Genomic DNA, 40,770 nt, shown 5'->3' on the forward strand with positions numbered 1-40,770 from the left:
TCGGGCCCGCGGGGGAGGGCGCTCCGCCCGTTTCGGGCGAGTCGCCCTGCCGGTGTGGAACGGCCGAAAGCGGCGAAGGTCACGAGACACGGCCGGTCCGCGCCCGCGGCCTCGTGCCACGATCGACATATCGTGCACTGATGGTCACCCCTTCGTACCGGATCGAGACCCTCACCGTCCGGGACCGACGCCAACTGCGCGACCTCGTCGAGCGAGGCTCCTCGACGGGGCAATGCCGCGAGCTCGCCGCTGCGGTGGGCGAGGCGCCCGACGCCGCCGTCGCCTGGCGGCAACGCACGGCCGACCTCTGTGGCGACGGGCGCTACGCCCTCCTCGCGCGCGACGCCGACGGCGTACCCGTCGCCTTCGTCGCGGCCTACGTCGACGGTGAGGGCGCCGACCGGTACGTCGTCGTCCGTCACGTCCTCGTGCTGCCCACCCCGGCGGAGGACACGGCGACGACCGACCGGCTTCTCGGCTGCGTCGAGGAATGGGCGGCCACCCAGTACGGCGCCGCGGTCCTCCTCGAGGTCGACGACCGGGCCGGACTCGAGGACGTCCTCCGCGCTCGCGGCTACGACCCCACCGGTGCGCGACGGTCCTCGTTCGAGAGCCTCGTCGACGACGCCCTCCCCACCTCGCAGGTGAGCGTGTGGCACCGCCTCCTCCGCAACCCCCACAGCCACACCGCGACCGCGATCTTCGCCGTCGCCTCCTGACGTCCACCTCCCACCCGGGGTCCCGTGGCGCCCGTGACGTGAACGCCGCGTCCACCCCGCCCCCTCACGGCGTGCCCGCGGTCGGCCGAGAGACGGCTGCTGCCGGCCGACACGTCGTGCCCCGGTGGGGGACTGGGCGCCGACCGGGACCGCGGGGACCAGTACCGTGGTGCGGGCACGCCTACCGGCGTGACCCCACCCCGCCCCGAGGAGCCGCTCTTCCATGAACGTCACCGGTACCTACCGCCTGCAGATGCATGAGGGCTTCGGGTTCGACGACGCGCGGCGGCAGCTGCCCTACCTCGCCTCCCTCGGGGTGTCCCACCTCTACCTGTCGCCGATCCTCCAGGCCGCGGCCGGCTCGATGCACGGCTACGACGTCGTCGACCACACCCGCATCTCCGACGAGCTCGGCGGCCGTGAGGGCTTCGAGGCGCTCGCCGAGGCGGCGCACGAGTTCGACATGGGGATCGTCGTCGACGTCGTCCCCAACCACATGGCGTTCGTCGCGCCCGAGTACGTCAACCGCCCTCTGTGGCAGGTGCTCACGGACGGCCGCGACGCCGAGACCGCCGAGTGGTTCGACATCGACTGGAAGGCCGGCGGCGGACGCCTCGGTCTGCCGATCCTCGGTGACGACCTCGACGCCGTCCTCGAGGCGGGCGAGATCACCCGCGACGAGATGGAGATCGAGGGGGTGCCGCAGCCCGTCCTCCGCTACTACGAGCACGTCCTTCCGATCGCGCTCGGCACCGAGGGAGACGAGGAGACGAGCGTCCGCGACGTCCTCGACCGGCAGCACTACCGACTCGCCTCGTGGCGCGACAAGGAGAACGCCCTCAACTACCGGCGGTTCTTCGAGGTCGACCAGCTCATCGCCGTCCGCGTCGAGATCCCCGAGGTGTTCGAGGCGACGCACGCGCTCCTCCTCGAGCTCAACCGGGCCGGTCTCGTGGACGGGTTCCGCATCGACCACCCGGACGGCCTGGCAGACCCGGCCGGATACCTCGACCAGCTCCACCGGGCCTCCCGCCGCGGCACCCCCGTCTGGGTCGAGAAGATCCTCGAGGGCACCGAGGAGCTGCCGACGACGTGGCGGTGCGCAGGCACGACCGGTTACGACGGCATGCGCGCGATCACCGCCGCACTCGTCGACACCGATCCGCAGGTCGCCGAGACGATCACCCGCTGCTGGGACGAGGCGGGCGGCGAGCACACCGTCGCCGAGGCCGTCGACGCCGCCAAGCGTCAGGTCGTCGCCCAGTCCCTGGGTCCGGAGGTCGAACGCCTCACCCGTCGCGCCCGCGAGGCCCTCCCCGAGGCCGACCCCGAGCGTCTGCGCCAGGCCGTCGTCGAACTGCTCGTCGCCGGCGAGGTGTACCGCGCCTACGTGCGCCCCGACCAGCGCCTCACGCCCGAGGCCCACGAGCGTCTCACCACCGCCTTCGCCGCCGCCCTCGAGGCGCGCCCCGACCTCGAGCCGGAACTGCGCGAGCTCGCCCCCCTCACCGTCGCCGAGGACGACGACGAGGCCGCCGCCGCGGACTTCGCCGTCCGCCTGCAGCAGACGTGGGGCCCCGTCATGGCCAAGGGCATCGAGGACACGACGTTCTACCGGTGGCACCGTCTCGTCGCCCTCAACGAGGTCGGCGGCGACCCCGAGCTCCTCGACCACGGCTCGCCCGAGGACCTCCACGCGTGGGCCCGCAACCAGGAGAAGAACTGGCCGCTCGGCATGGTCGCGCTCTCGACGCACGACACGAAGCGCAGCGAGGACGTGCGCGCCCGCATCCTCGCCGTCGCCGGTGACCCCGAGTCGTGGGCCGAGTGCTCCCGCGTCTGCCTCGAGCGTGCCGCCGAGGTCGACATCGACACCCCGACCGTCCACCTCATCTGGCAGACGATCCTCGGCGTCGGCCGCATCTCCCGCGAACGCATGGAGGAGTACCTCCTCAAGGCGCTGCGCGAGGCCAAGCAGCACACGGCCTGGGTCGACGGCGACCCCGACTACGAGCGCCGCGTCCTCGACTTCGCCGAGCGCGTCACCCACGAGGGACGTCTCCACGACGCGATCGACCGGGCTCTCGAGAAGAACGCCGAGGCCGTGCGCGCCATGGTCCTCGCGCAGAAGGTCCTCCAGCTCACCGTGCCGGGCGTGCCCGACACCTACCAGGGCTGCGAGGTGCTCGAACTCTCGCTCGTCGACCCGGACAACCGTCGCGCCGTCGCCTACCCCGACCGTGCGGAGCTCCTCCGGGCCGTCCTCGACGCCGGTGTCGAGGGCGAACTCCCCGTCGTCGAGGACCTGAGCGCCCTCGACGCCGAGAAGATGCTCGTCACGACGACGCTCCTCCGCCTCCGCCGCGAGTCGCCCGAGCTGTTCGAGAACGCCGGGTACGCCCCGCTCGAGGTCGACGCCCCGCTCCTGCGCGACCACCTCGTCGGGTTCACCCGCACCCGCAGCGGTGGGTTCCTCGCCGGCGCGCTCGGCCGCACCCGTGGTCGCGTCGTCGTGCTCGTCACCCGCGCCCCCGCCCGCCTCGCCGCCGCCGGCGGCTGGGGCGAGTCGGTCGTCACCCTCGAGGAGGGGGAGTGGACCGACGTCCTCACGGGTACCACCCACACCGGCGGTGACCGACGCGTCGCCGACGTCCTCGCGCGTCGCCCCGTCGCCGTGCTCGTCCAGCGCTGACCCCGGCGCACCCGCGTCGACACCCCACCGCACCCACCGAACACCGTCGTCCTGGCGCACCCGCCACCCCGCACCACCACGACCTGCAGGAAGAGTCATGAGCCAGAAGCCCTCCATCGCCTCCGCCGGCACCCGCACCGACGGGGCACGCGAGTTCACCGTCTGGGCGCCCGCGGCGACGACGTCCGTCGACCTCGACCTCGACGGCACCCGCCACCCCATGGAGCCCCTGACGGGAGGCTGGTGGACCCTGCGCGTTCCCGCCGAGGAGGGCGCCCGCTACGGGTACAGCCTCGACGGCGGCCCCGTCCTGCCCGACCCCGCCGCCCGACGCCTGCCCGACGGTCCCCACGGCCGCGCCCAGGTCGTCGACCTCGACACCTTCCCGTGGACCGACGCCGGCTGGACTGGCGTCGACCTCCAAGGGGCGACGATCTACGAGCTCCACATCGGCACGTTCACCGACGAGGGCACCCTCGACGCCGCCATCGGTCGCCTCGACCACCTCGTGGACCTCGGTGTCGACATCGTCGAACTCATGCCCGTCGCGTCCTTCCCCGGCGCCCACGGCTGGGGGTACGACGGCGTCGCGCCGTTCTCCGTCCACGAGCCGTACGGCGGCCCCACCGCACTCCAGCGGTTCGTCGACGCCGCTCACGGCCGAGGCCTCGCCGTCGCGCTCGACGTCGTCCACAATCACCTCGGCCCCGACGGCAACTACCTCCTCTCCTACGGCCCGTACTTCACCGACCGGCACCACACCCCCTGGGGTGCGGCCGTCAACCTCGACGGGCCCTCCAGCGACGAGGTCCGCGCCTACCTCGTCGAGAACGTCGTCTCGTGGCTGCGGGACTACCACCTCGACGCTCTCCGCCTCGACGCCGTCCACGAACTCCACGACGACAGCGCCGTCCACGTCCTCGAGTCGTTCTCCGTCGCGGTCGACGACCTCGCCGAGGAGATCGGACGCCGCATGTACCTCATCGCCGAGAGCGACCGGAACGACCCGCGCACCGTGACGAGCCGCGACCTCGGCGGGCTCGGCATCGACGCCCAGTGGGCCGACGACGTCCACCACGGACTCCATGTCGCCCTCACCGGCGAGTCCCAGGGGTACTACTCCGACTTCGCCGCTCCCCACGCCCTGGAGACCGTCCTCGCCTCGCCCTTCTTCCATGCCGGCACGTACTCGACGTTCCGCGGCCGCACCCACGGCCGCGCCGTCGACCCGACCCGCGTCGACGGATCGGCGTTCGTCGCCTCCCTCCAGACCCATGACCAGGTCGGCAACCGCCGCAGCGGAGACCGCCTCTCCGCCACGGTGCCGTTCCGCCGCCTCGCCGTGGGCGCCGCCCTGCTCCTCACGAGCCCCTATACCCCCATGCTCTTCATGGGTGAGGAATGGGCCGCCTCCACCCCGTGGCAGTACTTCACCGACCACACCGACGTCGACCTCGCCCAGGCCGTGCGCGACGGCCGACGCCGCGAGTTCGCCACCCACGGGTGGACGGAGGAGGACGTCCCCGACCCCCAGGACGCCGCCACCGTGCGCGTCTCCACCCTCCACTGGAGCGAGGTGGACGAGGGCGAGCACGAGCGGATGCTCGGCTGGTACCGCGCGCTCCTCGCCCTCCGCCGCTCCCGGCCGGACCTCGGCGCGGGCAACCTCGCCGACGTGCGCGTCGAGTCGAGCCCCGTGCCCGGTGCGTTCGTCGTCGCCCGCGGCGCCCACCGCGTCGCGGTCAACCTCTCCGATCAGGATGTCGACCTCGGCCTCGGTCTGCCCGACGGGGGCACGGGCTCCGTCGTGCTCCTCACCCTCGACGCGACCACCACCGTCGAGGAGGACACGCTCCACCTCACGCCCGACTCCGTCGTCGTCGTGGGACCGGCGTCCGAATGACCGCCCCACGGCCCCGCCGGCCGGTGATGCTCGACGCCCAGGCCCTCGACGCCTTCGCCCAGGAGCGACTCGATCCGGCGGTCATCAGCCAGATCGCCCACGAGAGCGCCGCGGTCGTCGTCCACACCGGCCGCGCACGCCGGGACCCCGACCTCACCCGACGCCTCGTCGCCCTCGTCGACGAGATCGGGCTCTCCACCGTCGCCGAGCTGTGGGCCGGACGACCGGCCCGCAGCCTGCCGGGCGCGCTCTGGCGTCTCTACGTCCTCCGCGAATGGGTGCGTCGCGACGGGCAGGGCGCGAGCCGCGACTACCGGGACGGACTCGCCTACGCGCAGGTCTCGGGGGCGATCGCGGGCGTCGCCACCCCTCCCGGCCCCGAGGAGATGCGTCGCCTCGCCGACGCCGTGCTCACCGGCGTGTTCGACGGCGATCTCGCCGGCGCACTCGATCGGGCGGCCGCGTTCTGTCGCGTCGCCTCCGCCGGGCGCGCCTCCCGGGACGACACCGGCCCCGTCCGCGCCCTCTCCGCGGGCGGTCTTGCGGGTGGGGCGGCCGGACTCGCCACGATGGCAGACGATCTCGCCGCGTGCGCCCGACTGTGGCGCGAGGAGTCGCTCGACTGAACGGACGCCGACAGGAACTCCGGCCCCCCGCCCTGTGTGATGCATCACGGGTCGGACGTCCGTCCTCCAGGCGGAGTTCACCTCGCGTTCATCGGTGACGTCCGAGGGTGTCACCGATCGCCCCTACCGTCGACAGCGGCGGCCCCCTAGGCCCGCCCTCTGACGTGCAGCGGAAGGTACATCCAACGTGAAGAACCAGCGCATGGCGGCCGTGTCAGGCCTCGCCCTCATCGGCACGCTCGCCCTCGCGGGCTGCGGCGCCCAGAAGCAGGACGGTGGGAACGGCGGCACGGGCGCCGAGTCGACCGCGAGCAGCTCCCAGGCCGGTGGCGACTGCCCCCAGGGTGCGAGCCTCAGCGCGCAGGGCTCCTCGGCCCAGAAGAACGCCATCGAAGAGGCCATCTCCTCCTACCAGGAGAAGTGCCAGGACGCGAAGATCGACTACAACCCCACCGGCTCCGGCGCGGGCATCAAGGCACTCATCGCCGGCCAGGCCGACTGGGCCGGCTCCGACTCCGCCCTCAAGACGGAGGAGAAGGAGGGCAAGATCGAGGCCGAGGAGGCCAAGAAGGCCTGCGGCTCCGATGCGTGGAACATCCCCATGGTCACCGGCCCCATCGCCATCGCCTACAACCTCGAGGGTGTCGACAAGCTCGTCCTCACGCCGAAGGTCGTCTCCGACATCTTCACCGGCAAGATCACCACGTGGAACGATCCGGCCATCGCCGCCGTCAACTCCGGCGTCACCCTGCCGGACACGGCCATCAAGCCGTTCTTCCGCTCCGACGAGTCGGGCACCACGGAGAACTTCACCAAGTACCTCAAGGCCGCCTCCGACGGGGCCTGGACCGCCGAGCCCGCCAAGCAGTGGACCGGCAAGGGCGAGGGCAAGACGAAGTCCGACGGTGTCGCACAGGCCGTCAAGGGCACCCCCGGCGGCATCACGTACGTCGAGTGGTCCTACGCCAAGGACAACGAGCTCGGCATGGCCCAGATGGACAACGGTGCCGGCCCCGTCGAGCTCACCGGAGAGAGCGTCGGCAAGGCCGTCGAGGCCGCCGAGCAGGACGGCGAGGGCAACGACCTCCGCCTCAAGCTCGACTACGCGACCAAGGAGGCCGGCGCCTACCCGATCCTCCTCGTCACGTACGAGGTCGTCTGCTCGAAGAACAAGGACGCAGCCAAGGGCGCCCAGATCAAGTCGTTCCTCGAGCACTTCGCGTCCACCGAGACGCAGCAGTCCCTCCAGGAGGTCGGCTACGCTCCGCTCCCGGAGTCGGTCCGCTCCAAGGTCGACACCGCCATCGACGCCCTGCAGTGACGCGCCCGACACCCGTGGCCCCGGCGCCCCCGGCGCCCCCGGGGTCACGGGTGTCCTGCGTCGGCATCGCCTACGCCCTACCGCTCCCTGGGATGAGAAAGCACCTTCGATGACCTCCATCACCGGCGTCACCGCCGACGACAGCCCCTCCCCGGACTCCCGCGTCGGAGCGGGCGGCCGCGCCTCCACCGGCCGCACCGGCGACCTCCTCTTCGGTGGTGCCGCCAAGGCCGCGGGCCTCATCGTCATCGCCCTCGTCGTCCTCGTCGGGGTCTTCCTCCTCAGCCAGGCCGTCCCCTCCCTCATGCGCAACGAGGCGAACTTCCTCACCTCCACCGAGTGGGAGACCTCGGGGGAGCACCCCCGGTTCGGCATCGCCCGACTCCTCTGGGTGACGGTCGCGTCGTCGATCATCGCGATGGCCGTCGCCGTCCCCATCGGGGTCGGCGTCGCCCTCTTCATCACGCAGTACAGCCCCGCCTGGCTCGCCCGCCCCGCGGCGCAGCTCGTCGACCTCCTCGCCGCGATCCCCTCGATCGTCTACGGCATCTGGGGTGCCTACGTCGCCGGGCCGTACTTCCTCCCCATCCAGACGTGGGTCGGTGACACCTTCGGGTGGATCCCGCTCTTCACCCCGACGAACATCAGCGGGTCGTCGACGATCCTCTTCGTCGGGTTCGTCCTCTCGATCATGGTGCTGCCGATCGTCACGGCACTCACCCGCGAGATCTTCGACCAGACGCCGAGCACCCACAAGGAGGGCGCGCTCGCCCTCGGAGCGACGCGCTGGGAGATGATCCGCACCGCCGTCCTGCCCTTCGGCAAGCCCGGCATCATCTCGGCGTCGATGCTCGGCCTCGGCCGCGCCCTCGGTGAGACCCTCGCCGTGATGATCATCGTGTCGTCCCTCAACGACTCCGCACCGTGGAGCTGGTCGCTCCTCAACGGTGGGGAGACGTTCGCCTCGAAGATCGCCAACAACGCCGGAGAGTTCGACACGCCGCAGAAGACGGGCGCCTACATCGCCGCGGGCCTCGTCCTCTTCCTCCTCACCTTTGTCGTCAACGCCATCGCCCGCATCGTCATCGAGCGTCGGAAGGCCTTCACCGAATGAGCACCGCAGCCCTCCCCGAGAGCTCCGACGGGATCGAGAACCCCGCCAGGTCCGGCACCGCCTCGACGCGTGACCGGGCGCCCCGCATGGGAGGCAACGACCGCAGCCGGGCCGTCGTCGACGTCGTTGCGCGTGTCGTCATGTACGCCGCGTTCGCCGTGGCGCTCGTGCCGCTCGTGTGGATCCTCGGCACCGTCCTCGTCCGCGGTGGCCACATGCTCCTCGACATCGACTGGTGGACGCAGTCCCAGCTCGGCGTCACCGCCCGCCGCGCCGGGGGCGGCGCGGCGCACGCACTGCTCGGCAGCATCCTCCAAGCGTTCCTCACGGCCCTCATCGCCGTGCCCATCGCCGTCTTCACGGCGATCTACCTCGTCGAGTACGGCCGCGGGAAGTTCGCCCGCGCGGTGAGCTTCATGGTCGACATCCTCACCGGCATTCCCTCGATCGTCGCCGCGCTCGTCGTCTACGCCGTGTGGGTGGGGGTCTTCGGGTACCGCACCGCCGGTTTCGCCGTGTGTCTCGCCCTCGTCATCCTCATGATCCCCACGGTCGTGCGCTCCACCGAGGAGATGCTCAAGCTCGTCCCCAACGAGCTCCGCGAGGCCTCTTACGCCCTCGGCGTGCCCAAGTGGAAGACGATCGTCAAGATCGTGCTCCCCACGGCGTTCGGCGGCATCGTCACCGGCGTGCTCCTCGGCCTCGCCCGCATCATGGGCGAGACGGCGCCGCTCATCATCCTCGGCCCGTACACCAAGGGGTTCCACACCAACCTCATGGCGGGCAACATGGCGACCCTGCCCACGATGATCAACCAGGACCGCGTCGAGGCCCTCCAGCCCGCCGTCGACCGGGTCTGGGGCGCCTCCCTCACCCTCATCCTCCTCATCCTCGTCCTCAACCTGCTCGGCCGGGTCGTCGCCCGGTACAGCAAGGTCCGCAACTGACCGCCCCAGAAAGCGACGTGTAACGAGACATGGCCAAGCGCATCGACGTCGAGGACCTCGACATCTTCTACGGCACCTTCAAGGCCGTCGAAGGTGTGTCCATGAACATCGAGCCCCGTTCCGTCACCGCCTTCATCGGGCCGTCGGGCTGCGGTAAGTCCACGGTGCTCCGCACCCTCAACCGCATGCACGAGGTGATCCCCGGTGCCCGCGTGGAGGGCAATGTCCTCCTCGACGGCGAGGACCTCTACGGCAAGAACATGGACCCGGTGGCCGTGCGCCGCAACGTCGGCATGGTCTTCCAGCGGCCCAACCCGTTCCCGACGATGTCGATCTTCGACAACGTCGCCGCCGGTCTGCGTCTCAACGGCGTGAAGAACCGCAAGGTCCTCGCCGAGACGGTCGAGAGGTCGCTCCGCGGCGCGAACCTGTGGAACGAGGTCAAGGACCGCCTCGACAAGCCCGGCGCCGGCCTCTCCGGTGGTCAGCAGCAGCGTCTCTGCATCGCCCGTGCGATCGCCGTGTCGCCCGAGGTGCTCCTCATGGACGAGCCGTGCTCGGCGCTCGACCCGATCTCCACGCTCGCCGTGGAGGACCTCATCAACGAGATCAAGGAGCGGTACACGATCGTCATCGTCACCCACAACATGCAGCAGGCGGCGCGCGTCTCCGACCGCACGGCGTTCTTCAACCTCGCCGCCACGGGCAAACCCGGCAAGCTCATCGAGATCGACGACACGCGCAAGATCTTCAACAACCCGTCGCAGAAGGCCACCGAGGACTACATCTCGGGCCGCTTCGGCTGAGCGATGCACGGGCACCCGCCCGGTACGCGAGGACCCGCCCACCCGATCCCGGGTGGGCGGGTCCTGCGTTCCCCGTACGGTGCGCGGCGCCGCCCCCACTCGGGGACGCGGAGGGGGCCTGCCGCGGCCACCCGATCGTCTCGGGCAGGTGAACAGTGGGTGACGGGCGACGACGCGGCTGTCGTCACGGCCGGGGCTGTGTCAGGCTGTGGTCGGCCGTCCTGGACGGCCGCTTCGATGTCGGTGGTCTGGAGAGGGTCGGTCGCGATGTTCGCGTTGTCCAAGCGTCGGAACCGTACGGCGGAGGTCGTCTCCGAGCCGGTCTCTCGCATCGTCGAGGTCGGGTCCTTCGCACACGGTCACTGCGGCGACTGCGACTGGCAGGGGCCGGGGCGCCGTGCCCGTTCCATGGCCGAGGCCGACGCCCGCTCCCACGCCGCGTACTGCGAGGCGACCCCGCACCGGCTGCCCGCCTGAGGTCTCTCCGCGTCGACGGTCCGGACCCACGCGCCGACCTCTCTCCGGGCCGTCCGCCCCTCTATCAGGCAGGACGCGTTCACCGCTCGATCGCCGCCACGTCGTCCTGCGACGGTGCCGCCGGGCCGGTGTCGGCAGGGCCCGATGAGCGGGCACTCCTCGCCGTGCGGAGACGGTGGCGATCGCCGCGGTGGGCATGCCGGCGAGCAGCGTCCGCCGGGCCTCGCGTCGGCTGTGGTGGCTCTCGAAGAGGCGTCCGCCGTGCGTGCCGGGGCCCGTGGGATCCCGTCGGCCGGGGGTGAGGGTGTGTGTGCCGGACCGGGAGCGCCTCTCGGCGCGGGGCCGCTCGAAGCGGCTTATGTTGGAGCCCGGGGCTGCCGCGGCCCGGCACACACGAGGTGACAACGTAGCAGAGGGGCGTTCTTGTTCCCACCCGGGCACGTCAGTGGCTGCGTGCGCCGCGTGGTGGTGTCAGGGACGGTGCCGTTCGACGGCGAGGACGGCGGGGCGGTGGCCGGTGCCGACGTGGAGGACGACGAGTTCGCCCTTGTCGAGGTTGTCGCGGTCGAGCGCCTCGAGCACGCGCTTGATCTCGCGACCGGGGGCCCGGTAGCGGCGGGTGATCTCGGCGAGCAGGGGGCGCAGCACGGGCCCGTGGCTGCCGAGGAGGACGGGGTCGTCCCCGTCGAGGGCGTCGGTGACGACGCCGGGCAGCGCGTCGGGGTCGGCCTCGAACCCCTCCTCGGAGAGCTCGGGGCGCCAGGACACCTCGACGGTGTCGCCGACGGTGGCGAGGTAGGGCTTGACGGTGTCGGCGCAGCGGACGGAGGGGGAGCTCACGATGTGGGAGAACCCGTAGGCCGACAGGAGCGGGGCGAGGGCGCTCGCGCGCTTCTCCCCGCGCTTGTCGAGGGGACGGAGGCGGTCCTCGTCGCCCGTGTACTTCTTGCGGGCGACGGCGTGGGCGTGCCGCACGATGCCGACGGTGCGGGTGGCGAGCGGCGCCCCGGTGAGGGCGCGTAGTTGTTCGAGATCGCGCGGGTAGGTTGCGAGCCGCCTGGCCACGGCGGGCGTCACCCAACGGGTCTCGTCGATCTCGTTCTCGAGGACACCGTCGCCGGAGACGACCTCGGCGGCCCAATACCGCACCTCCTTGCGGCTGCGGGAGCCGGGGAGGGGGTAGACGCTCACGGGCAGTGGGCGGCCGAGACGGACGCGCAGCCCGGCCTCCTCGAGGGTCTCGCGGACGGCGGTCGTGGGCCACTCCTCGCCCGGGTCGAGCTTGCCCTTGGGCCACGACCAGTCGCGGTGGTGTGGGCGGTGGACGAGGAGGACCTCGAGACGCTCCCCACGGCGGCGCCACGGGAGGGTGCCGGCCGCGCGGACCCGCGACTCACCCACGGCGGCCCCGCCGCTTGGCGGCGTGCTCGTCGATGAGGACGCTCTGGAGGTCGAGGAGCGGCGCATCGTCCTCGCTGCGGTGGAACCGGGTCCAGCGTCCGTCGCCGGCGAGGTGCCAGCTCGAGTGGTCGTCGCTCATGCCGCGTTCGAGGATGCTGACGAGCTCCTGGATGTGGTCCCGGTCGGTGATGCGGACGAGGGCCTCGACGCGGCGGTCGAGGTTGCGGTGCATCATGTCGGCGCTGCCGATGTAGACGGCGTCCTTGCCGTGCGGGCCGAAGACGAAGATGCGCGAGTGCTCGAGGAACCGGCCGAGGATCGAGCGGACGCGGATGTTCTCCGAGAGCCCCTCGATGCCGGGGCGGAGGGCGCAGATGCCGCGGACGAGAACGTCGACCCGCACTCCCGCCTGGGACGCGCGGTAGAGGCTGTCGATGATCTGTTCGTCGACGATGGAGTTGACCTTGATGCCGACGTAGGCGTCCTGCCCCTCGCGGGCGCGTTCGATCTGCTCGTCGATGCGGGAGATGAGGCCGGAGCGGATCGAGGCGGGCGCGACGAGGAGGCGGGAGAACTTGCTGCGCGGGGCCCAGCCGGAGAGCTGGTTGAACAGCTTGGTGAGGTCCTCGCCGACCTGGGGGTCGCACGTGAACAGGCCGAAGTCCTCGTAGAGGCGGGCCGTCTTGGGGTGGTAGTTGCCGGTGCCGACGTGGCAGTACCGCCGCAGCCCGCCCGGTTCGTCACGGATGACGAGGGACAGCTTGCAGTGGGTCTTGAGGCCGACGACGCCGTAGACGACATGGACGCCGGCGTGCTCGAGCTTGCGGGCCCAGTCGATGTTGTTCTGCTCGTCGAAGCGGGCCTTGATCTCGACGACGGCGAGGACCTGTTTGCCGGCCTCGGCGGCGGCGATGAGGGCGTCGATGATCGGGGAGTCGCCGCTCGTGCGGTAGAGGGTCTGCTTGATCGCGACGACGCGGGGGTCGGCCGCGGCCTGCTCGATGAACGCCTGCACCGACGTGGAGAACGAGTCGTAGGGGTGCTGGACGAGGATGTTCTTGCGGCGGATGGCCGCGAACATGTCGGCCGCCTTGGCGGACTCGTGCCGGTTGATGTCCCGGTGGGTGCGCGGCACGAACGGCGGGTACTTGAGCTCGGTGCGGTCGAGGTCGGCGATCGTGCCGAGGCATCGCAGGTCGAGCGGCGTGGGGAGGCGGAAGACCTCGCGGGAGGTGACGCCGAGTTCGCGGGCGAGGAGTTCGAGGACGTGGTCGTCCATGCCCTCCTCGATCTCGAGGCGGACGGCGGGGCCGAAGCGGCGGCGGGTGAGTTCCTTCTCGAGAGCGGCGAGGAGGTTCTCGGCGTCGTCCTCCTCGACCTCGAGGTCCTCGTTGCGGGTGATGCGGAACGTGAAGTGCTCGCGGACGATCATGCCCGGGAAGAGCTCCTGCAGGTGGGCCGCGATGATCTCCTCGACCGGCACGAACCGGGCCGAGTAGAGGTCGTCGTCGCCGTCCTCGGAGGGGATCTGCACGAGGCGCGGGAGGAGCGGCGGCACCTTGACGCGGGCGAAGTGCTCGGTGCCCGTCTTGCGGTTCTCGAGGACGACGGCGAGGTTGAGCGAGAGGCCCGAGATGTAGGGGAACGGGTGGGCCGGGTCGACGGCGAGGGGCGTGAGCACGGGGAAGACCTGCTCGGCGAACCACTCGTCGAGGTGTCGTCGCTCGTCGTCGGTGAGGTCGTTCCACCCGACGAGGAGGACGTCCTCCTCCGCGAGGGCCGGGAGCACCTGCTCCTGGAAGATGCGGGCGTGGTTCGCCATCAGGCGCTGCGCGGTCGACATGATGCGGTCGAGGAGCTCGCGCGGCTCGAGGCCGGAGGTGGAGCGGACGGCGAGGCCGGTGGCGATGCGGCGCTTGAGGCCGGCGACGCGGACCATGAAGAACTCGTCGAGGTTGCTCGCGAAGATCGAGAGGAACCGGGCGCGTTCGAGTAGGTACATGTCGGGGTCGGCCGCGAGCTGGAGCACGCGCTCGTTGAACTGGAGCCAGGAGATCTCCCGGTCGAGGAACCGGTCGGTGGGGAGGTCGTCGCGGTCGGCGGGGAGGAAACGTCCGTTGGCGGCGCGGGGGCGTACCCCGGCGGCGGAGGTCGTCTCGCCGGTGATGGTGTTCGCCGGGCCCGTGTTCTCCTGGGTCGTGTCGGCGGAGGTGGCGTCGTCGCTCGTGGCCGTCATGGGCACATGGTGCCACGCGCGCCGGTGCCGGCCGTCGCGTGCCCGGGTGCGGTCGACGCTCCGTGGTGGGGTCCGTGGCCGCTGGCCGCGACGGCGCCCGGGGCGTGGCTCACCCCGGGCGCGGTGCCGTGGTGTCAGGCGCCGTACTGGACGTCGAGGGAGATCCGCTCGAACCCGAGGCGGCCGTACGTGGCGAGGGCGGCGGTGTTGTCGCCGTCGACGTAGAGGGTGACGCGGGGGAGGCCCTGCCGGGCGAGGTGACGCAGGCCGAGGAGGGTGGCCGCCTTACCGAGCCCGAGACCCTGGCGGTCGGGGTCGACGCCGACGACGTAGACCTCGCCCTCGTCGTCCTCGGTCTTCGTCCAGTGGAAAGCGACGAGCCGGGAGTCGGGGTCCTCGACGAGGAACAACCCGGCGGGGTCGAACCACGGCTCGGCGGCGCGGGCGCGGACGTCGTCGGCGGTGACGCGGCCCTGCTCGGGGTGGGTGGCGAAGGCGCGACCGTTGAGGGCGACCCAGGCGTCGACGTCGTCGAAGGTGAAGGTGCGGGCGCGGTAACCCTCGGGGAGGTCGACGGTGGCGTCGGCGAGGCCCTCGAGCGGGCGTGCCATGCGGAGGAGCTCACGGACCACGTGGAGCCCGGTGTCGCGTGCCCACGCCTGCGCGGCGGGGAGGTTGCCGTGCGCCCACACGCGGGCGTCGGGGACGAGGGCGGTGACCGCCTCCCAGAGTCGTGTCCCGTGACCCTGCCGGCGGAGATCGGGGTCGACGACGATCTCGACGCCGGCCTCGGGATCGGTGTGGTCGAGGTGGGCGTAGCCGACGACCCGCCCGTCCGGCGTCTCGGCGACGAGGTGCCGGTGTGCACCGGCGGGGGCACCGAGGTGGAGGAACGTCTGCTCGGAGAGGGCGTCGACGCCGTCGACCTCGGCGGCCCTGCGGGCGAGGCGGCGGACGTCCTCGTCGCGGTCGCCGGTGAGCGTCGTGGCCTTGTGGACGGAGGCGGTGGTGCGGGGGGTGTCGGGATCGGTCATGGGGTGCTCCTCGCGGGGTTCTGGTAGCGGTATCCGACGCCGCGCACGGTGCCGATGAGGCCCTCGTGTTCCGGCCCGAGCTTGGCGCGCAGACGCCGGACGTGGACGTCGACGGTGCGGGTGCCGCCGTAGTAGTCGTACCCCCACACGTCCTCGAGGATCTGCGCGCGGGTGAACACGTGCCCCGGCGAGGAGGTGAGGTGCTTGAGGAGTTCGAACTCCTTGTAGGTGAGGTCGAGGGGGACGCCGTCGACGCGGGCGGTGTACCCCGACTCGTCGACGACGAGTCCTCCGGCGGCGGGTTCCCGGGCGGTGGGGGCGCTCGCGGCGTCGTCGTCGGGCGCGAGGCGGCGGGCGGCGGTGAGGCGGAGGCGGGCGTCGATCTCCGTGGGGCCTGCGCTCTGGAGGACGACGTCGGCGAGCCGCCACTCGGGCGTGAGGGCGGCGAGTCCTCCCTCGGTGACGACGGCGACGACCGGCAGGTCCGGGAGGGCGATCGCGACGCGCCGGCACGTCGCGCGGGCCCCGACGAGGTCGGTGACGGCGTCGACGAGGACGACCACGTCCGCCACGACGGAGGCGAGGTCACCGACGTCGGCGACGACTCGGATCGGGTGGGGCAGCAGCGTGAGCGCCGGAAGAACCTCCTCCAGCGTTCGACGCGACAGCAGCACCACCGGGGTCATGACGTCACTGTACGGGGACGGGGTCGTCGCTCCGGAGCGACGAGGAGCGAGCCCACCCGGTGCCGGCGGCGGGGTCGACGCAGGACCCGCGGCTCGTGCTGCCGGGCCCCGAGCCGGCGGCCGGTGTCCGCCCCACGCCCCGTCCGGCACCCGCCCGTCGCCCGTCCCGCCACCCGTCCGGCATTCGGCCGTCGGTGAGGCACGCCCGGTTGGCGGGCGGCGCGTCCGGCCTGAGAAGGTGGCCGGGTGACCGTCATGCTTCGCTACTGGGCCGCCGCCGCGGCCGCGACGGGTGTCGACGTCGAGGAGGCGGCGCCCGGCGCCGTCGCGTCCGTCCTCGCCGACGCCGTCCTGCGGCATCCCGACCTCGCCCGCATCCTGGACGTCGCCTCCGTCCTCCTCGACGGGGTGCCGGTGCGTGCCGGGGCGCGTGAGGAGACCCGGGCCGAGGGCGGGTCCACCCTCGAGGTCCTCCCGCCGTTCGCCGGCGGCTGAGAGGATGGCCCCGTGAACGACGCCCGATCCGCGACTGCGCCCACCGGGACCACCCGGCCTCGGCCGCCGAAGCGACCCTGGCGCCCCGCGGTCTCGCTCGTCGCGTTCGTCGTCGCGGCCGTCATCGGGGTCGTCGCCCACCTGGGTTCGCCCGAGTGGACCGTCGCGGCGCTCGCCGTACCGATGGTGTGCCTCGCGATGGGTTGGGTGCCGCTGCTGCGCCTGCCGAGTCCTCGCGGCACGACGATCGTGCAGCTCGTCGCCGTCGTCCTCCTCCTCGGCCCGGCGGCGCTCGCGCCCCGGACGACCCTCGAACTCCTCCCCGGTGCGGTGGCCCTCGCGATGATCGCCGCGTTCATGCACCAGCTCGCGCGACGCGACGCCCGGCCCCGCCTCGTCGAGTCGGTCTCGGCGGTCGTCGCCGGTGTCGCGCTCCTCGGTTCGGGCGTGTGCCTCGTGCCCCTCGTCGTCGACCCACGCGGACGCGACGCCATCGTCGCCGTCATGGCCGCGACCGCACTCGCGACCCTCGCCGACGTCGGCCTCGGTCGCCGCCCGCGGGGCGTCATCGCCGCGTCGTGCGCCGTCGCGTCCCTCGTCCTCGGCGCGCTCGCCGCGGTCGTCGCCCACGAGGTGACCGGCTCCTCGGCACTGCCCGTCGTCGCCCTCGTCGTCGCCGGGGCCCTCGCCGGCGGGGTGAGCTACGCACTCCGCCAGATCCAGTCCGTCCTGCCCTCCCTGTGGGGACGCCGCGCCCAGATCGCCTCCGCCTCCGGCTCGGTCCTCACCACGGGGGTCGTCGCCTACGCGCTCGCGATGGTCGTGGGCGTCGTCCCCTTCTGACGGTCCGCCCCGGCCGCCCCCACAGACTCGCTCCACCCGAAAGGATCCCCGCATGCCCTTCGAACTCGACGCCACGATCGACCCCACCCTCGCCCCCCTCGCCTGGATGGTGGGCCGTTGGGAGGGCGTCGGCGTCGTCGGCTACCCCGGTGAGGAGTCGCGCAACTTCGGCCAGGAACTCGTCATCAGCCACGACGGCCGTCCCTTCCTCGAGGTCGACAGCCGCACCTACCTCCTCGCCGAGGACGGCTCCAAGGAGGGCGACGCCGCCCGCGAGGTCGGGTTCTTCCGCGTGCTCGGCAACGGCGAGATCGAACTGCTCCTCGCCCACCCCACGGGCATCGTCGAGATGTACGCCGGGCAGCGCGAGAAGGAACGCCCCGTGCTCAACCTCAGCACCGACGGCGTCATGCGCAGCCCCGAGGCGCGGGAGTACACCGCGGCGAGCCGCATGTACGGCCTCGTCGACCAGAAGCTCCTCTGGGTCATGGACATGGCCGCCGAGGGGCGCCCGATGACGAGCCACGCCTCCGCGCAGCTCACGCGGGTCGGCTGAGCCGGAGATCCGCACGTAGGGTGGTCGGGTGAGCGATTCGCAGAGCACCACGACCGTCCCCGCCTCGCCGCTCCTCGGCCGCCCCGACGCCGTCCCCGGCGCGGGGGCCGACGCGGGCGTGGCCACCCACTACGGCGACCCGGTGCGGGAGCAGCGTCTCCTCGGGGAGGGGCTCGCCGTCGTCGACCTCTCCCACCGGGGGGTCGTCACGGTCACCGGGCCCGACCGCCTGAGCTGGCTGCACTCGCTCACGACCCAGCACCTCACCGACGTCGCCCCCGGCGCGAGCACGGAGACGCTCCTCCTCTCGCCCAAGGGGCACGTCGAGAACGCCCTCCACCTCGTCGACGACGGGGAGACGGCGTGGATCACGGTCGAGCCCGGGGCCGCGGCGCCGCTCGTCGAGTTCCTCGACCGGATGCGGTTCATGCTCCGCGTCGAGGTCGCCGACGTCACCGCCCGGTACGCCGTCCTCGGCGAGCCCATCGGGGCGCCGAGCGTCCCCGGTGAACCCCTCGCCTGGGTGGACCCGTGGCCGGGCCCGGTCGGCGACACCGCCCTCTACGGCCCGGGGGAGGGGCATCCCGCGACCGGTCGCGCCTGGCGCGAGCTCCTCGTCCCGCGGGACGAGCTCGAACGAGCCGTCGGCGACCGGGCGCTCGCCGGTCTGTGGGCCGCGGAGGCCGAACGTGTCCAGGCGTGGCGCCCCCGGTTCGGCGCCGAGACCGACCACCGCACGATCCCTCACGAGGTCGACTGGCTGCGCACCGCCGTCCACCTCCACAAGGGGTGCTACCGCGGCCAGGAGACAGTGGCCCGCGTCCACAACCTCGGGCGTCCGCCGCGTCGTCTCGTGTTCTGCCACCTCGACGGCTCGGGTCACGTCCTGCCCGCGCCCGGCTCGGAGATCGTCCACGGCGGCCGCACCGTCGGTCGTCTCACGAGCGTCGCCCGCGACCATGTCGACGGGCCCATCGCTCTCGCCGTCGTCAAGCGGTCCGTCCCCGTCGACGTCGAGCTCGAGACCGTGCCCGTCCGTGACGAAGCGCCCGTGACGCTCGCGCAGACGGTGGTCGTCGCCCCCTGAGCGCCGGGTCCCGTTCTCGCCCCGATCGATGTCGGCGAGGGAGGGTGTGCGATCCGTCGTCCGACGGTGCCCCCACGAGAGGTCGGGACCGGTGGGAGTGCTCACTCCCGCTTGCGCGGTGCTAACTGAAGCAAGCACCATGGGGGTATGACCCCGTACGTCCCCGGCATGCGCGACCTCGGGGAGTACGTGCGCGAACAGCGGGAGAACGCCCAGCTGTCGGTGCGTCAGCTCTCCGCGGTCGCGGGCATCAGCAACCCCTACCTCTCCCAGATCGAGCGGGGGCTCCGTCGACCGAGTGCCGACATCCTCAACGCCCTTGCCCGCGGACTGCAGATCTCCGCCGAGTCGCTCTACGTGCGGGCGGGTCTCCTCGACGAGACGCGAGAGACGGGGGCGGTCGACACCCGCCTCGCCCTCACGCTCGACCGCCGCCTCACCGAGCGGCAGCGGCGCATCATGCTCGATCTGTACGACTCGTTCGTGCCCCCGGAGGAGTCCCCCGACGAGGGGGCGACCGTGCCTGCGACCCCCTCGGCCGACAGCCCGCCGGCACGGTCGACGACACGGGGCCCGGCCCCGTCCGTCTCGGCCTCCACGTCGACGCCCCCCACCCGTCCCCGACGCCGCACCGCCTCCGGCACCCGCACCCCGGCCCCGCGCCGCACCACCTCCGGCCACCGTGCGCCCGACGGGGCCGCCGTGTCCGGCACGCCGGTCGCCCCGCGAGGCACGTCCCACCCCCACGCCACCGCCGCCCCCACCGAGAAGGAGTGACCATGTCACCGAAGAAGCCCACGAACGACACCCCCGAGAACTCCGACCTCACCGCAGGCCGCGAGGAGCGCCGCCCGGCCTCCTTCGCGCCCAAGGTCCTCGAACCGGCCTACGCCCTCCTCGGTGCCACCGAGCTCGCCGTCGACACGCTCCGGTCGCTCGGCGCGGAGGAGCGCGAGGCCGCGTCGAAGACGCCTGCCGACGAGGTGGCCCGCCGCCCCCACGGCCTGGCCGCCCTCCGCGAGGACGTCGTCGACGTCGCGCGCGGCGCCGGCAAGGTCCCCTCCTTCGCGATGAACGAGCTGCTCAAGGGCTACTCGCACCTCACCGAACGGGGCCAGCGCGCCGTCTCCGGGGCGATCCCGACGCGCTCGGGCGAGAACGCGCAGAAGCGTGCGGAGGACGCCCGCGCCCGCCGCGAGGCCCGCCGTCTCGCCCGACAGGCCGGGGCGGTCGTCGACCGCGGCCGTGCCGCCGTCACCGGCGTCGCGGACGACGCGACGCGCGCCGCCGGCCGTGTCGTCGAGGCCGTGAGCCACGGCACGGGCGACTCCCGGTCCACCCGCCGTCCCGACGCCCGTCGTCGTGCCGCCGTCGTCGACACCGCCGTCACCGCCACGAGCCCGACGGGTGGGGACGTCGACGCCCCCGTGCGTCACGACCGCGTCACGGCCGGTGTCGAGGCCGGTGCGACGACGACGGCACGACGCTCCCCGCGCGCCCGCAAGGCCGCCGCGGCGGCCGGGTCCGCCCCGGGCACGAGCAGCACGGCGCGCGCGGCCTCCGCCGGGTCGCCCTCGTCCGCGAGCGCGCCGGTGGCACGAGGCCCGCACGGGTCCGCGCACGACTCGACACCCGAGGCCCGGACGGTCGACGCCCCGACACCCGCCGAGGCGGCCGCGCGCCCCGCAGACGCCGGTGAGCGTCTGGACTCGATACCGACCCCGGCCGACGTCGCCGCGGCCGTCCGCGAGAACGACAAGCTCGACTGATGCGGGCCGTCCTCCAACGCGTCGACGGGGCTCGTGTCTTCGTCGAGGGTGAGGAGGTCGGCCGCATCGACGGCCCGGGCATCCTCGCTCTCGTCGCGGCGACGCACACCGACGGCGAGGCCGAGGTCGCGTCGATGGTCCGCAAGATCGCGGAGCTGCGGATGCTCCACGACGAGCGTTCCGTCGAGGACGTCGGCGGCGGGGTGCTCGTCGTCAGCCAGTTCACGCTGTACGGCCGCACGAGCAAGGGGCGGCGTCCCTCGTGGAGCGACGCCGCGCCGGGCCCGGTGGCCGAGCCGCTCGTGGACGCCGTCGCCGAGGGCCTCGCCGCCCGCGGGATCACGGTCGCGACCGGCCGGTTCGGGGCCGACATGCGCGTCGAGCTGTGCAACGACGGGCCGTTCACGCTCGTCGTCGACGTCTGAGGGGCTCGTCAGTGGCGTGCCGTCGCCGTCCACACCGTGACCGCCCCGGTCCTCACGAGGACCGGGGCGGTCACGTGTCCGGCCGAGCCTGCCCGCCGGTGTCCGTCGCCGCTCGGCGGTCACGGGCGCGCCCCGTAGGCTGGGGGAATGGATCTCGTCTTCGGAGCGCAGAACGTCGTCACGCTCGCGCTCGGTGTGGGTGCCGTCGCCCTCGGACTGTTCGCGTTCGCCGACGCCCTGCGGCACGACCAACGCGCCTACGCCGTGGAGGGCAAGAAGACCAAGACGTTCTGGCTCGTCGTCCTCGGGGTGTCCCTCGCGGTGCTGTTCGTCTCGGTCCAGCAGGTGCTCAACATGTTCGCGCTCATCGCGGTCGTCGCCGTCGGGGTGTACCTCGCCGACGTTCGTCCGGCGGTCGCTCCCCACACGGCCAGGCGCCGCAAGGGTGGCGCGAGCGGTCACGGCCCGCACGGCTCGTGGTGAACCGCACGCCCACGCGACCCACGTCGATGTTGGCCGGCCCCACAGGCGCCGTCGAGTACCTGAGCATCGGCGAGGGCACCCCGAGCACCGTGTTCGCGCACGGACTCGGCGGATCGATCTCGACGACGCGACCGTTCGCCTCCGGCGTTCCCGGGCGGCGCACCTTCCTCCACTTCCGCGGCCACGGCGCCTCCGAGGCCCCCGAGACGGCCTGGACGTACCCCGCGCTCGCAGGGGAGCTGCGGGCCGTCGCCGACCATGTCGACGCCACCCGGTGCCTCGGCGTGAGCATGGGCGCCGGAGCGATGTGCGCGCTCCTCGAGGAGACCCCCGACCGGTTCGACCGGATCGTCTTCGTCATCCCCGCGCTCATCGACCGGCAGCGCACCGACGCCGCCCTCCAGCGTCTCGTCGACCTCGCCGACCTCGTCGACGACCGCGACGTCGAGGGCATCGCCGCCCACTTCGTCGACGAGCAGCCTCCCGAGCTCCGGGAGCGACCCGTCGTGCAGGCCTGGGCGCAGGAGCAGGCGAGGCTCCTCTCGGGGACGCCGGTCGCGACGGCCCTCCGGGCACTGCCGCACGCCGTGCCGCTCACCGACCGCGCCTCCCTCAGCCGGGTCACGGCGCCCGCCCTCGTCATCGGACAGGAGGGCGACGATGCACACCCCGAGTCGATCGCCCGGGAGTTCGCCGACGTCCTGCCGCACGCCGAGCTCGAGATCCTCCCGCCCGGCGGTGTGCTGTGGAGCCACCGGAGTCGGGTGCGCGCACTCGTCTCCGCGTTCCTCTCCGACTGACGTCGCGCGGCTGCGCCCGCCACGCTGTATGGAAGGCTGCAGGCGCCACGCGTACGGCACGGATATGATTCGGACGACCGTCCTGGGGGAGGACAGGCACCTGCCGAGTCGAGCCCACGTCATCCGCGGCAGGGGAGCCGCATCACACGAGAACGGAACGACATGAGCGAGATCCACGACAAGCGCGACGACGTCTTCACCGTGGAGCGGCCCTGGGGGACGTTCCAGAACTTCGCGACGAACCAGAACGTCACCGTCAAGGTCATCACCGTCACGCCGGGGTCACGGCTGTCGCTGCAGAAGCACGCGCACCGGGCCGAGATGTGGCAGGTCCTCGACGAGGCGCCCGTCGACATCACCGTCGACGATCACCAGTGGCAGGCCGTGCAGGGCGAACTCGTGTGGATCCCGCAGGGTGCGGTTCACCGCATGGGTAACAGTGGGTCCGTCCCGGCCCGCGTCCTCGAGGTCGGTTTCGGCCACTTCGACGAGGACGACATCGAGCGCCTCGAGGACGACTACTCCCGCGCCTGAGACGTCACGTTCTCAGCAGGTCCTCACCCCGTCCGCGCGGCGCGCCTCGGCGCCGTGCCGACGTCGACGCCCACGTTCACGCCCGGGTCGCGGTCACGTCGTCGCCCGGGTGTCGTGTGTCACGCGGGCGGGATCACCGGGGCGACGGCGTCCCACCGCACGGTGACCTCGCCGAGCCGCCACCGGTGCGGCCCGTCGAGGAGGGGCCATCCCTGGCCGCGAAGGGTCGCGCAGGTGGCGAGGAGACGCTGGCGGCGCCCGTACGGGGCGAGGGGTGCCGTGTGGGCCCACGCCTCGTCGAACGCGGCGAGGTAGGCGTGGACGCGTTCGCCCGGGATGTTGCGGTGGATGAGCGCCTTGGGGAGCCGTTCGGCGACGTCGGAGGGGCGCTCGAACGCCCCGAAGGCGAGGGAGATCGTGAGCGACCGGGGGCCCTCGGCGCCGAGGACCACCCACGTCGAGCGACGTCCGATCTCGTCGCACGTGCCCTCGAGGATCAGGCCGCCCGGAGCGAGATGCTCCTGGAGCAGTCGCCACGCCCCGTCGACCTCCGACTCGACGTACTGCCGCAGCACGTTCGCCGCGCGGACGATCGCGACGGGTCGCCCGCGGAACGGACGGAGGTCGAACCCACCCCGGACGAACGTGAGCCCCGGCGGGTCCTCGTGGGGGAGGGCCGCGGCGACACGGGCGGGCTCGATCTCGACGCCGACGACCTCGACGTCGCGTCGGACCGTCGCGAGATGGCGGCGGAGTTCGACTGTCGTCGTCGCGGCCGCGCCGTAGCCGAGATCGACGACGAGCGGCGGCGGTCCGGGACGCCGGAGGAGTGCGGCGCCGTGGTGGGCGAGGAACCGGTCCATCCGCCGCAACCGGTTCTGACCGGTGGTGCCCCGGGTGACGACTCCCACGGGACGATCGGGACGGGCGGCAGGCACCGCCCCACCGTACGGGGCTGCATCTCGTCCGTGCGACGGGTCTCGGGTCGCACGGCGGTCACCGGGGCGGCCATCCGGTCGTCCCTCGGTCCGAACCGGGCTGGACGCCCACCGTGCCGCCGGCGTCGCGCAGGCCACCTCGTCGTGCGCGCGGATCCCGTGTGGGCGGTCGTCGGTGGTGCCGGGCAGGATGGCGCCATGAGTTCCCCGCCGACCCGTCCGCGTCCTCCTGCACGCGTCGCGATGATCACGGTGCACACTTCACCGCTCGCGCGGCCGGGGACGGGTGATGCCGGCGGGCTCAACGTCTACGTCGTCGAGGCGGCCACGCAGCTCGCGACGCGGGGCATCGAGGTCGAGATCTTCACCCGGGCCACCGAGGGGCGGCAGCCGCGCTCGGTCGAGCTCGTCCCCGGGGTGCAGGTGCGGCACGTCGTCGCCGGGCCGTTCGACGGCCTGTCGAAGGAGGACCTGCCCGGGCAGTTGTGCGCCTTCACCGCGGGCGTGATGCGCGAGGTCGCGGGACATCCGGCCGGGTACTACGACGTCGTCCACTCGCACTACTGGCTCTCCGGTCAGGTCGGATGGCTCGCGGCCGACCGGTGGCACGTGCCGCTCGTCCACACGATGCACACGATGGCGCGGGTGAAGAACGCAGGTCTCGCCGCGGGCGACCGGTCCGAGCCCCGCGGCCGCGAGATCGGGGAGGCGCAGGTCGTCGAGGCCGCCGACCGGCTCGTCTCCAACACCGACCTCGAGGCGCGGCAGCTCGTCGACTACTACGACGCCGACCCGGGGCGGGTGCGCGTCGTCCATCCCGGCGTCGACCTCGGGCTCTTCACCCCGGGGGATGTCGCCGCCGCGAGGGCCGCGGTGGGGGTAGACCCGGGCGATCTCCTCGTCCTCTTCGTCGGACGCGTGCAGCCCCTCAAGGCGCCCGACCTCCTCCTCCGTGCCGCCGCCGACCTCCGCCGCCGACGCCCCGATCTGGGGTCCCGGATGCGTGTCGCCGTGCTCGGCGGCCCCAGCGGGTCGGGGCTCGAACGCCCCCGGTGGCTCGAGGACCTCGCCGCGGAGCTCGGCATCGCCGACCGTGTCGTCTTCCACCCGCCCACGACGAGGGAGACGCTCACCGACTGGTACCGCGCGGCCGACGTCCTCGCGATGCCCTCGTACAACGAGTCGTTCGGTCTCGTCGCGCTCGAGGCGCAGGCCTGCGGCACCCCCGTCCTCGCCGCGGACGTCGGCGGTCTTCCCCTCGCGGTCCGCGGCGGGGTCCTCGTCCGAAACCACGAGACGTCCGAGTGGAGTCGGGAGCTCGAGGCGCTCCTCGACGCCCCCGACGAACGTGCCCGACTCGCCGACGTCGCGACGGCGCATGCGGCGGGGTTCGGATGGTCACGAACTGCGGACGCCCTCGTCGGGGTCTACGGTGAGGCGATGGCGTCGCGCGCCCATCGGATCCACGCGGACGGGGCCTGACCCCCGCGGGTCGCCCGAGGGACGCACGGCCGCCGGTCGCGGGTCCGGCGCTCCTCCACGGAGCGGGCCCGAATCGGCCACGGACGACGACGAACGACGACGAACGACGACGAACGACGCGGCGGAGGCCGCCGGACCACATCAGAGGTGATGCCCATGCCCAACTCCCCGGAATCCATCGCGGTACGCGAACTCATCCGCACCTACGCGGCCGCCCAGGACGTCGAGGTCGAGGAGGGCGCCCGTCCCGGTGAACTCGTCCTCTCCCTGCCCGGCGAGAACAAGCTCCGCACGGCGTGCTCGCTCATCGCGGGGAGCCGCGTCCTGTCGATCTCGGCGTTCGTCATCCGCAATCCCGACGAGAACCACACGTCGGTCTACCGGTTCCTCCTGCGCCGCAACCTCACGATGCCGATCCTCGGGTACTCGATCGACGACTCGGGCGACGTGTACCTCACCGGTCAGGTGCCCATCCGGGAGGTCGACGAGCCGTTCCTCGACCAGCTCCTCGGCATCGTCGTCGCGGGCACGGACGACATCTTCAACGAACTCCTCGTCCTCGGGTTCCTCGGCTCGATGCGCAAGGAGTGGCAGTGGCGCATCTCCCGCGAGGAGTCCCTCGCGAACCTCGAGGCGTTCCGCAAGGTCCTCCAGCAGGAGGAGGACGACGACGATTCCGGGAACAGTCACGAGGCGAGCGTCGAGGACGAGCCCGGGATGATCGCCACCACCGACGCCCGCGAGGCGGCGGAGGCACGCGACGAGAAGGACGGCCAGGACACGACCGACCGGTCGTGACCCACCGCCTGGTGAGGGCCTCGGGACCACGGACCCGAGGCCCTCACTCCTTCCCGGGCCTGGCGGGCGGCTGACTACAGTGGAGACATGACCTACACCCTCGTGCTGTTGCGCCACGGCGAGAGCCAGTGGAACGCCAAGAACCTGTTCACCGGTTGGGTCGACGTCGACCTCTCCGACAAGGGTCGGGCGGAGGCGGCACGCGGCGGCGAGCTGCTCAAGGAGAAGGGCGTCTTGCCCGACATCCTGTTCACCTCGGTGCTGCGTCGCGCCATCACGACCGCCAACCTCGCGCTCGACGAGGCCGACCGCCACTGGATCCCGGTCAATCGCTCCTGGCGGCTCAACGAGCGTCACTACGGTGCGCTCCAGGGCAAGAACAAGAAGGAGACCAAGGAGCAGTTCGGCGAGGACCAGTTCATGCTCTGGCGCCGCTCCTACGACACGCCGCCGCCGCCGATCGACCCGGAGGACGAGTTCAGCCAGGCGCACGACGTGCGTTACGAGGGCATCGACGGCGAGAACCCGCCCACCGAGTGCCTCAAGGACGTCGTCGAGCGCCTCGTCCCCTATTGGGAGTCCGAGATCGTCCCCGAGCTGAAGTCGGGCAAGACCGTCATGGTCGCCGCGCACGGCAACAGCCTGCGGGCCCTCGTCAAGCACCTCGACGGCATCAGCGACGACGACATCGCCGCGCTCAACATCCCGACGGGCATCCCGCTCGTGTACGAGCTCGACGACGAGTTCAAGCCCGTCACCAAGGGTGGTACCTACCTCGACCCGGAGGCGGCCAAGGACGCGATCGCGGCCGTCGCAAACCAGGGCAAGTGAGTCGCTGACCACGGCATTCACGCACGAGGACGGCCCGGCTCCCCGCTCGGGGACCGGGCCGTTCCGCACGTCCGGGGGATCGCCGCGTCCGGTGACCGATCCCTGTAGGGGCTGGCGTCAGCGGTCGCCGTCGACGGCGTCGAGCGCTTTCCACGTGCCGGTGACGAGGTAGACGACCTGCTGGGCGACGGCGACGGAGTGGTCGGCGAACCGCTCGTAGTAGCGCGAGAGCAGCGTGATGTCGACGGTGACGTCGGCGGGGTGCCGCCACTCGGGGGAGGCGAGGATCGTGAACACGCGGCGGTGGAGGGAGTCCATCTCGTCGTCCTCGCCGCCGAGGCTCTTCGCCGCCTCGACGTCCTTCGACGCAATGATCGAGCCGGCGCGGAGCACGAGGCGGTCGGCGATCTGCCCCATCGAGACGATGATGTCGCGCAGCTCGGCCGGCACCGCACTCTCGGGGTACCGCAGGCGTGCGACCTTGGCGACGTGCTCGGCGAGGTCACCCATGCGCTCGAGACTCGTCGCCATGTGCAGGGCGGTGACGACGATGCGCAGGTCGGTGGCCACCGGCTGCTGACGCGCGAGGAGCTCGACCGCCAGCTCGTCGAGGTCTCGGCGGAGGGTGTCGATCTCCTCGTCACGGCTGATGACGCCCTCGGCGAGTTCGAGATCGGCGTCGAGGAGCGCCGTCGTCGCCCGGCTCATCGCCGAGGCGGCGAGGCGGGTCATCTCGACGAGCTGGTCGGAGATCTTGTCGAGATCCTCGTGGAAGGCGTCGCGCATGGTGTCCTTCTCGCGTATCGACGCCGCCGGGGCGTCGGAACAGGTGGGTGAAGTGTCGAGCCTAACCGGGATGGGGCCCCTAACCGGGGTGGACCGCCAGGTGGCCGGCCCACACGGCGCCAACGTGCCAGGTGCGGGTGAACGGCATGCGCCCGGGCGGTGAACTCTCGGGCCGTCGGGGGCGTGGGCTCGGCGAAGACCCGCCGGATGGGTCGGGGTACGGCCGGGATGTGCCTACCCTGGCCAGGTGGATCCGATCGTCGTACCCCTCGCCGCCGCCGGCGCCGGGCTCCTCGCCGGTGTCGCGGGCGGATGGGGCCTCGGCAGACGCGGCAGCCCGCCGGAGCCGGACGCCGTTCGAGTGGGGCAGGCACCCGTCGACGACCTCGAGGAGGTTCAGGCGCGGGCCGACGCCGCCGTCTCCGACGTGCTGCTCGTCCTCCGGTCGAGCGCGATCGTCCTCGACGAGGACGAGCACGCCGTGACGGTGAGCCCCACCGCACGTGCCCTCGGCTTCGTCCGCGACGGCAAGCTCGTCCAACCGGACCTCCTCGAACTCGCCCGCACGGCGCGGAGCCGACACGCGATCCAGGAGGCCGAGCTCGACCTGCCGCGTGGGCCTCTCGGTGGCGGGGAGATCAGCGTGTCCGCCCGCGCCGCCCCCCTGGGGCAGCGTCACCTGCTCCTCCTCGTCGAGGACCGCACCCAGGCCAAGCGCGTGGAGGCGGTGCGCCGCGACTTCGTCGCCAACGTGAGCCACGAGCTCAAGACGCCCGTGGGTGGTATCGCCCTGCTCGCCGAGGCCGTCCTCGACGCCGCCGACGACCCCGAGGCCGTTGCCCGGTTCGCCAAGCGCATCAAGATCGAGAGCACCCGGCTCACCCGGCTCGTCAAGGAGATCGTCGACCTCTCCCGCCTCCAGGCGGCCGAGACGCCCGAGGATCCCCAGCTCGTCGACATCGACGACGTCGTGCAGGAGTCCGTCGACCTCATGCTGACCCTCGCCGAGGGGCGGCGGATGAGCTTCCGTGTCTCCTCCTCCGACGACCTCTTCGTCTACGGGGACTCCTCGATGCTCGTCACCGCGCTCAGCAACCTGCTGACGAACGCGATCGCGTACTCGCCGGAGGACACCCGCATCACCGTCGTCGCCCGTGGGGTGGAGGGCCTCGTGGAGATCTCGGTGACCGACCAGGGCCGCGGCATCTCCGCCGAGGACCAGGGTCGGGTCTTCGAACGGTTCTACCGCGTCGACGCGGCCCGGTCGCGGGCGACGGGCGGCACCGGGCTCGGGCTCGCGATCGTCAAGCACATCTGCGCCAACCACGGCGGCGAGGTCACGCTGTGGAGCCAGGAGGGGCACGGCTCGACGTTCACGATGCGTCTGCCGCGCGCGCAGGCCGAGCCCCCCACGCCGAACCCCACCCCCTCACGAAGGAGCAAGGCACATGACCCGGATCCTGGTGGTCGAGGACGAAGAGTCGTTCTCGGACCCGCTCGCGTACCTCCTGCGCAAGGAGGGGTACGACGTCGCGATCGCCGAGACCGGGCCTGCGGCGCTCGAGGAGATGGAGCGCACGGGTGGCGACCTCGTCCTCCTCGACCTCATGCTGCCGGGCCTCTCGGGCATCGACGTGTGTCGCACGCTCCGGCAGCGGTCCTCGGTGCCGATCATCATGCTCACCGCGAAGGACAGCGAGATCGACAAGGTCGTCGGCCTGGAGATCGGCGCGGACGACTACGTCACCAAGCCGTACAGCAGCCGTGAGCTGCTCGCCCGCATCAAGGCGGTCCTGCGGCGGCGGCAGGAGCCGGAGGAGCTGCTGCCGAGCACGCTCGAGTCCGGCCCCGTGCGGATGGACGTCGAGCGGCACGTCGTCTCCGTCGACGGCGAGCACGTGCCGCTGCCGCTCAAGGAGTTCGAGCTGCTCGAGATCCTCCTCCGCAACGCCGGTCGCGTGCTCACGCGGATGCAGCTCATCGACCGCGTCTGGGGCAACGACTACGTCGGCGACACGAAGACCCTCGACGTCCACATCAAGCGTCTGCGCGCGAAGATCGAGCCCGACCCGGCGAAGCCGGTGCACATCGTCACCGTGCGCGGCCTGGGGTACAAGTTCGAGAGTCCGTGACCGGATCAGTCGCAGGGCTCCCCTTCCGGTGACCCACGAACCGGGACACGACGAGGCCCACGCACCAGCTCGGTGCGTGGGCCTCGTCGTGTGCCCGCCCGGTGACAGTGGCCTCGCGCCCGCACCGCCCGCCGGGATCAGTTGGTGGAGGTGGCGCCGGCCGTGGGTGTGGGGGACTCCGCGGGAGAGGCGGTGGAGGACGCGGTGGGCGTCTGTGTCGGCGTCGCCGCGCTCGTCGCGGTGGGGGCCGAGGTCTCGTGACCGGCGCCGCCGGACTCCGCACCCGCCGAGGGGGTGACCGGGCCGGCCGAGTGGAAATCGCCGTACGGCGGGTACGGGGCGACGACGGGGACCTGGATCGTCTGGCTGCCCGCACCCGAGGACGCGACGACCACGTCGAGGAGCGAACCGGGGGCGACCGGGACGCTCGCGATCGTGTTCGCACGGCCGCCCTTGGGCTCACTGATCTGCTGGGAGTTGTGCGGCTTGATGTCGATGCTCAGCGGCTGCTGCTGCGGCACGGTGAACGTGACCTGCACGGGCTGGTTCGAGTTGTTGACGCCCAGGCCGACGAGGGTCCCCTGCCCACCCTTCTTGTCGGTGACGACGAGCATGTTGTTGACGTTGACGTCGTTGCCGAGGGCGACGGAACGGCCGTCGGAAGGTTCGTACTGCTTCTCCGTCTGGATCGGGGAGGTCCACTGGCAGCCTGCCAGCGCCATGCCGAGGACGGGGGTGAGCAGGGTTGCGCGCAACACGCGTCGGCGCGAGGTCGGTGCGGCGGGGATTCGTCGAGTCACGCGGCCAGAGTACCCAATCAGGGCCCCCTCGTCGGCGCGTCGGCCCTCCCGACCTGCGCGGGCACCTGCATGCCGGCACCCTCGGGGTGGGGCGGGGCGGGGCGCTTTGCGCGACGCAGGTCCTGCCTGGCGTCTCGCGCGCGTACGGAACGGGTGTCCAGTTGTCAAGGGTCGATGTCGGCCGGTTTCCAGGGCGCACCGTCTCTGACCAGGGCGGATGCGGCCGTCTCTCTTCCGGGGGAGGTGCCCCCGTGGTATCCTGAAGGCCGCGAAAGGGGAAAACGAGCATATGGCCTTCAATGTCGGAGAGACGGTCGTGTACCCGCATCATGGTGCGGCACTCATCGAGCAGATCAAGACGCGCACCATCAGGGGTGAGGAGAAGCTCTACCTCGTCCTCAAGGTCGCCCAGGGCGATCTGACCATCGAGGTCCCCGCGGACAATTGTGACCTCGTGGGTGTCCGCGACGTCGTGGGGCAGGACGGTCTGGACCGGGTGTTCGAGGTCCTGCGCGCCCCGCACGCCGAGGAACCCACCAACTGGTCGCGCCGGTTCAAGGCGAACCTCGAGAAACTCGCTTCGGGCGACGTCATCAAGGTCGCCGAGGTCGTGCGCGACCTGTGGCGCCGCGAGCGTGACCGCGGTCTTTCCGCCGGTGAGAAGCGCATGCTCGCCAAGGCTCGTCAGATCCTCGTGTCCGAGCTCGCGCTCGCCGAGAAGACCGACGAGGCCAAGGCGTCCGACATGCTCGACGAGGTGCTCGCGTCCTGAACGTCGCGGTCGTCGTCGTCGCCGCCGGGAGCGGTCGTCGGCTGGGCGCCGAGGTGCCCAAGGCCTTCGTCGAACTCCGCGGTCGCCCGCTGCTGCGATGGGCCCTGGATCAGGCGCTCGGGTGTCCCGAGGTCGGCCGTCTCGTCGTCGTCGCGCCCGCTTCGTGGCTCGTGGCCGCGCGCGACATCGTCGCCGAGGCCCTCGCCGAGTCCGGTCGCGGGCCGTGCGATGAGGAGCCCGGTGTCCGTGTCGACGTCGTCGTCGGCGGTGAGGAGCGGCGCGAATCCGTCTCCGCGGGGCTGGGCGTCCTCGGCGTCGACGACGGTCTCGTGCTCGTCCATGACGCCGCTCGTGCGCTCACGCCCCCTGCGCTCTTCTCACGGGTCGTCGACGCGCTCCGCAGCGGGCACGGCGCCGTCGTGCCCGGTCTGCCCGTCGCCGACACGATCAAGACGGTCGACGAGGCAGGGACGGTCGTCTCCACCCTCGACCGGGGCACCCTCCGCGCGATCCAGACCCCGCAGGGCTTCGTCCGCGAGGTCCTCGTACACGCCCACGAGGAGAACCTCGAGGTCGCCGTCACCGACGACGCCGGCCTCGTCGAACTCACCGGCACCCCCATCCACGTCGTCGACGGGGAGGCCTGGGCGGCCAAGATCACCACGCCCGAGGACCTCGACGCCGCCGAGCGACGACTCGCCACCGTGGGGGGCCGCCCATGACCACCCCCGACGTGCCCGCGACCCCGTTCTCCGTGGGTGTCGGCACCGATGTCCACGCCTTCGCTGCGCCCGAGGCCGGGCGTGCGCTGTGGGTCGCCGGCCTCGAGTGGCCGGGGGAGCCCGGCCTCGAAGGTCACTCCGATGCCGACGTCGCCGCCCATGCGGCGTGCGACGCGCTGTTCTCCGCTGCGGGCATCGGTGACCTCGGCGCCCACTTCGGCACGTCCCGTCCCGAGTTCGCGGGCGCCTCCGGCTGCACCCTGCTCGGCGAGGCCGCGCGTCTCGTGCGGGAGGCGGGCTTCGACATCGGCAACGTGTCGGTCCAGGTGGTCGGCAACCGGCCCAAGATCGGTACCCGTCGTGCGGAGGCGCAGGCCGCGCTGGCGCAGGCGTGTGGCGCCCCCGTGAGCGTGAGTGGCACGACGACCGACGGTCTCGGCCTCACCGGCCGGGGCGAGGGTGCCGCGGCGATCGCGGTGGCACTCCTCGTGCGTCGTCCCTGACGCCGCCCCGTCTGTTCCCCCGGGACGTGACGGGTGCGGTCGAGTGTCCGCCGCCCCGATCGCGCCTAGTAGGCTGACACGGTGAGTCTCTACCTGTACGACACCGCCGCCCGCGAACTCCGTGAGTTCGTCCCCCTCGAGCAGGGCAAGGTCGGCATGTACATCTGTGGCCTCACCACGCAGGGCACGCCGCACATCGGTCACCTGCGGTTCGCCGTGGCCTTCGACGTCCTCCGCCGTTGGCTGGAGTACGGGCACGGCTACGAGGTCACCCTCGTCCGCAACGTCACCGACATCGACGACAAGATCCTGCGCAAGTCCGCCGAGAACGGCGCCGAGTGGTGGGCGTGGAGCTACGCGCACGAGCGCGAGACGACGGCCGCCCTCGACACCCTCGGCATCGCGCCTCCGACGTACGAGCCGCGCGCCACGGGTCACGTCCCCGAGATGGTCGAACTCATGGACACCCTCGTCGAGCGGGGTCACGCCTACGCGGCGCCCGACGGCAGCGGCGACGTGTACTTCGACGTCCGGTCCTTCCCCGAGTACGGCGCGCTCACGCGGCAGTCGATCGACGACATGGAGGCCGCCGCCGACGCCGATCCGCGCGGCAAGAAGGACGCTCGCGACTTCGCGCTGTGGAAGGGACACAAGGAGGGTGAGCCGGAGACGGCGAGCTGGCCCACCCCCTATGGGCGTGGGCGCCCGGGGTGGCACCTCGAGTGCTCGGCGATGGCGCGCAAGTACCTCGGCGACACCTTCGACATCCACGGCGGCGGCGTCGATCTGCGCTTCCCGCACCATGAGAACGAGCAGGCCCAGTCGCGTGCGGCGGGCCTCGGGTTCGCGCGGTATTGGCTGCACAACGCCTGGCTCACCGCGGCCGGCGAGAAGATGAGCAAGTCGCTCGGCAACGGCATGACGGTCGGGGAGATCACGAAGATCGCCCGTCCGCTCGTCGTGCGGTACTACATCGGCGCGGCCCACTACCGGTCGACGCTCGAGTACCAGCCGAGCTCGCTCACCGAGGCCGAGGCCGCCGTCTCCCGCATCGAGGGTTTCCTCGAGCGGGCCGGTGGACGCGCTCTCGCGGAGGAGCCGATCCTGCCCGTCGACGAGCTTCCCAGCGGTTTCGCGGCGGCGATGGACGACGACCTCGGCGTCGCCGGTGCTCTCGCCGTCGTCCACGACACGGTGCGCGCGGGCAACTCCGCGCTCGACTCCGGCGACACCGAGACGGCCCGTCGTGCGGCGCGCCAGGTCGTCGCGATGACGTCCGTGCTCGGCGTCAACCCCTACGACCCCGTCTGGCAGGGCGACACGGCGATCGAATCCGGTCTCGAGAGCACGCTCGACGCGCTCGTGCAGGACCGGCTCGCCGCCCGCGCGGCTGCGCGCAAGGAGCGCGATTTCGCCACCGCCGACGCCATCCGTGACTCCCTCACCGCGGCCGGTGTCGCGGTCGAGGACACTCCCTCCGGTGCGCGCTGGTCCCTGGCCCGCCGCGCCGACGACAGCAAGGACTGACATGCCCGGAAACTCCCAGCGCCGCGGCGCCACCCGCAAGGGGGCGTCCCGCAAGGGCGCGACCGTGGGCAGCGGCGGCCAGCGCCGCCGCGGTCTCGAGGGCCGTGGGCCGACGCCCAAGGCCGAGGACCGCGTCTACCACAAGGCCCACAAGACCAAGCGGGCCTCGTCGGCCGGTGCGACGAAGCCCCAGGCGAGGGGTGGCCGTCCGTCTGCTGCGGCCGGGGGCCGTCGCGGGCCGCGTACGAGCGAGATGGTCGCGGGGCGCAACTCCGTCGTCGAGGCGTTGCGCGCGGAGATCCCCGCGACGACGCTCTACGTCGCGAGCCGCATCGACTCCGACGACCGCGTGCGCGAGGCGATCAAGATCGCCGGCGAACGCGGCATCGCGATGCTCGAGACGCCGCGCGGCGAGCTCGACCGTCTCACGGACGGCGCCACCCACCAGGGCCTTGCGTTGCAGGTGCCGGCGTACGAGTACGCCGACCCGGCCGACCTCGTCGATCCGCAGTCGCCGGGTGTGCCACTCATCGTCGCGCTCGACGGCATCACCGACCCCCGCAACCTCGGTGCGATCGTCCGTTCCGTGGCCGCGTTCGGCGGGCAGGGTGTCGTCGTGCCGGAGCGTCGTTCGGTCGGTATGACTGCGTCGGCGTGGAAGACGAGTGCGGGTGCCGCGGCACGGGTGCCGGTCGCGCAGGCGTCGAACCTCGTGCGGGTGCTCGAGGCCTACCAGAAGCAGGGGTTCTTCGTCGTCGGCCTCGACATGGAGGGCGACGTCTCCCTGCCCGACCTCGAGCTCGCGACCGAGCCGCTCGTCATCGTCGTCGGCTCGGAGGGCAAGGGCCTCTCCCGCCTCGTGCGGGAGACGTGCGACCAGATCGCGTCGATCCCCATGGCCGCGGCCGTCGAGTCCCTCAATGTCGGCATCGCCACCGGTGTCGCGCTCTACGAGGTGGCCCGCCGCCGCAAGAGCTGACCCCACCCCACGTCCGTGCCCGTCGCCCCGAAGGTGGGGCGACGGGCACGTGTGCGTCTGAGACATGGGGGCAGCGCGACGACGACATCGATGACGTCGGCCACCCTGGGGTGACGACCCGGATCGGGACGACGGTGAGGACGCCACCGGTCGGCGAACGGAAGGGTGGGGGTCAGGGCTCGTCGGGCGGGAACATCGCGATGACGGGCATCTCGACGGTGTCGACGCCGACGACGGACTTCTCGTCGGGCTTCGCGGGCAGCACGTGGGCGAGGTAGTCGGCGAACGCCCACTGGGTCGTCACGTCGTGGCCGGTGCGTTCCGAGAGGTACCAGCGGTGCTCGAGGACCTCGTGGAAGATCTGTGCGTCCTCGAGCTTGGCCGAGAGCTCCTCGGGGATGTTGCGGACGACGGGCTCGTAGACGCGAAGCATCCAGTCGTGCGCCGCGAGTTCTTCGGCGTCCTCGTCACGTCCCTCCCCGGCACGGAAGGCGTCGAGGTCGTTGAGGAGGCGCCGCGCCTGGTTCTCGTGCACGTCGAGGCCGGTGAGGCGCAGGAGGCGGCGTCGGTGGTGGCCGGCATCGACGACCTTCGGCTGGATCTGGATGGAGGCACCGTCGAGGTCGGTCGACATCTCGAACTCGTCGACGTCGAAACCGAGCTGATTGAGGCGTCGGACGCGTTCCTCGAGCTGCCACCGGTCTCCCCGCTCGAAGCGTTCGAGACCGGTGAGCTCCTCCCACAGCTGGTTGTAGCGCAGGACGATGCGTTCGGAGATGTCGATGGGGTCCGCGTCGTCGGGGATGACCCCGCCTGCCGCGAGGTCCATGAGTTCTCCGGCGATGTTGACGCGGGCGATGTCGAGGTCGTGGGCGCGCTGCCCGTCGGAGATCGAGGGGAACAGCTGACCCGTCTCGGCGTCGACGAGGTAGGCGGCGAACGCGCCCGCGTCGCGGCGGAAGAGCGTGTTCGACAGGCTCACGTCGCCCCACCAGAACCCCGCGAGGTGGAGACGGGCGAGGAGGACGGCGAGCGCGTCGAGGAGTCGCAGCACCGTGTCGGGCTGGAGGCGCTGGCTGAAGAGGGCCCGGTAGGGGAGGGAGAACTGGAGGTGCTCGGTGAGGAGGATCGCGTCGAGCGGTTCGCCCTCGGGGGTCTCCCTGCCGCTCACGACGCCGAAGGGGGCGACGCTGGGTAGGCCCATCCGGGTGAGGTTGCGGAGCATTTCGTACTCGCGGACGGCGACGTCGTCCTTGATCTCCTTGGCGGCGATGATGCGTCGCCCCAGCTTGACGAACCGGACGATGTGCCGGGAGATGCCGCGGGGCAGCGCGGCGAGGTGGCTCTGGTCCCACTCCTCCAGCGGCGTCGACCAGGGCAGGTCGAGCAGGGCCGGGTCGGCGCGGGAGGTCATGTACTGGAGCGGCACCTTCTCATCGTCGCAGACGGGGGCGTTGCGGACGCGACGGAGGCCGTCCTTCCCCCGTGGGGAGACGGCCTCCGTCGGCGCCGGCGTCGATGTATCGGCGCGGAGGCCCGCGGCCGGTCAGGCGCCGAGCCGGTGCCCGCTCTCGATGTCGAAGAGGTGGACGTGGTCGCCGGCGGGCCGGAAGGTGACGACGTCGCCCTTCTGCGGCGGCGTGCGGCCGTCGACGCGGGCGATGATCGGCCGGTCGGTGGGCGTGGTGCCGGCGAGGTGGCCGTAGATGTACGCGTCGGCGCCGAGCTCCTCGACGACGTCGATCTCGACGGAGAGGCCGTCGCCGGTGGTGACCTCGAGGTCCTCGGGGCGGACGCCGAGGGTGACGGAGGAGCCGGTGCCCTCGAGCGTCGCACGTTCGACGGGGTGGGTCGCCGACCCGAACCGGACGCCGCCGTCGACGGCAGGGGCCTCGAAGAGGTTCATCGCGGGGGAGCCGATGAAGCCGGCGACGAAGACGTTGTCGGGGTGGTCGTACATGCGGCGGGGGGTGTCGCACTGCTGGAGCAGACCGTCCTTGAGCACGGCGACGCGGTCGCCCATCGTCATCGCCTCGACCTGGTCGTGGGTGACGTAGACGGTCGTGATGCCGAGTCGCCGCTGGAGGGAGGCGATCTGCGTGCGGGTCTGGACGCGGAGCTTGGCGTCGAGGTTGCTCAGCGGCTCGTCCATGAGGAAGACCTTGGGCTCGCGCACGATGGCGCGGCCCATCGCGACACGCTGACGCTGACCGCCGGACAGGGCCTTGGGCTTGCGCTCGAGGAACTCGGTGAGGTCGAGGATGCGCGCGGCCTCCTCGACGCGGCTGCGGATCTCGGCCTTGTCGACGCCGGCGATCTTGAGGGCGAAGCCCATGTTGTCGGCGACGCTCATGTGCGGGTAGAGCGCGTAGTTCTGGAACACCATCGCGACGTCGCGGTCCTTCGGCGACAGGTCGGTGACGTCCTGCTCGTCGATGAAGATGCGGCCGCTGTCGACCTCCTCGAGGCCGGCGAGCATCCGCAGGCTCGTGGACTTGCCACAGCCGGAGGGGCCGACGAGCACGAGGAACTCCCCGTCGGCGATGTCGAGGTCGAGCTGGTCGACCGAGGGGGTGTCGTTGCCCGGGTACTGCCGGGTGGCTTTGTCGAACCTGACCGTGGCCATGACGTCGTTGTCCTTCCTTCACCGGCAGGAACGTGCCGGACGATCCGTTGTGAAGTGATGACGGCGCGGGATCGCGTCGTCGCGTCCCGAGGTGCCGCGGCCCCCATCATGCCCGGTCGGGCGCGAAAGCGGACGGCAGGTACCGGGTGGTGTGCGTCAACCCTTCGTTGCGTCGGCGGTGAGCCCCTGCACGAGGTGCCGCTGCACGACGAACAAGACGATGCCTGCAGGGATGGTGATGAGCACGGCTGCGGCCGTCCGGCACACGTTGTTCACCGTCGACGGCGGGCGTGAAGCCGACTCGGATCTCCTCGACGCGGGCTGCGCGGCCGTCATCTGCGGGAGCGACATGATGGACCCCGGGGTCCTTGCGGCGGCCCAGGATCGAGGCGTCGACGTTCCCGGTGAACTTTCGGTCACCGGTGACGACGACTTCCCGATGACGGCGTTCACCGCACCCCCGATGACGACGGTCCGACAGGACGTGGCCGGGATCGCCCAGGCCGCCGTCACCGCGCTGCTCGACGAGATCGCCGGGCGTGAGGTCGCGCGCGCCGAGCTCGTCTTCCGCAACGAACTTCTCTCGTGCGGGAGTCCGTCGGGCCCGTCCAGGAAGGGCGCTGACGGGTCAGCCCCGGCGGTGCCGGACGAATTCGACGAGCACGGTGAGCACGTCGTCGATGTCGTCGACGCGGCACGAGGCGCAGGTGTCCCCGGTGCCGACCTTGATCGTGAGGTGCCCCTCGGATGCGGGGAGCAGGGCGAAGGCCTTCTCGTCGGTGACGTCGTCGCCGAGGTAGACGACGGCGTCGGCGTCGACGAGGCGCGCGAGGGCGCGCAGGGCGATCCCCTTGCTCGTCTCGACGACCCCGAGTTCGAGGACGCTCTTGCCGGCGAGGGCGTGGACGCCGTCCCGGTCGCCGAGGAGTGCCGCGTCGGCGAGTGCCGCCGCCGCGACGTCGTCGGGCAGCCCCCGCGTGTGGAGTGCGACGGCCGCGGGCTTGCGCTCGATCCGCGCCTGCGGGTGGCGCCGCTGGACCTCCACGAGTGCGGCGTCGAGGTCGGCGAGACGTGCGCGAGCGGTGTCGTCGAGGAGGGCCCCCGAGGTCATGTCGTCGCGAGAGCTCTGGGCGCCGTGGGAACCGACGAGGGCGATGGCCTCCTCGGCGGTGGCGCCGGAGAGCAGCCGCAGGGTGTCGACGTCACGTCCCGAGACGAGCGCGACCGTGACCCCGTCGAGCCGTGAGGCCTCGCGCAGCACGTCCATCGCCCCTGCGACGGGTGTCGCGTCCATCGGGTCCTCGACGAACGGGGCGAGGGTGCCGTCGAAGTCGGAGGCGAGGATCACCCGGTCGAGCGCCGCGACCCGGGAGATCTCGGCGACGACGTCCGCGGGCAGGGCGCGGCGTGCGCCCCCGCCCGTGGCGAGGGACGTCTCGGTCACGCCCCGGCCGCCTTCTGCGCCTCGTCGCTCGGCACCGCCTGCAGCGCGTCGAGGAACTCCCCGGCCCACTTCTGCACGTCGTGCGAACGCACCGCGTCACGCAGACGCTTCATCCGGCGGGTGCGCTCCTCGGGGGAGTCCTTGATCGCCTGGACGATGCGGTTCTTGAGGCCCTGGATGTCGTGCGGGTTGTGGATGTAGGCGTCACCGAGTTCCGTTGCTGCGCCGGTGAACTCTGACAGTACGAGGGCGCCGTCGTCGTGGATGCGGCACGTGACGTACTCCTTGGCGACGAGGTTCATGCCGTCGCGCAGCGGGGTGACGAGCATGATGTCGGCGGCCTGGTACATCGCCGCCATCTCGGCCCGGTCGAAGCTCTGGTGGAGGTACCGCACCGCGGTCGCCTCGACGGTGGAGTAGTCGCCGTTGATATGGCCGACGGTGAGCTCGATCTCGTCCTTGAGGGTCTTGTAGGCCTCGACGCGTTCGCGGCTCGGCACGGCGATCTGGATGAGGGCGACGTCCGGAGGCGTGAACTCGCCGTCGCGGAGGAGTTCGCCGTAGGCCTTGAGGCGGTGGCGGATGCCCTTCGTGTAGTCGAGGCGGTCGACGCCGAGCATGAGGACCTGCGGGTTGCCGAACGATTCCCGGATCTCCTCGGCGCGCTTCTGCACCTCGGGGTCGCGGGCGAGGGACTCGAGGTCTGCGAAGTCGATGGAGATCGGCAGGCCCGCGGCGCGCACGGTGCGGCCCTCGACGCGGATCGTGTCGCCCTCGGTCTCATACCCCTCGAGCTGGCGGCAGGCGCGCTGGAAGTTCCACGCGTCATCCTCCCGCTGGAAGCCGAGGAAGTCGGCGCCGAGAAGACCACCGATGAGGTGCCCGCGCCACGGGAGCTGAGCGAACAGCTCGACCGGTGGGAACGGGATGTGGTTGAACCAGCCGATGCGCACGTCGGGGCGGATCTTGCGGAGCATCGCCGGGACGAGCTGCAGCTGGTAGTCGTGCACCCACACGGTGGCGCCCTCGGCGGCGACCTTCGCGAGTTCCTCCGCGAACCGCTGGTTGACCGTGCGGTAGGCCGCCCACCAGCGACGGTGGAACGTGGCCGGCACGATGACGTCGTGGTAGATGGGCCACAGCGTGTCGTTGGAGAAGCCCTCGTAGTAGTCGCGGACCTCCTCGGCCGACAGGGCCACGGGGTGCAGGTGCATGCCGCTGTCGTCGAACGGCTCGGGGGCCTCGCCGGGCTCGCCCGACCAGCCGACCCAGGCGCCGTCACGGCCGCGCATGACGGAGTCCATCGCGGTGACGAGACCGCCGGGGCTCCGCTTCCACTCCGTGCCGTTCTCCCCCTCCGCTCGATCGACCGGGAGGCGGTTCGCCGCGATCACGAAGTCGTAGGTGGGGCGGGTGTCGCTCATCGGGTGTCAGCTCCTGCATGCGTCGCGGGATGATCCTGTGTCAATCCTAGGT

Annotated in this window: 39 protein-coding genes and 2 pseudogenes; 30 read left to right on the forward strand and 11 right to left on the reverse strand. The window is 71.9% G+C overall.

Annotated features, from left to right (window positions below):
* Positions 1-140 precede the first annotated feature (140 nt).
* The 9 genes from MOPEL_RS01305 to MOPEL_RS16975 all read left to right on the forward strand — a co-directional run bounded on the left by MOPEL_RS01305 (position 141) and on the right by MOPEL_RS16975 (position 10,605).
* Positions 141-719 carry a hypothetical protein gene (locus tag MOPEL_RS01305; protein ID WP_009481038.1) on the forward strand — a complete coding sequence of 193 codons (579 nt, stop codon included), beginning with the start codon at positions 141-143 and terminating at the stop codon, positions 717-719.
* A 223-nt stretch (positions 720-942) separates the two neighbouring features.
* Positions 943-3,411 (forward strand): malto-oligosyltrehalose synthase, encoded by a 2,469-nt coding sequence (gene treY / locus MOPEL_RS01310; RefSeq protein ID WP_009481039.1) that lies wholly within the window; start codon positions 943-945, stop codon positions 3,409-3,411.
* Positions 3,412-3,508: 97 nt separating this feature from the next.
* Positions 3,509-5,314, forward strand: a complete 1,806-nt coding sequence (gene treZ / locus MOPEL_RS01315) for a malto-oligosyltrehalose trehalohydrolase (RefSeq protein WP_009481040.1) — start codon at positions 3,509-3,511, stop codon at positions 5,312-5,314.
* Positions 5,311-5,940, forward strand: coding sequence for a hypothetical protein (locus tag MOPEL_RS01320; RefSeq protein WP_040632289.1), 630 nt, complete (start codon positions 5,311-5,313; stop codon positions 5,938-5,940). The genes treZ and MOPEL_RS01320 overlap by 4 nt, the downstream gene beginning before the upstream one ends.
* Positions 5,941-6,127: 187 nt before the next feature.
* Positions 6,128-7,261, forward strand: a complete 1,134-nt coding sequence (pstS, locus tag MOPEL_RS01325; protein WP_009481042.1) for a phosphate ABC transporter substrate-binding protein PstS — start codon at positions 6,128-6,130, stop codon at positions 7,259-7,261.
* 109 nt (positions 7,262-7,370) lie between these two features.
* The gene (gene pstC, locus MOPEL_RS01330) at positions 7,371-8,375 is read left to right on the forward strand and encodes a phosphate ABC transporter permease subunit PstC (RefSeq protein WP_009481043.1); all 1,005 of its coding nucleotides are present in this window, start codon (positions 7,371-7,373) and stop codon (positions 8,373-8,375) included.
* The gene (pstA, locus tag MOPEL_RS01335; RefSeq protein WP_009481044.1) at positions 8,372-9,322 is read left to right on the forward strand and encodes a phosphate ABC transporter permease PstA; all 951 of its coding nucleotides are present in this window, start codon (positions 8,372-8,374) and stop codon (positions 9,320-9,322) included. Before pstC ends, pstA begins: the two co-directional genes overlap by 4 nt.
* Before the next feature lie 29 nt (positions 9,323-9,351).
* Complete coding sequence (gene pstB / locus MOPEL_RS01340; protein ID WP_009481045.1) at positions 9,352-10,128, forward strand: phosphate ABC transporter ATP-binding protein PstB; 777 nt, start codon at positions 9,352-9,354, stop codon at positions 10,126-10,128.
* Between the two features lie 267 nt (positions 10,129-10,395).
* Entirely contained in the window at positions 10,396-10,605 is a 210-nt protein-coding gene (locus MOPEL_RS16975; RefSeq protein ID WP_009481046.1) for a hypothetical protein, read from the forward strand.
* 471 nt (positions 10,606-11,076) lie between these two features.
* On the opposite strand, the gene MOPEL_RS01350 is transcribed toward MOPEL_RS16975, so the two are convergent.
* The 4 genes from MOPEL_RS01350 to MOPEL_RS01365 all read right to left on the reverse strand — a co-directional run bounded on the left by MOPEL_RS01350 (position 11,077) and on the right by MOPEL_RS01365 (position 15,962).
* A complete protein-coding gene (locus MOPEL_RS01350) occupies positions 11,077-12,006 on the reverse strand; it encodes an NUDIX hydrolase (protein ID WP_009481047.1) in 930 nt (309 codons plus the stop codon).
* Complete coding sequence (locus MOPEL_RS01355) at positions 11,999-14,242, reverse strand: RNA degradosome polyphosphate kinase (protein WP_051992164.1); 2,244 nt, start codon at positions 14,240-14,242, stop codon at positions 11,999-12,001. Before MOPEL_RS01355 ends, MOPEL_RS01350 begins: the two co-directional genes overlap by 8 nt.
* A gap of 134 nt (positions 14,243-14,376) precedes the next feature.
* The gene (mshD, locus tag MOPEL_RS01360; RefSeq protein ID WP_009481049.1) at positions 14,377-15,276 is read right to left on the reverse strand and encodes a mycothiol synthase; all 900 of its coding nucleotides are present in this window, start codon (positions 15,274-15,276) and stop codon (positions 14,377-14,379) included.
* The gene (locus MOPEL_RS01365; protein ID WP_040632290.1) at positions 15,273-15,962 is read right to left on the reverse strand and encodes a winged helix-turn-helix domain-containing protein; all 690 of its coding nucleotides are present in this window, start codon (positions 15,960-15,962) and stop codon (positions 15,273-15,275) included. The genes mshD and MOPEL_RS01365 overlap by 4 nt, the downstream gene beginning before the upstream one ends.
* A 255-nt stretch (positions 15,963-16,217) precedes the next feature.
* Between MOPEL_RS01365 and MOPEL_RS01370 the strand changes: the two genes are divergently transcribed.
* The 10 genes from MOPEL_RS01370 (at position 16,218) to MOPEL_RS01415 (ending at position 22,954) form a co-directional block, all read left to right on the forward strand.
* Positions 16,218-16,457: a MoaD/ThiS family protein gene (locus tag MOPEL_RS01370; protein ID WP_040632303.1), complete on the forward strand. Its 240-nt coding sequence runs from the start codon at positions 16,218-16,220 to the stop codon at positions 16,455-16,457.
* A gap of 12 nt (positions 16,458-16,469) precedes the next feature.
* A complete protein-coding gene (locus MOPEL_RS01375) occupies positions 16,470-17,300 on the forward strand; it encodes a hypothetical protein (protein WP_009481052.1) in 831 nt (276 codons plus the stop codon).
* Positions 17,301-17,352: 52 nt separating this feature from the next.
* Positions 17,353-17,856 carry a heme-binding beta-barrel domain-containing protein gene (locus MOPEL_RS01380; protein WP_009481053.1) on the forward strand — a complete coding sequence of 168 codons (504 nt, stop codon included), beginning with the start codon at positions 17,353-17,355 and terminating at the stop codon, positions 17,854-17,856.
* Positions 17,857-17,884: 28 nt separating this feature from the next.
* Entirely contained in the window at positions 17,885-18,943 is a 1,059-nt protein-coding gene (ygfZ, locus tag MOPEL_RS01385; protein WP_009481054.1) for a CAF17-like 4Fe-4S cluster assembly/insertion protein YgfZ, read from the forward strand.
* Positions 18,944-19,090: 147 nt separating this feature from the next.
* Positions 19,091-19,720, forward strand: coding sequence for a helix-turn-helix domain-containing protein (locus MOPEL_RS18685; protein WP_009481055.1), 630 nt, complete (start codon positions 19,091-19,093; stop codon positions 19,718-19,720).
* Between the two features lie 2 nt (positions 19,721-19,722).
* Positions 19,723-20,712 carry a hypothetical protein gene (locus MOPEL_RS01395; protein ID WP_009481056.1) on the forward strand — a complete coding sequence of 330 codons (990 nt, stop codon included), beginning with the start codon at positions 19,723-19,725 and terminating at the stop codon, positions 20,710-20,712.
* Positions 20,712-21,137, forward strand: a complete 426-nt coding sequence (gene dtd, locus MOPEL_RS01400) for a D-aminoacyl-tRNA deacylase (RefSeq protein ID WP_009481057.1) — start codon at positions 20,712-20,714, stop codon at positions 21,135-21,137. Before MOPEL_RS01395 ends, dtd begins: the two co-directional genes overlap by 1 nt.
* A gap of 147 nt (positions 21,138-21,284) precedes the next feature.
* Positions 21,285-21,620, forward strand: a complete 336-nt coding sequence (locus MOPEL_RS01405) for a DUF2516 family protein (RefSeq protein ID WP_009481058.1) — start codon at positions 21,285-21,287, stop codon at positions 21,618-21,620.
* A gap of 26 nt (positions 21,621-21,646) precedes the next feature.
* On the forward strand, positions 21,647-22,420 hold the full coding sequence (locus tag MOPEL_RS01410; RefSeq protein WP_009481059.1) for an alpha/beta fold hydrolase: 774 nt from the start codon (positions 21,647-21,649) through the stop codon (positions 22,418-22,420).
* 162 nt (positions 22,421-22,582) lie between these two features.
* Complete coding sequence (locus MOPEL_RS01415) at positions 22,583-22,954, forward strand: phosphomannose isomerase type II C-terminal cupin domain (protein WP_009481060.1); 372 nt, start codon at positions 22,583-22,585, stop codon at positions 22,952-22,954.
* Between the two features lie 119 nt (positions 22,955-23,073).
* Here the strand turns inward: MOPEL_RS01415 and MOPEL_RS01420 are convergent, their stop codons facing one another.
* Positions 23,074-23,892: a class I SAM-dependent methyltransferase gene (locus tag MOPEL_RS01420; protein ID WP_009481061.1), complete on the reverse strand. Its 819-nt coding sequence runs from the start codon at positions 23,890-23,892 to the stop codon at positions 23,074-23,076.
* Between the two features lie 198 nt (positions 23,893-24,090).
* Between MOPEL_RS01420 and mshA the strand changes: the two genes are divergently transcribed.
* From mshA to MOPEL_RS01435, 3 genes are all read left to right on the forward strand, one after another.
* A complete protein-coding gene (gene mshA, locus MOPEL_RS01425; protein WP_009481062.1) occupies positions 24,091-25,374 on the forward strand; it encodes a D-inositol-3-phosphate glycosyltransferase in 1,284 nt (427 codons plus the stop codon).
* A gap of 156 nt (positions 25,375-25,530) precedes the next feature.
* Entirely contained in the window at positions 25,531-26,172 is a 642-nt protein-coding gene (locus tag MOPEL_RS01430; protein ID WP_009481063.1) for a type III secretion system chaperone family protein, read from the forward strand.
* Positions 26,173-26,259: 87 nt separating this feature from the next.
* Positions 26,260-27,003 carry a phosphoglyceromutase gene (locus tag MOPEL_RS01435; RefSeq protein WP_009481064.1) on the forward strand — a complete coding sequence of 248 codons (744 nt, stop codon included), beginning with the start codon at positions 26,260-26,262 and terminating at the stop codon, positions 27,001-27,003.
* 117 nt (positions 27,004-27,120) lie between these two features.
* On the opposite strand, the gene phoU is transcribed toward MOPEL_RS01435, so the two are convergent.
* Entirely contained in the window at positions 27,121-27,789 is a 669-nt protein-coding gene (gene phoU / locus MOPEL_RS01440) for a phosphate signaling complex protein PhoU (RefSeq protein WP_009481065.1), read from the reverse strand.
* A gap of 727 nt (positions 27,790-28,516) precedes the next feature.
* On the opposite strand from phoU, the pseudogene MOPEL_RS18245 reads away from it, so the two are divergent.
* Both MOPEL_RS18245 and MOPEL_RS01450 read left to right on the forward strand, forming a co-directional pair.
* Positions 28,517-29,173, forward strand: a pseudogene (locus MOPEL_RS18245) (sensor histidine kinase); the annotation flags it as partial.
* 64 nt (positions 29,174-29,237) lie between these two features.
* On the forward strand, positions 29,238-29,921 hold the full coding sequence (locus tag MOPEL_RS01450; protein WP_040632294.1) for a response regulator: 684 nt from the start codon (positions 29,238-29,240) through the stop codon (positions 29,919-29,921).
* Between the two features lie 137 nt (positions 29,922-30,058).
* Here the strand turns inward: MOPEL_RS01450 and MOPEL_RS01455 are convergent, their stop codons facing one another.
* Complete coding sequence (locus tag MOPEL_RS01455) at positions 30,059-30,721, reverse strand: NADH-quinone oxidoreductase subunit E (protein ID WP_009481068.1); 663 nt, start codon at positions 30,719-30,721, stop codon at positions 30,059-30,061.
* A gap of 289 nt (positions 30,722-31,010) precedes the next feature.
* Between MOPEL_RS01455 and MOPEL_RS01460 the strand changes: the two genes are divergently transcribed.
* The 5 genes from MOPEL_RS01460 to rlmB all read left to right on the forward strand — a co-directional run bounded on the left by MOPEL_RS01460 (position 31,011) and on the right by rlmB (position 35,224).
* Positions 31,011-31,493 carry a CarD family transcriptional regulator gene (locus MOPEL_RS01460; protein ID WP_009481069.1) on the forward strand — a complete coding sequence of 161 codons (483 nt, stop codon included), beginning with the start codon at positions 31,011-31,013 and terminating at the stop codon, positions 31,491-31,493.
* Between the two features lie 53 nt (positions 31,494-31,546).
* Positions 31,547-32,215 (forward strand): 2-C-methyl-D-erythritol 4-phosphate cytidylyltransferase, encoded by a 669-nt coding sequence (gene ispD / locus MOPEL_RS01465; protein WP_009481070.1) that lies wholly within the window; start codon positions 31,547-31,549, stop codon positions 32,213-32,215.
* On the forward strand, positions 32,212-32,718 hold the full coding sequence (ispF, locus tag MOPEL_RS01470; RefSeq protein ID WP_009481071.1) for a 2-C-methyl-D-erythritol 2,4-cyclodiphosphate synthase: 507 nt from the start codon (positions 32,212-32,214) through the stop codon (positions 32,716-32,718). The genes ispD and ispF overlap by 4 nt, the downstream gene beginning before the upstream one ends.
* 81 nt (positions 32,719-32,799) lie before the next feature.
* Positions 32,800-34,245, forward strand: coding sequence for a cysteine--tRNA ligase (gene cysS / locus MOPEL_RS01475; protein WP_009481072.1), 1,446 nt, complete (start codon positions 32,800-32,802; stop codon positions 34,243-34,245).
* A 1-nt stretch (position 34,246) separates the two neighbouring features.
* On the forward strand, positions 34,247-35,224 hold the full coding sequence (gene rlmB / locus MOPEL_RS01480; protein ID WP_009481073.1) for a 23S rRNA (guanosine(2251)-2'-O)-methyltransferase RlmB: 978 nt from the start codon (positions 34,247-34,249) through the stop codon (positions 35,222-35,224).
* A gap of 172 nt (positions 35,225-35,396) precedes the next feature.
* Here the strand turns inward: rlmB and MOPEL_RS01485 are convergent, their stop codons facing one another.
* Together MOPEL_RS01485 and MOPEL_RS01490 are read right to left on the reverse strand one after the other, a co-directional pair.
* Positions 35,397-36,653, reverse strand: coding sequence for a DUF4032 domain-containing protein (locus MOPEL_RS01485; protein ID WP_009481074.1), 1,257 nt, complete (start codon positions 36,651-36,653; stop codon positions 35,397-35,399).
* 117 nt (positions 36,654-36,770) lie between these two features.
* Entirely contained in the window at positions 36,771-37,850 is a 1,080-nt protein-coding gene (locus MOPEL_RS01490; RefSeq protein WP_009481075.1) for an ABC transporter ATP-binding protein, read from the reverse strand.
* A gap of 238 nt (positions 37,851-38,088) precedes the next feature.
* On the opposite strand from MOPEL_RS01490, the pseudogene MOPEL_RS18890 reads away from it, so the two are divergent.
* A pseudogene (locus tag MOPEL_RS18890) lies at positions 38,089-38,394 on the forward strand (substrate-binding domain-containing protein); the annotation flags it as partial.
* 84 nt (positions 38,395-38,478) lie between these two features.
* On the opposite strand, the gene otsB reads toward MOPEL_RS18890, so the two are convergent.
* Both otsB and MOPEL_RS01500 read right to left on the reverse strand, forming a co-directional pair.
* Positions 38,479-39,294: a trehalose-phosphatase gene (gene otsB / locus MOPEL_RS01495; RefSeq protein WP_009481077.1), complete on the reverse strand. Its 816-nt coding sequence runs from the start codon at positions 39,292-39,294 to the stop codon at positions 38,479-38,481.
* Positions 39,291-40,718, reverse strand: a complete 1,428-nt coding sequence (locus MOPEL_RS01500; protein WP_009481078.1) for an alpha,alpha-trehalose-phosphate synthase (UDP-forming) — start codon at positions 40,716-40,718, stop codon at positions 39,291-39,293. Before MOPEL_RS01500 ends, otsB begins: the two co-directional genes overlap by 4 nt.
* Positions 40,719-40,770 lie beyond the last annotated feature (52 nt).

Origin of the sequence: Mobilicoccus pelagius NBRC 104925 (genome assembly GCF_000247995.1) — a bacterium.
Taxonomy (GTDB): Bacteria; Actinomycetota; Actinomycetes; order Actinomycetales; family Dermatophilaceae; genus Mobilicoccus; species Mobilicoccus pelagius.

Coding starts and splice junctions, on each gene's coding strand:
- pstB (WP_009481045.1), top strand. CDS start 9,352: ATGGCCAAGCGCATCGACGTCGAGGACCTCGACATCTTCTACGGCACC.
- MOPEL_RS01430 (WP_009481063.1), top strand. CDS start 25,531: ATGCCCAACTCCCCGGAATCCATCGCGGTACGCGAACTCATCCGCACC.
- MOPEL_RS16975 (WP_009481046.1), top strand. CDS start 10,396: ATGTTCGCGTTGTCCAAGCGTCGGAACCGTACGGCGGAGGTCGTCTCC.
- MOPEL_RS01380 (WP_009481053.1), top strand. CDS start 17,353: ATGCCCTTCGAACTCGACGCCACGATCGACCCCACCCTCGCCCCCCTC.
- pstC (WP_009481043.1), top strand. CDS start 7,371: ATGACCTCCATCACCGGCGTCACCGCCGACGACAGCCCCTCCCCGGAC.
- MOPEL_RS18685 (WP_009481055.1), top strand. CDS start 19,091: ATGACCCCGTACGTCCCCGGCATGCGCGACCTCGGGGAGTACGTGCGC.
- pstA (WP_009481044.1), top strand. CDS start 8,372: ATGAGCACCGCAGCCCTCCCCGAGAGCTCCGACGGGATCGAGAACCCC.
- MOPEL_RS01405 (WP_009481058.1), top strand. CDS start 21,285: ATGGATCTCGTCTTCGGAGCGCAGAACGTCGTCACGCTCGCGCTCGGT.
- rlmB (WP_009481073.1), top strand. CDS start 34,247: ATGCCCGGAAACTCCCAGCGCCGCGGCGCCACCCGCAAGGGGGCGTCC.
- MOPEL_RS01490 (WP_009481075.1), bottom strand. CDS start 37,850: ATGGCCACGGTCAGGTTCGACAAAGCCACCCGGCAGTACCCGGGCAAC.
- ispF (WP_009481071.1), top strand. CDS start 32,212: ATGACCACCCCCGACGTGCCCGCGACCCCGTTCTCCGTGGGTGTCGGC.
- MOPEL_RS01365 (WP_040632290.1), bottom strand. CDS start 15,962: ATGACCCCGGTGGTGCTGCTGTCGCGTCGAACGCTGGAGGAGGTTCTT.
- mshA (WP_009481062.1), top strand. CDS start 24,091: ATGAGTTCCCCGCCGACCCGTCCGCGTCCTCCTGCACGCGTCGCGATG.
- mshD (WP_009481049.1), bottom strand. CDS start 15,276: ATGACCGATCCCGACACCCCCCGCACCACCGCCTCCGTCCACAAGGCC.
- dtd (WP_009481057.1), top strand. CDS start 20,712: ATGCGGGCCGTCCTCCAACGCGTCGACGGGGCTCGTGTCTTCGTCGAG.
- MOPEL_RS01500 (WP_009481078.1), bottom strand. CDS start 40,718: ATGAGCGACACCCGCCCCACCTACGACTTCGTGATCGCGGCGAACCGC.
- phoU (WP_009481065.1), bottom strand. CDS start 27,789: ATGCGCGACGCCTTCCACGAGGATCTCGACAAGATCTCCGACCAGCTC.
- MOPEL_RS01450 (WP_040632294.1), top strand. CDS start 29,238: ATGACCCGGATCCTGGTGGTCGAGGACGAAGAGTCGTTCTCGGACCCG.
- MOPEL_RS01355 (WP_051992164.1), bottom strand. CDS start 14,242: ATGACGGCCACGAGCGACGACGCCACCTCCGCCGACACGACCCAGGAG.
- MOPEL_RS01305 (WP_009481038.1), top strand. CDS start 141: ATGGTCACCCCTTCGTACCGGATCGAGACCCTCACCGTCCGGGACCGA.
- MOPEL_RS01460 (WP_009481069.1), top strand. CDS start 31,011: ATGGCCTTCAATGTCGGAGAGACGGTCGTGTACCCGCATCATGGTGCG.
- MOPEL_RS01435 (WP_009481064.1), top strand. CDS start 26,260: ATGACCTACACCCTCGTGCTGTTGCGCCACGGCGAGAGCCAGTGGAAC.
- MOPEL_RS01415 (WP_009481060.1), top strand. CDS start 22,583: ATGAGCGAGATCCACGACAAGCGCGACGACGTCTTCACCGTGGAGCGG.
- MOPEL_RS01370 (WP_040632303.1), top strand. CDS start 16,218: ATGCTTCGCTACTGGGCCGCCGCCGCGGCCGCGACGGGTGTCGACGTC.
- MOPEL_RS01410 (WP_009481059.1), top strand. CDS start 21,647: ATGTTGGCCGGCCCCACAGGCGCCGTCGAGTACCTGAGCATCGGCGAG.
- MOPEL_RS01395 (WP_009481056.1), top strand. CDS start 19,723: ATGTCACCGAAGAAGCCCACGAACGACACCCCCGAGAACTCCGACCTC.
- treZ (WP_009481040.1), top strand. CDS start 3,509: ATGAGCCAGAAGCCCTCCATCGCCTCCGCCGGCACCCGCACCGACGGG.
- MOPEL_RS01320 (WP_040632289.1), top strand. CDS start 5,311: ATGACCGCCCCACGGCCCCGCCGGCCGGTGATGCTCGACGCCCAGGCC.
- treY (WP_009481039.1), top strand. CDS start 943: ATGAACGTCACCGGTACCTACCGCCTGCAGATGCATGAGGGCTTCGGG.